The organism is Amorphoplanes digitatis, from assembly GCF_014205335.1.
GTDB classification, from domain to species: domain Bacteria; phylum Actinomycetota; class Actinomycetes; order Mycobacteriales; family Micromonosporaceae; genus Actinoplanes; species Actinoplanes digitatus.
In genome coordinates this window covers 7,530,668-7,586,198 of sequence record NZ_JACHNH010000001.1, presented here as the reverse complement: position 1 = coordinate 7,586,198, position 55,531 = coordinate 7,530,668, and the positions used below count along the sequence as shown (strand labels likewise).

General features: G+C 71.5%; 51 protein-coding genes and 1 tRNA gene (2 of these 52 cut by a window edge). 29 read left to right on the top strand and 23 right to left on the bottom strand.

The annotated features are described in order from the left end of the window. A protein-coding gene (locus BJ971_RS33330; protein WP_184997199.1) for an NAD-binding protein crosses the window boundary here: on the top strand, positions 1-991 show its 3' portion. 836 nt of this gene lie to the left of the window's left edge; the window shows 991 of its 1,827 coding nt (coding positions 837-1,827); its start codon lies beyond the left edge, outside the window; its stop codon occupies positions 989-991. 54 nt (positions 992-1,045) lie between these two features. Here BJ971_RS33330 and BJ971_RS33325 read toward each other — a convergent pair whose 3' ends face one another. Further along, on the bottom strand, positions 1,046-2,509 hold the full coding sequence (locus BJ971_RS33325) for a sulfatase family protein (RefSeq protein ID WP_184997197.1): 1,464 nt from the start codon (positions 2,507-2,509) through the stop codon (positions 1,046-1,048). 156 nt (positions 2,510-2,665) lie between these two features. Between BJ971_RS33325 and BJ971_RS33320 the strand changes: the two genes are divergently transcribed. After that, the gene (locus BJ971_RS33320; protein WP_184997195.1) at positions 2,666-2,965 is read left to right on the top strand and encodes a hypothetical protein; all 300 of its coding nucleotides are present in this window, start codon (positions 2,666-2,668) and stop codon (positions 2,963-2,965) included. Between the two features lie 111 nt (positions 2,966-3,076). Here the strand turns inward: BJ971_RS33320 and BJ971_RS33315 are convergent, their stop codons facing one another. From BJ971_RS33315 to BJ971_RS33305, 3 genes are all read right to left on the bottom strand, one after another. After that, a complete protein-coding gene (locus tag BJ971_RS33315) occupies positions 3,077-3,481 on the bottom strand; it encodes a DUF3592 domain-containing protein (RefSeq protein ID WP_184997193.1) in 405 nt (134 codons plus the stop codon). 84 nt (positions 3,482-3,565) lie between these two features. Next, complete coding sequence (locus tag BJ971_RS33310; protein ID WP_184997191.1) at positions 3,566-4,060, bottom strand: hypothetical protein; 495 nt, start codon at positions 4,058-4,060, stop codon at positions 3,566-3,568. An 88-nt stretch (positions 4,061-4,148) separates the two neighbouring features. Beyond that, positions 4,149-4,301: a hypothetical protein gene (locus BJ971_RS33305; RefSeq protein ID WP_184997189.1), complete on the bottom strand. Its 153-nt coding sequence runs from the start codon at positions 4,299-4,301 to the stop codon at positions 4,149-4,151. Positions 4,302-4,557: 256 nt separating this feature from the next. On the opposite strand from BJ971_RS33305, the gene BJ971_RS33300 reads away from it, so the two are divergent. From BJ971_RS33300 to BJ971_RS33290, 3 genes are all read left to right on the top strand, one after another. Then, positions 4,558-4,950, top strand: coding sequence for an ankyrin repeat domain-containing protein (locus tag BJ971_RS33300; RefSeq protein WP_184997187.1), 393 nt, complete (start codon positions 4,558-4,560; stop codon positions 4,948-4,950). Positions 4,951-5,065: 115 nt separating this feature from the next. Beyond that, positions 5,066-5,905, top strand: coding sequence for a hypothetical protein (locus BJ971_RS33295; RefSeq protein WP_184997185.1), 840 nt, complete (start codon positions 5,066-5,068; stop codon positions 5,903-5,905). A gap of 348 nt (positions 5,906-6,253) precedes the next feature. Further along, a complete protein-coding gene (locus BJ971_RS33290; RefSeq protein WP_184997183.1) occupies positions 6,254-6,739 on the top strand; it encodes a site-specific integrase in 486 nt (161 codons plus the stop codon). Positions 6,740-6,805: 66 nt separating this feature from the next. On the opposite strand, the gene BJ971_RS41790 is transcribed toward BJ971_RS33290, so the two are convergent. Beyond that, complete coding sequence (locus tag BJ971_RS41790) at positions 6,806-7,159, bottom strand: transposase (RefSeq protein WP_239087682.1); 354 nt, start codon at positions 7,157-7,159, stop codon at positions 6,806-6,808. Between the two features lie 219 nt (positions 7,160-7,378). On the opposite strand from BJ971_RS41790, the gene BJ971_RS33280 reads away from it, so the two are divergent. Further along, complete coding sequence (locus BJ971_RS33280) at positions 7,379-7,963, top strand: TetR/AcrR family transcriptional regulator (protein WP_203709522.1); 585 nt, start codon at positions 7,379-7,381, stop codon at positions 7,961-7,963. A gap of 53 nt (positions 7,964-8,016) precedes the next feature. After that, positions 8,017-8,514: a tautomerase family protein gene (locus BJ971_RS33275; RefSeq protein WP_184997181.1), complete on the top strand. Its 498-nt coding sequence runs from the start codon at positions 8,017-8,019 to the stop codon at positions 8,512-8,514. A 1,302-nt stretch (positions 8,515-9,816) separates the two neighbouring features. On the opposite strand, the gene BJ971_RS33270 is transcribed toward BJ971_RS33275, so the two are convergent. Beyond that, positions 9,817-9,889: transfer RNA gene (locus tag BJ971_RS33270), tRNA-Lys, on the bottom strand. Positions 9,890-10,045: 156 nt separating this feature from the next. On the opposite strand from BJ971_RS33270, the gene BJ971_RS33265 reads away from it, so the two are divergent. Beyond that, the gene (locus tag BJ971_RS33265) at positions 10,046-11,308 is read left to right on the top strand and encodes a L,D-transpeptidase (protein ID WP_184997179.1); all 1,263 of its coding nucleotides are present in this window, start codon (positions 10,046-10,048) and stop codon (positions 11,306-11,308) included. 217 nt (positions 11,309-11,525) lie between these two features. Next, positions 11,526-12,719, top strand: a complete 1,194-nt coding sequence (locus BJ971_RS33260) for a L,D-transpeptidase (protein WP_239087689.1) — start codon at positions 11,526-11,528, stop codon at positions 12,717-12,719. 168 nt (positions 12,720-12,887) lie between these two features. Here BJ971_RS33260 and BJ971_RS33255 read toward each other — a convergent pair whose 3' ends face one another. The 3 genes from BJ971_RS33255 to BJ971_RS33245 form a co-directional block, all read right to left on the bottom strand. Further along, on the bottom strand, positions 12,888-15,665 hold the full coding sequence (locus BJ971_RS33255; RefSeq protein WP_184997175.1) for an AfsR/SARP family transcriptional regulator: 2,778 nt from the start codon (positions 15,663-15,665) through the stop codon (positions 12,888-12,890). A 155-nt stretch (positions 15,666-15,820) separates the two neighbouring features. Beyond that, entirely contained in the window at positions 15,821-16,165 is a 345-nt protein-coding gene (locus tag BJ971_RS33250) for a PRC-barrel domain-containing protein (protein ID WP_184997173.1), read from the bottom strand. A 40-nt stretch (positions 16,166-16,205) separates the two neighbouring features. Then, positions 16,206-16,637, bottom strand: a complete 432-nt coding sequence (locus tag BJ971_RS33245; protein WP_239087681.1) for a response regulator — start codon at positions 16,635-16,637, stop codon at positions 16,206-16,208. 277 nt (positions 16,638-16,914) lie between these two features. Here BJ971_RS33245 and BJ971_RS33240 point away from each other — a divergent pair, with 277 nt between their 5' ends. Then, positions 16,915-19,545 (top strand): transglycosylase domain-containing protein, encoded by a 2,631-nt coding sequence (locus BJ971_RS33240; protein WP_239087680.1) that lies wholly within the window; start codon positions 16,915-16,917, stop codon positions 19,543-19,545. On the opposite strand, the gene BJ971_RS33235 is transcribed toward BJ971_RS33240, so the two are convergent. Next, entirely contained in the window at positions 19,494-19,844 is a 351-nt protein-coding gene (locus BJ971_RS33235; protein WP_184997169.1) for a DUF2750 domain-containing protein, read from the bottom strand. The two genes, BJ971_RS33240 and BJ971_RS33235, sit on opposite strands and share 52 nt — an antisense overlap. Before the next feature lie 135 nt (positions 19,845-19,979). On the opposite strand from BJ971_RS33235, the gene BJ971_RS33230 reads away from it, so the two are divergent. Beyond that, positions 19,980-20,465 carry a GNAT family N-acetyltransferase gene (locus tag BJ971_RS33230; protein ID WP_184997168.1) on the top strand — a complete coding sequence of 162 codons (486 nt, stop codon included), beginning with the start codon at positions 19,980-19,982 and terminating at the stop codon, positions 20,463-20,465. On the opposite strand, the gene BJ971_RS33225 is transcribed toward BJ971_RS33230, so the two are convergent. Further along, entirely contained in the window at positions 20,460-21,854 is a 1,395-nt protein-coding gene (locus tag BJ971_RS33225; RefSeq protein ID WP_184997167.1) for a hypothetical protein, read from the bottom strand. The genes BJ971_RS33230 and BJ971_RS33225 overlap by 6 nt on opposite strands. Before the next feature lie 35 nt (positions 21,855-21,889). On the opposite strand from BJ971_RS33225, the gene BJ971_RS33220 reads away from it, so the two are divergent. Beyond that, positions 21,890-22,345 (top strand): hypothetical protein, encoded by a 456-nt coding sequence (locus BJ971_RS33220; RefSeq protein WP_184997165.1) that lies wholly within the window; start codon positions 21,890-21,892, stop codon positions 22,343-22,345. A gap of 67 nt (positions 22,346-22,412) precedes the next feature. On the opposite strand, the gene BJ971_RS33215 is transcribed toward BJ971_RS33220, so the two are convergent. The 5 genes from BJ971_RS33215 to BJ971_RS33195 form a co-directional block, all read right to left on the bottom strand. Continuing rightward, positions 22,413-24,998 (bottom strand): lipopolysaccharide biosynthesis protein, encoded by a 2,586-nt coding sequence (locus BJ971_RS33215; RefSeq protein WP_184997163.1) that lies wholly within the window; start codon positions 24,996-24,998, stop codon positions 22,413-22,415. Positions 24,999-25,229: 231 nt separating this feature from the next. Next, on the bottom strand, positions 25,230-25,736 hold the full coding sequence (locus BJ971_RS33210; RefSeq protein ID WP_184997161.1) for a GrpB family protein: 507 nt from the start codon (positions 25,734-25,736) through the stop codon (positions 25,230-25,232). Next, positions 25,733-26,836 carry a magnesium and cobalt transport protein CorA gene (locus BJ971_RS33205; protein WP_184997159.1) on the bottom strand — a complete coding sequence of 368 codons (1,104 nt, stop codon included), beginning with the start codon at positions 26,834-26,836 and terminating at the stop codon, positions 25,733-25,735. The genes BJ971_RS33210 and BJ971_RS33205 overlap by 4 nt, the downstream gene beginning before the upstream one ends. Positions 26,837-27,020: 184 nt before the next feature. After that, a complete protein-coding gene (locus BJ971_RS33200) occupies positions 27,021-27,758 on the bottom strand; it encodes an ABC transporter permease (RefSeq protein WP_184997157.1) in 738 nt (245 codons plus the stop codon). A 3-nt stretch (positions 27,759-27,761) separates the two neighbouring features. Continuing rightward, complete coding sequence (locus BJ971_RS33195; RefSeq protein ID WP_184997155.1) at positions 27,762-28,733, bottom strand: ABC transporter ATP-binding protein; 972 nt, start codon at positions 28,731-28,733, stop codon at positions 27,762-27,764. A 62-nt stretch (positions 28,734-28,795) separates the two neighbouring features. On the opposite strand from BJ971_RS33195, the gene BJ971_RS33190 reads away from it, so the two are divergent. The 4 genes from BJ971_RS33190 (at position 28,796) to BJ971_RS33175 (ending at position 31,906) form a co-directional block, all read left to right on the top strand. Beyond that, on the top strand, positions 28,796-29,752 hold the full coding sequence (locus BJ971_RS33190) for a helix-turn-helix transcriptional regulator (protein ID WP_184997153.1): 957 nt from the start codon (positions 28,796-28,798) through the stop codon (positions 29,750-29,752). A 153-nt stretch (positions 29,753-29,905) separates the two neighbouring features. Next, entirely contained in the window at positions 29,906-30,478 is a 573-nt protein-coding gene (gene ybiA, locus BJ971_RS33185; RefSeq protein WP_498368186.1) for a riboflavin biosynthesis intermediates N-glycosidase, read from the top strand. Positions 30,479-30,518: 40 nt separating this feature from the next. Then, the gene (locus BJ971_RS33180) at positions 30,519-31,361 is read left to right on the top strand and encodes an LLM class flavin-dependent oxidoreductase (RefSeq protein ID WP_184997151.1); all 843 of its coding nucleotides are present in this window, start codon (positions 30,519-30,521) and stop codon (positions 31,359-31,361) included. Positions 31,362-31,417: 56 nt separating this feature from the next. Next, positions 31,418-31,906 carry an NUDIX hydrolase gene (locus BJ971_RS33175; protein ID WP_184997149.1) on the top strand — a complete coding sequence of 163 codons (489 nt, stop codon included), beginning with the start codon at positions 31,418-31,420 and terminating at the stop codon, positions 31,904-31,906. A gap of 11 nt (positions 31,907-31,917) precedes the next feature. Here the strand turns inward: BJ971_RS33175 and BJ971_RS33170 are convergent, their stop codons facing one another. Then, on the bottom strand, positions 31,918-32,457 hold the full coding sequence (locus BJ971_RS33170; RefSeq protein WP_184997147.1) for a GNAT family N-acetyltransferase: 540 nt from the start codon (positions 32,455-32,457) through the stop codon (positions 31,918-31,920). A gap of 111 nt (positions 32,458-32,568) precedes the next feature. Here BJ971_RS33170 and BJ971_RS33165 point away from each other — a divergent pair, with 111 nt between their 5' ends. The 3 genes from BJ971_RS33165 (at position 32,569) to BJ971_RS33155 (ending at position 37,348) form a co-directional block, all read left to right on the top strand. After that, a complete protein-coding gene (locus BJ971_RS33165) occupies positions 32,569-34,068 on the top strand; it encodes a beta-N-acetylhexosaminidase (RefSeq protein WP_184997145.1) in 1,500 nt (499 codons plus the stop codon). Between the two features lie 165 nt (positions 34,069-34,233). Then, entirely contained in the window at positions 34,234-36,684 is a 2,451-nt protein-coding gene (locus BJ971_RS41785; RefSeq protein ID WP_239087898.1) for a M48 family metallopeptidase, read from the top strand. Positions 36,685-36,880: 196 nt separating this feature from the next. Continuing rightward, on the top strand, positions 36,881-37,348 hold the full coding sequence (locus BJ971_RS33155; RefSeq protein ID WP_184997143.1) for a hypothetical protein: 468 nt from the start codon (positions 36,881-36,883) through the stop codon (positions 37,346-37,348). On the opposite strand, the gene BJ971_RS33150 is transcribed toward BJ971_RS33155, so the two are convergent. Genes BJ971_RS33150 through BJ971_RS33140 form a run of 3 tightly spaced genes read right to left on the bottom strand, consistent with a single transcriptional unit; the run spans position 37,324 to position 40,183 of the window. Further along, entirely contained in the window at positions 37,324-38,355 is a 1,032-nt protein-coding gene (locus tag BJ971_RS33150) for a helix-turn-helix transcriptional regulator (RefSeq protein ID WP_184997141.1), read from the bottom strand. The two genes, BJ971_RS33155 and BJ971_RS33150, sit on opposite strands and share 25 nt — an antisense overlap. Positions 38,356-38,410: 55 nt before the next feature. Then, the gene (locus BJ971_RS33145; protein ID WP_184997139.1) at positions 38,411-39,526 is read right to left on the bottom strand and encodes a hypothetical protein; all 1,116 of its coding nucleotides are present in this window, start codon (positions 39,524-39,526) and stop codon (positions 38,411-38,413) included. A 12-nt stretch (positions 39,527-39,538) separates the two neighbouring features. After that, positions 39,539-40,183, bottom strand: a complete 645-nt coding sequence (locus tag BJ971_RS33140; RefSeq protein ID WP_184997137.1) for a hypothetical protein — start codon at positions 40,181-40,183, stop codon at positions 39,539-39,541. A 427-nt stretch (positions 40,184-40,610) separates the two neighbouring features. Between BJ971_RS33140 and BJ971_RS33135 the strand changes: the two genes are divergently transcribed. From BJ971_RS33135 to BJ971_RS33120, 4 genes are read left to right on the top strand one after another with little or no spacing between them, the layout of a single operon-like run. After that, positions 40,611-43,661: a sensor histidine kinase gene (locus BJ971_RS33135; protein ID WP_260415190.1), complete on the top strand. Its 3,051-nt coding sequence runs from the start codon at positions 40,611-40,613 to the stop codon at positions 43,659-43,661. Beyond that, the gene (locus BJ971_RS33130; RefSeq protein WP_184997136.1) at positions 43,661-44,080 is read left to right on the top strand and encodes a roadblock/LC7 domain-containing protein; all 420 of its coding nucleotides are present in this window, start codon (positions 43,661-43,663) and stop codon (positions 44,078-44,080) included. The genes BJ971_RS33135 and BJ971_RS33130 overlap by 1 nt, the downstream gene beginning before the upstream one ends. Continuing rightward, a complete protein-coding gene (locus BJ971_RS33125; protein ID WP_184997134.1) occupies positions 44,070-44,456 on the top strand; it encodes a DUF742 domain-containing protein in 387 nt (128 codons plus the stop codon). Before BJ971_RS33130 ends, BJ971_RS33125 begins: the two co-directional genes overlap by 11 nt. Continuing rightward, positions 44,437-45,036, top strand: a complete 600-nt coding sequence (locus tag BJ971_RS33120) for a GTP-binding protein (protein WP_184997132.1) — start codon at positions 44,437-44,439, stop codon at positions 45,034-45,036. Before BJ971_RS33125 ends, BJ971_RS33120 begins: the two co-directional genes overlap by 20 nt. 32 nt (positions 45,037-45,068) lie before the next feature. On the opposite strand, the gene BJ971_RS33115 is transcribed toward BJ971_RS33120, so the two are convergent. Continuing rightward, a complete protein-coding gene (locus BJ971_RS33115) occupies positions 45,069-46,775 on the bottom strand; it encodes a BTAD domain-containing putative transcriptional regulator (protein ID WP_184997130.1) in 1,707 nt (568 codons plus the stop codon). A gap of 164 nt (positions 46,776-46,939) precedes the next feature. On the opposite strand from BJ971_RS33115, the gene BJ971_RS33110 reads away from it, so the two are divergent. From BJ971_RS33110 to BJ971_RS33100, 3 genes are all read left to right on the top strand, one after another. Further along, on the top strand, positions 46,940-47,746 hold the full coding sequence (locus BJ971_RS33110) for a hypothetical protein (RefSeq protein ID WP_184997128.1): 807 nt from the start codon (positions 46,940-46,942) through the stop codon (positions 47,744-47,746). A gap of 79 nt (positions 47,747-47,825) precedes the next feature. Then, positions 47,826-48,884: a lactonase family protein gene (locus BJ971_RS33105; protein ID WP_184997126.1), complete on the top strand. Its 1,059-nt coding sequence runs from the start codon at positions 47,826-47,828 to the stop codon at positions 48,882-48,884. Between the two features lie 246 nt (positions 48,885-49,130). Next, positions 49,131-50,828, top strand: coding sequence for a substrate-binding domain-containing protein (locus BJ971_RS33100; RefSeq protein ID WP_184997124.1), 1,698 nt, complete (start codon positions 49,131-49,133; stop codon positions 50,826-50,828). Positions 50,829-50,884: 56 nt separating this feature from the next. Here BJ971_RS33100 and BJ971_RS33095 read toward each other — a convergent pair whose 3' ends face one another. After that, positions 50,885-52,012 carry a PP2C family protein-serine/threonine phosphatase gene (locus tag BJ971_RS33095; RefSeq protein ID WP_239087834.1) on the bottom strand — a complete coding sequence of 376 codons (1,128 nt, stop codon included), beginning with the start codon at positions 52,010-52,012 and terminating at the stop codon, positions 50,885-50,887. A gap of 50 nt (positions 52,013-52,062) precedes the next feature. Here BJ971_RS33095 and BJ971_RS33090 point away from each other — a divergent pair, with 50 nt between their 5' ends. Then, positions 52,063-52,533 carry a MarR family winged helix-turn-helix transcriptional regulator gene (locus tag BJ971_RS33090; protein ID WP_184997122.1) on the top strand — a complete coding sequence of 157 codons (471 nt, stop codon included), beginning with the start codon at positions 52,063-52,065 and terminating at the stop codon, positions 52,531-52,533. Positions 52,534-52,537: 4 nt separating this feature from the next. Here the strand turns inward: BJ971_RS33090 and BJ971_RS33085 are convergent, their stop codons facing one another. Beyond that, on the bottom strand, positions 52,538-53,608 hold the full coding sequence (locus BJ971_RS33085) for an ROK family protein (RefSeq protein WP_377885511.1): 1,071 nt from the start codon (positions 53,606-53,608) through the stop codon (positions 52,538-52,540). A gap of 197 nt (positions 53,609-53,805) precedes the next feature. Here BJ971_RS33085 and xylA point away from each other — a divergent pair, with 197 nt between their 5' ends. Both xylA and xylB read left to right on the top strand, forming a co-directional pair. Beyond that, on the top strand, positions 53,806-54,993 hold the full coding sequence (xylA, locus tag BJ971_RS33080; RefSeq protein WP_184997118.1) for a xylose isomerase: 1,188 nt from the start codon (positions 53,806-53,808) through the stop codon (positions 54,991-54,993). Positions 54,994-55,015: 22 nt separating this feature from the next. Then, on the top strand, positions 55,016-55,531 hold the beginning of the coding sequence (gene xylB, locus BJ971_RS33075; RefSeq protein WP_184997116.1) for a xylulokinase. It continues 900 nt past the right edge of the window; 516 of the gene's 1,416 nt are visible here — the first part of the coding sequence; it begins with the start codon at positions 55,016-55,018; its stop codon lies beyond the right edge, outside the window.

Sequence of the window (55,531 nt, the reverse complement as noted above, 5' to 3'; positions counted from 1 at the left end):
CCGGATGAGCGTCCTCGACGCCGCGTACTTCACCGTCGAGACGATCGCGACGGTCGGCTTCGGCGACTTCAACTTCCGCAGTCAGCCACCCTGGCTGCGCGGCTTCGCGATCGCCCTGATGATCCTCGGTGCGCTGCTCGCCACCACGTTCTTCGCCCTGCTGACCAACACGCTGGTCACCATCCGCATCGAGGAGGCGCTCGGCAACCGGCGGCTCAAACAGCTCAACGGCCATGTCGTCGTGGTCGGTCTCGGCTCGGTCGGCGTCCGCGTGGTGGAGCGCCTGGCCGGCACCGGTACGGACGTCGTCGTCATCGAACGCAACGAGAACAACCGGTACGCCACCCAGGTACGCGACAGTGGCGTACCCGTCATCTTCGCCGACGCCACCCTTCCGCAGACCCTGCACCGAGTACAGCTGCCCTCGGCCCGCGCGGTCGCCGTACTCACCAGCGATGACCTGATCAATCTCGAGACCGGCCTGGCCATCCGTGACCAGCTCGGCGAGCAGGGCGCCGACGTGCCGGTGGTACTGCGACTGTTCGACCGCACCCTGGCCGCGACGGTGGAACGCAACTTCGGTCTCGGTCAGGCCCGCTCCACCGCCGCCCTCGCAGCGCCCTGGTTCGTCGGCGCCGCGCTGGGCCTCGATGTCATCGCCACCTTCTACGTCGGCTCGCAACTCATGCTCGTAGGCCGGCTCACGGTCGCCCCTGGCGGCGGACTCGACGGCCTCGCCATGCAGGACCTGTCCGCCCGTACCCGAGTCGTGGCGATCAACCGCGCCGCCGCCGACGGCGCCCTGGAACACCCACCGCGGCGCGATACCCGCTTCGCCGCCGGCGATCAGGCCTACCTGATCGGTCCGTACGAGGAACTACTGCAGGTCCTGCGCCGCGACACGCTTTCGCCCAGCGGACTCGCCGACGTCGCCCGAGCGCGGGCCAAGCCCGACGTGCCTGGCCGCAGGGGCCACCAGGCCAGTATCTGACCAGCTCGCCACCGACTAGACCTCTTCGCTGTTCGTGGGTATGCGCTGTTGGTATTAGCTGACGTGTCCTGCGGTCCAGCAGGATGCATTCGTGTGGCAGTTCTTCAGGGCGTCGAGGTCTGAGTGCAGGGTTGCCTTGCGGGCTGCCGAGAGGCCGGCGTACGTGTTCCGCAGCTGGTACGAGTCGGTGGTGCGGTCGTAGTATTCGCGTTCGCCGTTGTCGTATTCCACATAGGTGTACGTCGCTGTGCGCAGTGCCTCATAGGTGGTCGGCATGCCGTTGCGGGCGTCTTGGACGTCGGGGTCGTCGGGGCTGGCGCCCGGGCCATGGTGCTCGATGAGTGAGCCGGTGCGCCACGGGGCAGTCGGCCCGCCGGTGACCAGTGTCAGCAGGGAGCGGCCGTCGACGTCGCCGGCGACCGCAGCGCCGCCCACGCGCTCGAACGTGGGGGCCAGATCGATGTTCTGCACGATCTGCGGGCGGCTGATGCCACTGGGCACGTTCGGGCCCGCGATCACCAGTGGCACGACCACGTCATGGTCGAACGCCGTCTGTTTGCCTTCCACCAAGCGGTGGTCGCCCATGTGGAAGCCGTTGTCGGAGCTGAATACGACGTACGTGTTGTCGGCGACCCCCGAATCGACGAGCTGCTGACGCAGTCCGTCGATCATGCGATCGACGGCCTGTACGGCTTGCGCCCGCTTCCGGTAGTCGATGTCGATCTTTTGAATCTCGGCAGCGGTGAGTGGACCGTTGCCTGCCAGCCAGGTCGGCGCGTTCGTCGGAAGGGTGTCCCAGGCGGGTGTACGCGGAGCGGTCAGGCCGGGAAACTTGTCGAGGTCCTGGCGAGCTGGAGTGAATGGGCCGTGCGGTGCGAACGTGGAAATCTCCACCAGGAACGGCTTGTGCGACGCGGCCGCGCGCTGAATGAACGACTTGCCCTTGGCGCTCACGACGTCGGTGAGGTAGTCGGCGTCAGTGTTTCCGTAGTGCACGAGCGTGCCGTTCTCGTTCAGGTTGTAGTTGTATTCGCCGTAGGCGTTGCCGGCGCCGTACCACTCGGTCCAGCCCGGCGGCGTGTAGAGATCTTTGGGGAGGTACCCGTTGAGGTACTTGCCCATGAACGCGGTGGTGTAGCCCTGGGCCTGCAGGGCCGTGGCGAAGGTTCGCGACTCGTTGCCACGGTTGCGGAAGACCGCGAAGCCGCCGTCGGGACTCTCGTTGGTGAAGACTCCAGTGTCGTGCGGGAACTTCCCGGTGAAGATCGACGAGCGGGATGGGCAGCACAGCGAGTCGGTAACGGTGTAGTTGGTGAACGTCGTGCCGTCGCTCTGCAGCCGCTGTACGTTCGGCATGTGCTGCACCAGATTCCACGCCAGGTCGTCGACCAGGACGAACACAATGTTCGGCGGAGTGGTGGAGGCCGCCGCGGGGGCTGGTGACGTGCCGGCGGAGGCGACGAGACCGGCGGTGGCGGCGAGAGCGGCTGTGGCCAGGGCGGCCGGTAATTTACGCATGCCATCCACCATCGCTGATGGATGGCGGCGACCGGCCGAGTGGCTTGTTCGAACTCTGTAAATATTATAGGCAAAGTAGAGTTTGGCGGCCGGCGAGTCTGCTCCGTCCTACGGGAGCGCCGAGCTTGCGATGTCGAAAAGAATGGCTGAAAGACTATGCCGCAGGTTCTGGTACAACTGCTGGACGCTAACGCAAACGATCGCTTGGCGGCCGCCATCTCCGCACGCAGCTTGGGCGTCAAGGGGGATGACGGCGTGACCGTCAATCCCCTGAGCATGGCCGCATGCTTCGAGGTCGGCGCAGCCGTGGCGGACTTCCTACGCTCGGACGGTGGCGTCTACAAGGTGCACATCGACGGGCCTGGAGCCGAGACCACCATCCATCGCTTCAAGGCAGGCGAAGACATCGCTGACACCATCTCTCGATACGTCGCCAGCTGTGCCGGATTTCAGTAGCCTGGCGAAACGATGTCCGTAGCGCTACTGGGGCCGCCGGGAGCCGGCGTTCAACGTGAAGTCCCCGACGGGCTCGATCGCGGCCGTCGGGCATCCTCGGGAGATCGGCGGTCATGCGAGCGCGAACCACGTGACGGCGGCACCGACCGCGGCGAACACCGCGCTGACGGCGAGGATGAACAGCCCGTTGGACACGCCGCCGTGCGCGCCGGCGGCGATGACCGCGTCGGTGACATCGTGAGGGTTGTACCGAATGGCGACCTGGGTGCCTCGATGACCGCCGGAGTTTGACCCGTAGCGGTTCCAGAACGTCACCGGCCCGTGCGGGCCCTCGAAGCGCACCAGCAGGCGAAGGATCACCTCGTCGGCCTGCGAGTCGTTGCGTGAGTCGACCACGGTGCCGATGGTGCGCACCCACGACCGGGCGTGCCGTGCCGCGGTCGCCAACGTCGTCACCGCGTACGCGATGCCCGCGAGGCCCGCAAGCAGGCAGACCGGCCCAAGCAGCTTGTCCATCCGTCTGCCCTTCCGTCGAGTCCGGCAACGTTGGTGCGGTGACCAAAACGATCACCGGGTGGCACCCTTCGTCCTCGGGGCGCCCTACGCGGCTCGGGCGCCGCTTCGAAGCAGCCGGTCGGTGAGCTCTCGGGCCCGCCGGGCCTCCCGGAATTTCTTTGCGTCGTTGCCGAGGAACCGGTTGAGCTTCCGGTCCGAGACGACCAGCCGCCAGGGGCCGGAACCGGCGATATCGATGTCGAGGTGCGGCTGGCTCAGCCCCCAGGCGCTGCCGGTGCCGAGCACGGTGATCGACCCGATCGGGGCGGCCCAGGACTCACCCTGATCCGGGTTCCAGCGAAGCTGACCATCGGCAACGGACAACCGCCCGTAGAGCCGCGAATCGAAATTTCCCCTGACGAGCAGGCCCGACGTCGGACGGGACACCCGGGCGTGCAGGGTCACCGGCTGCGCCGGATCCGACGGCAGCGGGCTTCGGCTACCGCTGTTGAAGGTGAGGACCAGTGCCGTCACCACCAGGCCGATGACCACGGCGGCGCCCAGCGGAACCAGGACGAAGAGCAGCGCCATGGTATCCATCCCTACTCCTTCCCTCCGACGTCCCGGCCAGCCTAGACGCCTTGATCAACTGCCCGGCAAGCCGAGTGTTCGGGTCCTGGACCCGCGATCACACCGATCGGTGGCTGCGGCGCGGGCGGCCCTGTTGGGGTTGCGGACAGGACGGGCCGAGAGCGGTGAAGAACTCCTCGAAGGCGGCCTTGGAGCGTTGGTTGCCGACCCAGACGACGTTGCCGGTGTCGTGGCCGGCCAAGACGGTCACACGAACGCGCAGGCATGGGCAGCACACGCTTCGGCGACAACTCCTGGAAGAACGAGCCCGGACCTCGTCGCTCGCGAAGGGTCGTGACCACCTCATCGGAGGCGACCACACCACCTGGCGCGCCGCCATCAGGCAGCGAATCCTGCCCGAGTTCGTAGAGATCGCAGCGCTGCTGCCGGCACGCTCGTAGCCGATGTGCGCGCATCAGAGCATGGCATGATCCGTGCCGTGCCAGCCGACCGGGGAGCGATGATCGATGGTTGACCAGGCGGGCCGGACCGACCTGCACTACGCCGCTCTGGAGAACGACGTCACGGCTACTGTGCGGCATCTGGCGGCCGGCGTCGACCCGAACGCCGCGGACACTCAGGGCTTCCGGCCGTTGCATCTGGCCGCCCAGCAGAATGCCGCCGAGGCGGCGACGGTACTGCTGGAGGCCGGCGCTGAGGTAGACACAGTGAACCGGCACGGCAACACGCCACTGTTCACGGCCGTGTTCAACTGCCGCGGCGAGGGAGCGATGATCATCTTGCTGCGGGAGCACGGGGCAGACCCGTTCGCGGAGAACGCACACGGTCAAACACCGGTAGGACTGGCCCGCCTCATCGCCAACTACCCCGTCGCCGCCTTCTTCGAAGACCTGGACTGACCCCCTTCACGAGCTTGAAGAAGGGAAAGCTCGACGCTTCCGGAGTGACTAAGCCCGGCAATGCTTCCGGTGTACGAGAAGTGAGAACACACGGCCAACACCACCAGGGGTGCTGATGAACGGCGCTGATCTCGCGCGGGCGGGACGACTGATCTACGAAATCGTCGTCGAGTTCACCGACGAGATGGCCGGGCCACCGACCCTGGCCGAGCTGTTGGAGATCATCAGCTCGGGGATGGCTGACGGCGGGCACCCGCCCAAGCTCGACGCCGTACTCCGGGATGGCCGCCGCCCAGCCAAATCGGGCCGGCCGTCCAGGGCCGGCGACCTCAACGACGCGGTATTCGTCCTCGCGGCAAATCTGCTCGCCGGTCTCACATCGGCTTCAGACGGCCGACCCGATACAGTCTCCGCTGCCCTCGTGACAGCGCTCCACGATGCCGGCGTCATCCTCGCCGACGCGACAGCAGAGGACGTCACCGCGATCACCACCGCATCTCGGCAGCCAAGCCGTAAGTATCGGATCGGTGATCTGGTCGCGTTGCAGGCGACGGGTGGCGGCTTCCACGTCGCGGTCGTCGCGGCCCGGAACCGATTCGGGACGGCGATCGCCGTCGTCAAGGGCGTTCAGCCCACCGATGCCGCGCCCGCTGGCCCGGTCGTCATCGAGCGGAACTACTACACCGACGACCAAGGCCTACACGACGGCGGCTGGTTCCTTCTCGGGCACGATGACAGCCTGATCCCGGCGGCCGAACCTGAGTTCTACTACGCACCCGTTCCGTGGGACCCGGACGAGGCAGGCGAATACGGACTGGCCGAGTCACCGGGCGGCGCCACGCGCCTGCTCAGCGCCGAGGAGGCCGCAGCCGTTGGCGTTGACCAACCCGGCTTCACCCAAGTCTGGGGCGAGAAGGAACTCGCCGATCACCTCAACAGTCGCCGCACCGGCTGACCCGGCCCCGACCCTGGCACAGGCTCAAGACGCAGGGCTTCACCCGACCTGGGAGAGCGGTCCACCAGTCGTCGGCCAGTCATCGTCGAGGTATCCGATCGAGGGCGAGAGGGCGACGATGAGTGTTGGTGGAGGTGTCAAACGGTGCGGGTGTAGGTCATCGAGTACGGGTCGGCTTCTGAATTCGAGCTGTCCGGGGTTGCCGGAACGCAGCCATGGAAGCTGATACTTCCTACGCTTCGTCGCCCGGGACCGGCTTTCGGTGATGTGGTGGCTGATCGCCCTGCGCGGGGCTGCGTGGGGGTGAGGCCGCCGGGCTCCGATGCGGACCTCGACGCCGGATTCGCGATGATCGAGCAGCAGCACATCGCCAACGGCCACCTGATCACGGTCGGCCCGCCGAAGACGGCTCCGAGTCGGCTGCTGCGCGAGCATCGCCGCCGGCAACGCGCCGAGCAACGAACGCCGGGGGACACCTGGCAGGACAGCGGCTACGTGTTCATCACCGAGGACGGGGCGCCGCTGCACCCGGACTACCTGACCCGCCGCCACCTGGTCCTCGAGTCCGGGCTGCCACCGGTTCGGCTGCACGACCTGCGTCACGGTGCGGCCAGCCCGGCGCACTGTGCAGACGTCGATCTCAAGACCGTGCAGGGCCGTGCTCACCGCCGACACCTGCACCCGCGTCCTGACCGACCTGCTGGCCTGCCCGGCGGAAGCCACCGCCCGGCTCGTCCTCGCCGCCGCTGCCCGCGATCCCGGACGTCACCGGCGCGGCAACGACCACCCGCCGAAATCCGTTGGGCGGGTGTCGAAACGGCCCAGCCGAGATGACCCGCGACCAGGCCGTCCGGCCACCGCAGGAGTCGATGATCCGCGGGGCCAACGTACCAATGATGATCACAAAGGACCGCACTGGCGATGACGAAGTACGGCTACACCCTCTGCGCATTTCGTGTGCACCCTCACGGCGGAGGCTCCGTACCGCTCGGAGCGTTCGATGGAAGTGCCGATGCCCTGCCGGTCCTTTATGGCATTCTGCGCGGGTTGATGGCGATGGGGGGCCCGGTTGATGCGTCGGTTCCCGGCCCGCGACAGCCGGTGCCGGTTCTGATCTCCGGACGAGGCGTCGATCGGGGCGGTGCCGTTCCAGGACGCGAAGTGTGCCCGGCTGGCGAAGCGGTCGATGTCACCGATGTCGCCGATCTCTGCGCCACTACCCGTCGCAGAGGCTTCGCGGGTTACCTGGGTCATCGTCCGCCCGGTGGTGGCGGAGAGGCCACTGGGCAGACCGGATCCAGGATCGCCTTGCGGCGATGTGATGGCTGATTGCACTGCGGGTCTGCGCCGGTGTGAGGCCGCCGGGCTGCGCTGGATGGATGTGGCCCCGGACGTAAGCGTGTTGGTGGTCGAGCAGCAGCGCATAACTGCCTCCTTGCAGGCAGAATATGGTATCTGCTATATTCCATAACCATGGCGATGAAGGCGACACCGATGCCCCGGGGCAAGATCAGCAGTCGGGAGCGGATGGTCAACAGCGCGGTGAAGCTGCTGGCCACCCGAGGCGCGGCGGGTACCACGATCGATGGTGTTCTCGCCGACAGCGCAGCGCCGCGGGGGTCGGTCTACCACCACTTTCCGGGTGGCCGGGAGGAGCTGATCACCGCAGCGGCCCGCGTCGCCGGTCAGCGCATGTCAGCGTTCCTCCAGTCGGACGACGGCCCGCTACACCCACGGGAGGCACTCGCACACCTGGGCGAGTTCTTTCGGTCGCTGCTGACTACCAGCGACTACCGCACGGGCTGCCCACTCGTCGGGCTCACCGTCGACGGCAGCGACCAGATGCCCGCCGCCTCCGAGATCGCCCGCGAGGTGTTCATCGGCTGGCAGGAGCAATACCGCGACCTACTGGCCGCGCACGACGTCCCGCAACCGCGAGCGGCGACACTCGCCACCCTCACCGTCGCCGCCATCGAGGGCGCGGTGATCCTGGCCCGCGCCCAGCGCAGCACCGCGCCACTGGACGACGTCATCGCCGAACTGACCGCGCAGCTCTGAACCGCACCACCCGACCCGCCAGCACATCTGTGCACCCTTCGAAGGAGACACGTATGCCCATGCTCGACGTCTACATCCCCGCCGGCGCGCTCGACCCGGACGCCGAACACATTCTGATGGACGAGCTGACCTCGATCCTGTTGCGCGCCGAAGGCGCCGACCCGTCGAACGTCTTCGTGCGCCAGATCTCCTGGGCCTTCCTGCACCGGACCGAGGTCTTCGTCGGCGGCGCCATCCCCGACAAGCCCCACTACCGAGTCATCGCCCGGGTGCCGGAGGGGCAGCTCAATGGCGCCGCCAAGAAGCAGCAGCTCATCTCGGAGGTTACCGACGCATTCGCGCGCGCCGAAGGCTCCGGGGACAAGAACGCCCATCAGCGGGTGTGGGTCTTCCCGCTGGAGATCCCCGAAGGACACTGGGGCGCGTCCGGCGGCGCCCAAGGACTCGCCGACATTCTGAGCGCGGCCATCGGCGACGCCGACAAGGCCCGCCACGTCGCGGAACACCGCATCACCCAGAGCCGCCAGGAACGAGGCATCCGCACCGCCTGAACACCCGCCAGGCCCCGACCAGTGACTGGCGGCCGGCGCAAACCGGCGGTGAACCGCCTCAACAAACGGCGACCCGCAGGTTCGAACCTGCCACGCCCACCGGATGGGACCAGAGTGGAACCCTGGTCCCATCCGCCTGCTATACCGGGCCGCCTTCTAAGACTCACCTCGGTCGACCGCTGCGAACCGTGATTCGCCGCCTCCAGGTGGCACTGACCGTTGACAGCGCGCGGACTGGACCTGTGCACAGACTCCGGTGTCATCCTGCATGGGTGATGTCGACATACTGGAACGACAGCGAGTCGGCGAAACGCGGCAGCATTACCAGGACGGGTGCCCTCCGGGGCGGCGTTCGGCAAGAACACCAGCTCCAGCGGCCGAGCCTCGCGCCGGGCGCATCAACGATGTCGCGCCACCGCTGGTGGCCGCATTCCTCCAGGCCAGTAGGCGACTTGGACACAGAGGGCCAAACGTCTCACTGGCCCGTCGCGAATCGCTGATCCCGGCGGCGCTATGCGGCTGGGCCGATGGTCCGGAAACTGGTGCCCGCCGGCCTGGCTGCGACTTCACCGCGCGCACCCGGCCCGTGGCCTCAGGATCGCACGCCCCCCACCGGGAAGCCGCTGAACCTGCCGAATCCACCCCGAGACCCGCCTCCAACGATCTAGTGATCTTTCGCGGTCAGGGATACGCGGCTGAGCAAGCACTGTCTTCGTCAATCAGCTCGAGCGCGGAGTGTTCATCGCATCTTGGCAGGGCGACGGCCCGCAACGCCGGGTCATACGTTGACGTCCCGGGTTCGCGTCAAGAGATCCTTGGTTGGGCCAGCCGCTGCCGCGCCGTGCGGTGTTCCTCGCCTTCGACCCGCAGCGCGACGACTTCATCGCATTCGCGGGTGAACGCAGGCCAGATCACCGACCCTCCGATCTGAGGCTTCGTAGTGCTTCAGCCGGCGTCGAACTGGACCCGCTAGGCACCTACATGCCGGAGTGCGATTCCGCAGCGCGGCCCGCGGCTCATCCACGGTGGGTATCAGCGGTCTTCCCCGCCCAACGGTGCGCTCTTCGACACCAGCTCTGCAACGAGCCCACAAGGGCGCAAAGGCGATGGAACCGGGCGGCGACGTTGGCCGTGTCGGCAGGTGAGCTGGATCACCGGCTGGCCGCTATGACGGCGGATGCTGGCCCCTGTCGCCAGGTGTCAGCATCTCCAGATCACACGTGGATCACGCAATCGTCCACAAGGGACAAAAAAATGGCCCCGGCCAGACAAAGAACGCCTGGTCGGGGCCATGATCACAAGTGCGCCGCGTAGGACTTGAACCTACAACCCGCGGATTAAGAGTCCGCTGCTCTGCCAGTTGAGCTAGCGGCGCTCGCTGACAACGCAGAAACATTAACACGGGCTCCCGGGCGTCCTGAAATCGGGCCGTCGACATGATCGTCGGAGCTAAACCCGCCCTGCGGATGACACCGGATGTTGCGTGGATAGGGCAGGATGTGCCAGCCGGAACGTGAGAACGGGGCACAGAATGGTCAGCATGCGGCGCTCGGTCGTGGCGGTTGTGGCGTTGGCGGTGGTCACGCCGCTGGCGCTGGCTGCCTGCGGAGATGGGGACGAACCCACCGCCGCCTGGGTGGGTGCGGGTGCCTCGCAGGCTCCGCCGTCCGCCGGGGTCGTGCCCGAGTCCGCCTCGACCGCCGGTGCGCTGTCACTCAGTGTGACGCCTGCCACGGGCAAGAAGGACGTGCCGATCAGCGCTGAGATCGGTTTCACGGTCTCCGGTGGCAATGTGACCACCGTCGCGCTCAAGGATGCCTCCGGCAAGGCCGTCGACGGCGCGCTTCGTGACGACGGTTCCGCCTGGGTGCCCAGCAAGCCCCTCAAGACCAGCAAGCGGTACGACGCGACGGTCACCGCCGTCGACGCCGCCGGGCAGGCCAAGACGGCCTCCACCAGCTTCACCACCATGGGACGGCCGGGCAAGGAGACGGGTACCGGGCTCTACCTCTTCGACGATCACACGTACGGCGTGGCCATGCCGGTCGTCGTCGAGTTCAACCCCGGCATCAAGAAGAAGGACCGGGCCGCCGTACAGAAGCGGATGTTCGTCAAGACCGAGCCGGCGCAGCCCGGTGTCTGGTCGTGGACCGCGAGCGGCACACAGGCCTACTACCGCGCACCGGACTACTGGACGGCCGGCACCAAGCTCAGCGTGCGCATCGCCGTCGGCGGCCTGCCCACCGGCGGTGGGCGCTACGGCGACCAGGACCGGGGCGCGGTTGCCAAGATCGGTCGCAGCTTCGTCATGAAGGTCGAGAACAAGACCAAGAAGATGACCGTCGTGCAGGACGGCAAGACGATCCGCACGATTCCGGTAAGCCTCGGCAAGTCCAGCACGCCCTCGTCGAGCGGCACCATGGTCGTGATGGAGAAGAAGGCGTCCACCGTCTTCGACACCACCGCCGAGCTCGGGCCGGACGACGGCTACCGGACCGAGATCGAGTACGCCCAGCGCATCACCTGGAGCGGCCAGTACATCCACTCGGCACCGTGGTCGGTCGGCTCGCAGGGCCGCCGGAATGTGTCACACGGGTGTGTCAACGTGTCCCCGTCGAACGCCCGCTGGCTGTTCGACAAGACCCTGATCGGGGATCCGATCACCGTTCGGGGTACTGGGGACAAGTTGGCCGCCGGCAACGGCTGGACGGCGTGGGACCTGAGCTGGAAGGACTTCGTGAAGGGCAGCGCCCTGCCGGTGCCCGCAGACCTGGCGGCCCGGGCCACCGCCTGACCTCGGCACGCAGCGTGATTCTCAGCACCTATCCAGGTGCGGCCCCCCTCTCCAGGGGTCGCGGCACGAATCCGGGATTGGTGGCCCGGCATTCATGGAGGAAGATTGGCGCCTGGACGACGGCGCGCTGAGAGGGATCATGGGACTTCGTGGAGAACGGTCCGTGGACGTGGTGACGCTCCGTCAGGCCCGCCTGGCCGGGCGGCGGCCGTGGCGGATGGCCGCGGCGGCGCTGGTGGCCGCGAGTGTGCTGGTCACCGCCGGGTGCAGCGGCGACAAGGGCGACTCGCCCTCGTGGCAGGGTGGCGCCGGCGGTGACGGCAAGACCGCTTCGGAATCTCCCTCCCCGCAGCCGACGCTGAGCACGGTGGCGGTCACGTCGCCGGCCGCGGACGCCAAGGACGTCGTCGCCTCGACCGAGATCAAGTACGACTCCGAGGACGCCGAGAACACCTCCGTCGAGGTCAAGGACGCCGACGGCGCCGAGGTCACCGGCGTGCTCGACAAGGACGAGAAGGTCTTCCGGCCGGCCAAGGCGCTGGGCTGGGGCAAGACCTACACGGTGACGGTCACCGGCACACCCTCGGGCGACAAGGGCGGCAGCGCGAGCAGCACCTTCACGGTGATGAAGAAGCCGTCGAAGCTGGTGCGGGTGACGAGCTTCCTCGGTGACGGCCAGACGGTCGGCGTCGGCATGCCGCTGATCGTCAGGTTCGGACGCTCGGTCCCGGCCAAGTACCGCGGCGAAGTCCAGCGCCGCATGGTGGTGACCGCGTCGCCGGTCCAGGAGGGCATCTGGCACTGGGTCAGCCCGACCGAGGTGCACTACCGCCCGAAGACCTACTGGCAGGCCCACACCAAGATCCTCTACAAGGTGCAGCTCGCCGGCGTGCCGATGGGCGACGGCTGGTACGGCCGCACCGACATGACCGTGGACATCAAGACCGGCCGTGCGCTGGTGATGACGGTCTCCAACAAGACCAAGAAGATGACCGTCAAGCAGGACGGCAAGGTCATTAAGACCATCCCGGTCAGCCTCGGCAAGAAGAGCACCCCGTCGTCGAGCGGCACGATGGTCGTCATCGAGAAGAAGGCGCACACGGTCTTCGACACGCTGGCGGAGCTCGGCCCCGAGGAGGGCTACCGCACCAAGATCGACTATGCACAGCGGATCACCTGGAGCGGCCAGTTCATCCACGCCGCGCCGTGGTCCGAGGGTGTGCAGGGCCGGGCCAACGTCTCGCACGGCTGCGTGAACGTCTCGATGGCCAACGGCAAGTGGCTGTTCGGCCGCACGATGCTCGGCGACCCGATCACGGTCAGCGGCACCGGGGACAAGCTGAAGAACGGCAACGGCTGGACCGACTGGAACATGAGCTGGGACGAGTACAAGAAGGGCAGCGCGATCTGATCGCGACGCGAACCGCGTAACGCGGGCCGGCCGGTCTCCGGCCGGCCCGCACACGTTTCACCAGCACGAATCCGGTACTCCGCCCGCCGAGCCAAGAGCCTGCGGCAGCCGGGCCAGATCGCCCGCGCGGATCGCTCGCCGGTACTCAGCGCTCGCGGCGAACCGGTGCTAGGAGCTCTGGGCGACTCGGGCCAGGTCGCTGCGGAGTTTTGCGCGGATCTCCGCGCTGTCCCGGTGATCGATCTCCTCGTAGATGTCCAGCGCCTGGCGCCAGGCGTCGCGAGCCAGGGCCGGGTCGCCGGCGGCCAGGTGGGTGTCGCCGGTGTGGGTCAGGATGATCGCCTCCAGGCGGCGGTCGCCCTGCTCGCGGAACAGCTCCCGGGACCGGCGGTAGCAGGTCAGGGCCTCGGCGTACGCGCCGAGGTGGTGGTGCACGTAGCCGACGCTGTCCCAGGAGTGCGCCGCGCCCGGCCAGTTGCCCAGCTCCTCCTGGATCGCCACCGCGCGCTGGCAGTGGTCCAGCGCCACCTCGTAGTTTCCGAGGATCACGTGGACCCAGCCCATGTTGTTCAGCGCGCTCGCCTCGCCGGCGCGCCAACCGTGTGCCCGGTACACCTCGAGGGCCAGCTGTGCCTGCTCCAGCGCCTCGTCGTAGCGGCCCAGCTCGCGCACGGTAGTGCCCAGGTTGAGGTGGACGATGGCCCGCTCGCCGACCTCGTCGCGGCCGTCGAGCAGCTCAAGGGCCAGCTCCAAGTGGTGTTGCGAGCGGTCGGGGTGGCCCAGCTCACGCTGGGCGCTCCCGAGGCTGTAGTGGATCCGGGCCAGCCGCAGCGGATCGTCGGGGCGCCGCTGCGCGACCGCCAGCGCGATCTCCAGGCAGGCGATCCAGTCCCGGCCGTTCCAGTCCCGGTCGTAGTAGGTACCGAGCGCCCAGGTCAACAGGAAGGTGAGCGTGCCGAGGTCCGCGGCCGCGGCGAGGTCGACCGCGGCGCGCAGCTGCCGCTGCTCCCGGGCGAACCAGTCCAGCGCCGCCGCCATGTCGGCGAGCGGCTCCGGCGTCACGCCGGCGGCCACCGGATCCGGCCGGTCGTAAAGCTTCGTGCGGTTCGGGTAGAGCAGGTGATCGCCGGCCAGCGCCGTGTGCAGATAGAAATCCAGCACGCGGTGGGTCGCCGCCCGGCGGTCGGCTTCCGGGTCGATCCGGTCGGTCAGTTCCCGCGCGTACGCCCTGAGCAGGTCGTGGCAGCCGTACCGCCCGGCCGGCTGCTCGGCCAGCAGGTTGGCCTGGATCAGCAGGGCCAGCAGCGGCCGCACCTCGTCCGTGCGCATGCCGGCCAGGCTCGCGACCGCGTTGATGCCCGCGTCCGGGCCGGGAAGCAGGCCGAGCAGGCGGAACAGGCGCGCTCCGGCCGGGTCGAGGGTGCGGTAGGACCAGGAGAACACCGCCCGTACGTCGGTGGCGGGGTCGGAGTCGGCTAGCGCGTCCAGGCGGGTTCGCGCCTCGGTGAGCTCGGCGGCGACCGTACCCAGGGAGAAGCTCGGGTGGGTCGCGGCGCGGGCCGCCGTGATGGCCAGGGCCAGCGGCAGGCCGGCGCAGGCCGTCAGGATCCGGTCCACGGCGTCGGGGTCGTCCTTGATCCGATGCTCGCCGACCCGGCGGGCGAGCAGCTCGCGGCCCTCGGCGCCGGACATGGTGTCGAGGCGCAGCGGCCGGGCTCCCTCGGTGGCGACCAGGCCCGACAGCGAGGCGCGGCTGGTCACCAGGGCGAGGCAGCCGGCCTCGCCGGGCAGCAGCGGGCGGACCTGCGCGGCGTCGGCCGCGTTGTCGAGCAGGATCAGCATCCGCCGGCCGGTCAGCCGGCTGCGGAAGAGCGCGGCCTGCGCCGGCACGTCGCCGGGGATCCGCTGCGACGGTACGCCGAGCGCCTCCAGGAATCCGCGCAGCACCTCGGCCGGTGCGGCGGGCGGGCCGCCCGGGTCGAATCCCCGCAGGTTGACGTGGAGCTGGCCGTCGGGGAACCGGTCACGGACCTCGTGCGCCCAGTGCACCGCCAACGTGCTCTTGCCGACACCGGCGGTGCCGGAGACCACGGCGACGAGCAGGCCGTCGGCCTCGTCCAGGAACTCGTCGAGGGTGGACAGCTCGGCCTCGCGGCCGGTGAATCCCCGGACGTCGAGCGGCAGCTGTCGCGGCACGTACGCCTCGGCGGCCGGGCGGCGCGGGGCGGCCTGGTGTGCCGTCTCGAGCTCGTGACCCGGCGCGGCGCCGAGTTCGTCGCGCAGCCGTTGCCGGATCCGTCGGTAGCAGGCCAGCGCCTCGGAGGGCCGCCCGTCGGCGCGCAGCGCCCGGATCAGCACCGCCGCCAGCGGCTCGACCAGCGGGTGGGTCTCCAGCAGCGGCCGGACCAGGTCGGCGACGGCGCCGGGCGGCGTGCCCAGCTCGAGCTCGATCGGGGCCAGGGTCAGCGTCGCGGACAACCGCTGTTGCTCGCACTCGTCGCGGACCTGCGCGGCCCACTCGCCCCGCAGGCCGGCCAGCGGCTGGCCGTGCCAGAGCCCGAGCGCCTCGCGAAGCAGGTCGGCGGTCTGCCCGGGGCTCTGCGCGGGGCCGCGGGCGCGGCCGGCGAGGCGCCGGAACCGGAGCAGGTCGACCCGTTCCGGATCGATGCTCAGGGCGTAGCCGCCGTCGCGGAACTCCAGGCGGGCGGCGTCACCCAGCGTCTCCAGGGAGCGGCGCAGCCGCAGCACGTGGGTGTGCAGGGCGTTGCGTACCGTCCGGGGTGGATGTTCGTCCCAGACCCGGTCGATGAGGACCTCGACGGGCACCGTGCGCCCGGCGTCGACGGCGAGCGCCGCGAGCACGGCGCGCTGCTTGGCGGGTCCGAGGTCGAGGCGGCGCCCGTCGGCGAGGAGCTCGACCGGCCCGAGGATGCGCAGATCCCACATGGCGCGGCGGCCCTCCCGTTCCGGTACGGCATTTCAGCCTTCATCAATCCGGATTTCAGAGTAGTCGGGCACGCTCGTCGATGGGCTCGATGCCTACGGGGGTGGGCGGGGCCGTTGGGTTGTCACCGACGGCTCCGCCCAGGGCCGGGTCGCCGTCACCGGGGCTGGATGAGCCACCTCCAGGCCCGGCGGAGGCCTTCCGCGAAGGTGGCGTCGCCGTCCGCCGTCGCCTCCGCCGAGGGTTCCTTCAGTTCGTGGGCCGGCACCGAGATGATCACGCCGCGTTCGAAGATGCCGTCGACCTGGCTCGCGCTCGCGTAGCGGTGGCCGTCCGACGTTTTCAGGACCAGGCCGTGGAAGATGTCCTCCTGCCGGTCCGCCAGGACGTGTGCCACCGTGCCGGCGCTGTCGCCCGCGCGGTCGTAGACCGGCGTGCCGTCGGCGAGGACCACGAACGACTGCGGTGCCCCGAGGTCCTCGGGGGCGTTGTTCTGCGACATGCCCTCCGGATACCCCGCCGGGCGCCGCTATAACCGCAGGTCAGTCGCCCGGCGGGAGCTTGGCGATCTCGCCGTAGAAGCGGTCGATCGTGCGGACCGTCGCCTCGAACTCGTCCAGGCCGAACGGCTTGGTCACGTAGGCGTTCGCGCGCTGCTGGTAGCTCGACGCGATGTCCGGCGCCGCGCCCGACGTGGTCAGGATGACCACCGGGATCGCCTTGAGCCGCTCGTCGGACTTGATCGCGGCCAGGGTCTCGCGCCCGTCCATGCGGGGCATGTTCAGGTCCAGCAGGATCAGGTCCGGGCGCTGGGCGCTCTCGTACGGGTGCGTGCGGCGCAGGTAGTCCAGCGCCTCGCGGCCGTCGGCGACGCGGTTGACCGTTGCGCCGCGCTCCGCGTTCTCCAGCGCCTCGGCGATCATCAGGGCGTCGGCGTCGTCGTCGTCGACGACGAGGATCTCGAGAGTCCGCACCGGTGCACCCCTTTTTGATTGCAGTGGAGCAAGCATAGGGGTAGCCCCGGCCCGACGACCACCTGCCGCCCGGCACGAACTCGTGGCGCGAAGAGACATGTTTCACCCGCCATTCTGGCAACCTCCGCGAAACACCAGGTCACTGCCCGTAGATGAAAGGTGAGGAATCGTGTACGTAAAGTAGTTCCCCCGCGGGGTACACCAATCGATGGTCGGCTCTCGTCACCTCAGCGTGGGAGATCATCAGCGGAAGAGGTGGAGGCCGCGGCGGATCGTCGTGCGGCTCGTCGTGGTCGCGCTGTTCCTTTGCGGTGCCGGCGCCGGGGTGGTGGAGGCGTACATCGAGTCCGTGCCGATGTCCGCCCTGGCGGCCGAGCCACAGGCGTCGACGCTGTACTACCGCGACGGCCGTACCATCCTGGCCCGGATCGGCACCACCGACCACAGTGACGTGCCGCTGTCGGCCGTGCCGCCGGCGGTCCGGTCCGCGGTCCTGGCCGCCGAGGACCGCGACTTCTACGACCACAGCGGCGTCTCGATCCGCGGCGTTCTGCGCGCCGTCGTCGCCGACGTCGGCGGCAGTCGGCAGGGCGCCTCGACGATCACCCAGCAGTACGCCCGCAACGCCTACCTCACCCAGGACGTGTCGGTGGAGCGCAAGGCGAAGGAGTTCGCGCTCGCCATCCGGCTGGAGCGCGAGTACACCAAGGACGAGATCCTCGAGCGCTACCTCAACACCATCTACTACGGCCGCGGCGCGTACGGCATCGCGGCGGCCGCGAACGCCTACTTCGGGATCACGCCGGACCGGCTCACCCCCGCGCAGGGCGCCGTGCTGGCCTCGGTGATCAAGGATCCGTACGGCTTCGATCCGGCGAACGACGCCGCCGCCGCGCGGACCCGCTGGACCTGGATCATCAAGTCGCAGCGCGAGCTGGGCTGGCTCGCCGAGGAGCCGCACTATCCGCCGGTGAACTCCGGGGGCGAGGGAACCCCGGGCCCCAACGGCCTGGTCATCGACCGGGTCGAGCGTGAGCTGGCCGCGCACGGCGTGACGCCGCGGGCGCTGCACACCCTGGGCCTGTCGATCACCACGACCCTGGACCCGGCCGTGCACGGCGCGGCCGTCAACCAGGTCGCGGCCCACCTGGCGGGCCAGCCGAAGGACCTGCGGGCCGCGCTGGTCGCGGTCGACCCCGCGACCGGCGGGGTACGCGCCTACTACGGTGGCGACCAGGGGCGCGGCTACTTCGACGACGCCTCGGCGGCGCACCCGGCGGCCTCGACGTTCAAGCCGATCGTGCTCGCCGCGGCGCTGAGCAAGGGCATCGGCTACCTGTCGCGCTGGGACGGCAGCTCACCGCGCGTCTTCGCCGGCCGGCTCGGCGTGCCGCTGGCGAACCGCGGTGGCCTGCAGTGCCCGAACTGCACGCTCGAGAAGTCCATGGTCGACTCGCTCAACACCCCGTTCTACGCGGTCACCGAGGAGATCGGCGCGGCCACCGTCCGGTCCATGGCGTACGCACTCGGCGTCGCGAGGACGTACGGTGGCGCACCGACGCTGGTGGACGCCAAGGGCGACCCGACGCCGGGCCGGACCCGCTCGGACATCGCGATCGGCCGCTATCCGGTCACCCCCGGCGACCTCGCCTCCGTCTACGCCACCTTCGCCGCCGGCGGCGTCCGGCACGACCGGTACTTCGTGGAGACCGTGACCGCCCCCGACGGCCGGCGCCTCTGGACGTCCGTGCCCGTGGCCAAGCGGGTGCTGGACAGCGAGGTCGCGGCCGACGTCTCCACCGTTCTGGGTGCCGTGGTCAAGGGCGGCGACGTGCTGCCGGGCCGGCCCGCCGCGGGCAAGGCCGGCGCGCAGCAGTGGGGCGACACGAAGGACAACCAGGACGCCTGGATGGTCGGGTACACCCCGGAGCTGGCCACCGCGGTCTGGCTCGGAAAGGCGCGGCCCGGCCCGATCCGCGACTCGGCGGGCGCTGCGATCAAGGGCGAGACCGTGCCCGCGCGGCTGTGGCGCGACTTCACCCGGGACGCGCTCGACGGCACGCCGAGCAAGGCCCTGCCGCGGCCGGCGCACGTGGGCCGGATCGACGTCGGCGACGCCGGGCGTGCCAAGACCGACGGCAAGCCGAAGGACGAGTACCGCAAGCCGGCGCCCGGCGTGCCGGTCGTGAACACCGCCGGGAAGGGCAAGCGACTCGCGCTCACCTTCGACGACGGTCCGTCGCCGTACACGGCGCAGGTGCTCGACCTGCTCGCCGAGCAGCAGGTAAAGGCCACCTTCTGCATGGTCGGGGAGGAGGTCGAGAAGTACCCGGAGCTGGTGCGCCGGATGGTCGCCGAGGGACACCGGCTCTGCAACCACTCCTGGAAGCACGACGACCTCGGCAAGGTCACCGCGGCGGCGGCCCGCGACGACATCGTCCGCACGGACGAGGCCATCGCCGCGGCCGCGCCGGGTGCGACGGTGCCGTACTTCCGCGCGCCGTACGGCTCGTGGGGCCGGTCCGCGAAGGTCGGCAACGAGCTCGGCCACACGCCGCTGGGCTGGGTCGTCGACCCGGACGACTGGCTGCTGCCGGGTGCGGAGGTCATCGCCGACCGCATCGAGAAGCAGCTGACGCCGCGCGCGATCGTGCTGGTGCACGACGGCGGCGGCGAGCGTGAGCAGACGGTCGCGGCGCTGACGAAGCTGATCCCCAAGCTCAAGCACGACGGCTGGCGCTTCGACATGCCGGAGCGGACGGTCCAGTCACGCCCGCTGCCGTCGGCACCGGCACCGGAGTCCTCGTCGGCCGCCGTCTCCCCGTCGCCGTCCACCACGACGTCCCCGAAAGGGGTTCAGTCCAGCTCGGCGAACCACCCGGCGACCCGGGAGGGCGCCACGTCGTAGCCGGTCGCGAGCGCGCCGGCCCAGTTCACGCCGACGAGCAGCCCGTCGCGGCGCAGGCCGGGCAGCCAGCTGTCGAGCCAGTCGCGGACGGGGATCTCCACCACCTCGAAGCCCTGGTACGCCGCGACGGCCTCGACCACCCGCCCGGCCCGCGTCGGCTTGGACCAGAACGGCATGGCCCGGTTCCCGGTCGCGTCCCGGGGCGCGGGGAAGCCGGCGGTGTCCCGGATCGACCAGACCCGGCGTTCCTGGGGCACCTCGCGGCGGAACGCCGCCGAATGGGCCGCGCTGAGCGACATGCCATCCCCCTCTGTAGCCGATACTTCACTTATCGTCCCTTATCAGGGGGTTGAAGATGGTTTGAACCCATAAATCCGACTAGCCGGAGAGGGCTCGGGCGCGCCGGAGATCTATGTCGCCGTATGTTCCCAGCCATGGAAATCAGAGAGGCGGCCCCGGAGGACTGGGCCCGGATCTACCCGTTCTGGTCGCGGATCGTGGAGGCCGGCGAGACGTACGTCTATCCGCTCGGCCTCGGCTCGGACGACGCGCGGGCGCTGTGGATGGAGTCGCCGCCGGGGCTGACCGTCGTGGCCGTCGAGGGCGACGACATCCTCGGCTCGGCGAAGATGGGCCCGAACCGGCCGGGGCGTGGCGCGCACGTGGCCACCGGCAGTTTCATGGTCAACCCCGAGCGGCACGGTCGCGGTGTCGGCCGGGCGCTGGGCGAGTACGTCATCGAGTGGGCGCGTCGCGAGGGCTACCACAGCATTCAGTTCAACGCGGTCGTGGAGAGCAACGCACCCGCCGTGCACCTCTGGCGGGCGCTCGGCTTCACGATCGTCGGCACCGTACCGGAGGCATTTGATCATCGGACGAACGGACTAGTGGGTCTCCATATAATGGTCAAAAAGCTATGAAACACCCAAAACGCCACCTAAACGGCGTCTCCGGATAAAAACGTCCCATAGCCTCCTTGTCATGCCGGCCGTCAGGCCTGGTAGCTGACTAGCTTCGGAGGATTTGGGATGAGCAAGGGTCGTCGAATCGGAGCCCTCGCGGCCGCCGCCGCTTCCACCATCGGCATGGCGTCGCTGGTGGCGCCGACCGCCGCGGAAGCGGCGCCGCGTGGCCCGGTGCCCGTCTCCAACGGGATCCGGACCGTCCGGGCCTTCTCGCCCACCTGGGTCGGCATCCGCTGGGCCACCGACCGCCGCATCTGCGACGTCGCGGTCCGGGTCTTCAGCCCCGGCGTGTACGTGGGCTACCCGGGTGGGCGCCGGTTCACGTCCTTCACGCGGAGCGACTCGCTGTTCCCGGGACGCAGTGACGTCACGACGTTCCTGGTGAACCCGCAGTTCCGTCGCTCCGGCATCGCGCGGCTGACCGCCGTCATCGAGTACGACAACTGCGGGCGGCGCGACCGCACGATGCGCAGGTCGTTCAACCTGGCCATGCCGGTCGTCGTGTTCGCCGGCGGAGGCCACCCGGGCGGCGGGGGCCACCCCGGCGGCGGCGGCTTCCCGGGCGGCGGGGGCCACCCGGGCGGCGGCGGCTTCCCGGGCGGCGGGGGTCACCCGGGCGGGGGCCAGCAGGGTGGCGGTCACCCGGGCGGGGGCCAGCAGGGTGGCGGTCACCCGGGCGGGGGCCAGCAGGGCGGGGGCCAGCAGGGTGGCGGTCAGCAGGGCGGGGGCCAGCAGGGCGGGGGTCAGCAGGGTGGCGGTCAGCAGGGTGGCGGTCAGCAGGGTGGCGGTCAGCAGGGCGGGGGTCAGCAGGGTGGCGGTCAGCAGGGCGGGGGTCAGCAGGGCGGGGGCCAGCAGGGCGGGGGTCAGCAGGGTGGCGGTCAGCAGGGCGGGGGTCAGCAGGGTGGCGGTCAGCAGGGCGGGGGCCAGCAGGGTGGCGGTCAGCAGGGCGGGGGCCAGCAGGGTGGCGGTCAGCAGGGCGGGGGCCAGCAGGGTGGCGGTCAGCAGGGCGGGGGCCAGCAGGGTGGCGGTCAGCAGGGCGGGGGCCAGCAGGGTGGCGGTCAGCAGGGCGGGGGCCAGCAGGGTGGCGGTCAGCAGGGCGGGGGCCAGCAGGGTGGCGGTCAGCAGGGCGGGGGCCAGCAGGGTGGCGGTCAGCAGGGTGGCGGTCAGCAGGGTGGCGGTCAGCAGGGTGGCGGTCAGCAGGGTGGCGGTCAGCGTGGGTAATTGCTGAAGCCCTTGCAGTACCGATAGACGAACGCGCGGTCGGCCAACTGGCCGGCCACGCGTTTTGTCATGCTCTTGCCTTTTCCGAAAGCAATCTCTATGCGCCCAAGATCGCAATATCATGCGGAATATTGCTGTTCAAGGCGTTTGGAGGGTTTATGAACGGAATCCGGCGAATCGGCGTGCTGGCGGCCGCGGTGTTGGCGGCGACAGCCCTGACAGCGACCCCGGCGGCCGCGGGGCACCACGGTCCGAACCCGGTGGTCCCCTGGCTCGAGGTCGTCATGGCGCACCAGCCGACCTGGATCAAAGTCTGGTGGGACACCGGCACGAGGATCTGTGACGCCAAGGTGACCGTCCGGGCCGAACACGTCGGCGTCACCTACCCGGAGAACACCGGCTCGTACACCTCGTTCCGGCGCGACTCCGACCTCAAGCCGGACCGGCCCGACTACACGGCGTTCAAGGTGGACGCGGACTACAACCGGAACACGATGGTGCCCCTCGAGGCGACACTGAGCTACAACACCTGCGGCAGCGCCGCGGTCGAGAAGGCCAGGACCTACTGGTTCCTGCTCCCCGTGCTGCGCGACCCCGACCACCACGAACGCTGAGATCCTTACGCGCGGCCGGCGGGGGCGGCCGACCGCGCGTAAGGACCGGTCTGGGTGACCCCTCGAATCAGCGGGTCGCCATGATCAGCGCGGCCGGGTCGGTGCAGACCAGCCGCAGCGCCCGGGCCACCACGGCCGGGTCGTAGGTGGAGGCGTGGAACGTCGCCTCCAGGTGCAGCACCCCGCCCATCTCGGACGTGGTGAGCGTGATGCCCTCTGGCCCGTTGAGCGTCGGCACGCTCTGGTTCACCCGGCCGGCGACGTCGCCCGCCCAGGGCAGGTCCGCCAGCACGTCGTGCCGCCCCTGGTTGCTGAACGTCAGCCGGGGCCGCGGCTCGATCGGCGCCTCGGCCGGGTACGGATCCGGCAGGCCCGGCGCCCCGGTCACCGCGATCTTGCCCTCGCGCAGCAGCATCATGGTCAGGATCCGGCCGGTGGCCAGCTCCGCCTTGAGCGTGGTGTGAATCGCCTGCGGGTCGGTCAGGCTCGGCGGGCTCAGGTACGGGCCCATGCAGAAGTTGCTGTCGATGCTGACGCCCTTGTCCACGTACCGGCGGGCGTCGGCAAGGAACGTGCCACCGGACTCGTCCGGGTTCAGCCCCAGCTCCCGCAGCGCCGCGGTGAAGGCCGCGAACGTGATCGCCGACGTGGTGACACCCGGCGAGTACTCGTCGCGCCACGCCCGCATCTTGCCCAGCACGTCGGCGGAGCGGGCGGTCTCGACGGTCAGGCTCGCGGTCCAGGGCCGGGTCGCGGACGACTCCTGGTGCGGCGGCCGGGCGAAGCTCAGCCCCTCCCGCCAGCGGCCCGGCTTGGTGCCGAACTGCTTCCACCAGGCCTTGGGCAGCGCCAGGCGGTGCCGCGTGGACGGGGCGATCGTCGCCGCCCGCTCCTCGCCGGCCGCGCGGACGAGCTCCCGCAGCAGCGTGTTGACCGGACCGGCGTCGCCGTACGCGTGCGCCACCTTCATCGCGACGTAGCCGCCGCCGGCCAGGATCCGTACGGGGTGGTGTGCCCGCTGCTCCGCCTGTAGCTCCCGGGTCATCGCGTCGAAGTCGACCGGCCCGTCGCCGAGGTCGGTGACGGCCTCGCGGACGTAGGCGGCGAACGCCGCCGCGTCCATGTGCTCCCACCGTGCCCCGGAGCGGTCGAGCCGCGACACGGCCCGGTGGGTCGGGTCGGCGGCGTGCAGCCCGATCAGCGCGTTCCGCAGCCGCTCGGCGGTGACGCCGGTCAGCGGGCCGACGGTCCGGATGTACTCCAGTGGAAGCCAGGCGCGCTCGCGCAGGGTCAGGCTGGTGGTGGCCATGATGTTCTCCTCCAGAGGTGTGCGGGCGAAGACGACCCGGAGCACGGTCGGCGCGACAAGCACGGTCTCGGCGGCCATCACGAGCGCCACCCAGGTGACGAGTTCGGTGAGGCTGCCGCGGCTGCCGCCGTACCAGGCGGCGGCGAGTTCGGCGGCGCCGGCGAAGACCGAGAAGATGCCGGCGCCGCGGACCCGGCCCTGCACCCGCGAGATCGCCAGGAAGAAGTGGTGGAAGACGAACGGCAGGTAGGTCAGCGCCAGGATGGTCAGCGCGGTGCCGGCGCTCTCCGCGTAGCCCGCGCCGAAGAGACCCATGATCGGCTTCGCGGCGAAGACCACCACGAGCGAGGCCGGCAGGCCGACGCCGAGGCAGATGAGCAGGCCCATCCGGACCTTGGAGCGCAGCGCGGCCTTGTCGCCGCTGGCCACCGCGAAGAGCGTGAGCGCGACGTTGCCCGGGACCATGGCGAGGAACGACAGCACCATGAAGGCGGTGTAGAAGGACGCGTTCGCCTCGGCCGACAGCACCGCGGTGACGACCAGCGGCAGCGCCGCGCGCGGCAGGTAGGTGGCCAGGTTCAGCAGGTTGTGGTCGAACGTCGACCGGCCCCGGCCGCGCAGCAGCGACGCTCGTGGGCGTACCGAATCGATCGCGCCCTTGCGCCGCAGGGCGCGAGCGAGGATCGCGACCGACGCGACCATGCCGGCGATCCAGGTGAGCAGCAGCTCGCCGCCGGTGAGGGTGAGCGGCAGCACGGCGAGGGCGCCGAGCAGGACCAGCTTGATCACCGAGAACCAGGCGTTGCGCATCAGCTGCATCGGACCCTGGAGCAGGCCGACCAGGGCCTCGTCCAGGACCAGCGTCATCGCGTTCAGCGCGATGCCGAAGACCAGCAGCACGGTGGCGGCCGTGCCGCCGAGCGCGTGCTGGAGGCCGGGGATGGCCAGGTGCGCGAGCGCCACGTAGACGAGGCCGCCCGCCGTGGCGGCGCCGCCGGCGACCAGCAGGCAGGTGGAGATCAGCTCCCATTTGCGGCCGCGCAGCGCCGGCAGGTCGGAGATCAGCATGGTGCCCATGCCGAACATCCCGATCGTGCCGATCAGCGTCATCGCCGAGACGGCCGCGGAGGCCTGACCGACGGCCTCGGCGGGCGCGCTCCGGGCGGCGAGCCACCAGTACGCGAAGCCGAACAGCGAGGTGATCGCGGTCGTCGCCATCAGCGAACCGGCGTTCAGGAACAGATCCAGATGCCCTCGCAGGGCGGCCACGAGGCCGGCGCGGCCGGGCCTCTCGGCACCGGCGTCCAGGCTCCGCGGTTCGGCCTCGGTAACCGTGCTCTCCACCCAGCAGCCCCCAGTGCAGTGATCGAAACCAAACGGTAGTTACCTTGCGTGTTCGGCTGCCACGGCAGAGCGGTGCACACTCGGGACCTGTCCGGAGTGGAGATCATGCGGACCGGTTGACGGGTCCGTGACCGTTCGGTGGAGTTCTGTGACTAGTGGGACCTCAGGCGTTATGCCTGGTCACGGCCGCAACGTCCGATGCTGGGTACGGGTGCGGGCACGCAGCGTGACCTACTGCTCCCAGACCGGCACCGAGGGTAGGCCCCGGGCCGCGCGGGCGGCGTCGGTCAGCTCCTGGATCAGTTCGGTCTTACCCTGCGTATACGCGTCGCCGGGACCGTAGCGGTCCATCAGCTCGCGCTTGAGGGCCGCGTAGCGCTCGCGGTCCGCGGGATGCGCGAGCAGGTGGTCGCGCAGCAGCCGCTCGTTGCGGGTCGGCCAGCTCTCGGCGGTCACCACGTGCAGGTGGTAGCCCGTGCTGTCGTAGTCCTCGCGCCGGTAGAAGAGGCGCGCCGGCATGTCGGAGCGCACCGCCTGGTAGCCGTACGTCGCCAGGGTCTGGTTGTTCACGTCGTCGAGGTGATCGACGCTGGCCATCAGGTCGATGATGGGCTTCGCCGGCAGGCCGGGCACCGCGGTGCTGCCGACGTGCTCGATCTCGAGGAACAGGGGCGCCAGCACCACGCAGGCCCGTCGGCCGAGGGCGGCCCAGCGTTCCTCGGGCTCCGCGATCGTCACAGCCAACCCGCCTTCTTCAGCCTGCGGTGCAGCAGCACGGCGGCGGTGGCCATCAGCAGCAGCGCGCCGAGGTAGCCGTACCGCCATTGCAGCTCCGGCATGTATTCGAAGTTCATGCCGTAGACCCCGGCGATGGCGGTCTGCACGGCCGCGATCGCCGCCCATGAAGCGATCTTGCGCATGTCATTGTTCTGGTCGACCGAGACCTGCGCCAGCCGCGCCTGGAGGATCGAGTTGAGCAGGTCGTCGAAGCCGGCGACCCGGTCGACGGCCCGGGCGAGCCGCCCGCGCAGGTCGATCAGGTACGGCTGGAGCTCCGCCGGCACGACGCCGCGGTCGAGCAGCCGTTGCAACGGCTCTTGCAGGGGTATCACGGCACGCTTGAACTCGACCATCTCCCGCTTGAGCTGGTAGATGTGCGCGATGTCCGGCGGCTTGCTCGCGGAGAAGGCGACCTCTTCGAGGGCCTCCAGGTCGTGCTCGACGTGCCCGGCGACGTCGAGGTAGAGGTCGACCATGCGGCTGCACACCGCGTACGCGACCGCCCACGGGCCCTGTGCGAGCAGGGCGGGCCGCTGCTCGAGCTCCTCGCGTACCGGCTTGAGCGCCCCGGCGGCGCCGTGCCGGACGGTGATCACGAACCGCGGCCCGATCAGCACGGTGACGTCGCCGGTGTCGACCACCTCGGAGGTGGCGGTGAGCTCCTGGTGCTCGACGTAGCGCGCGGTCCGCAGCACCAGCCGGGTGACGTCGCCGAGCGTCTCGGCGGCCGGCCGGTGCCCGGCGGCGGCGGCCTGCTCGGCGGTGAGTTCGTGCAGCCCGAAGACCCGGGCGATGTCGGCCATGGTGGCCTCGTCGGGCTCGTGCAGGCCGAGCCACACGAAGGCGTCGCGCTGGCGGTGTGCCCGCCGGGCGGCGTCGGCGTAGTGCACCGGCCCGGGCCGCCTGGTCCCGTCGTGATAGACGGCGCAGTCGACGACGGCATCGGGATTTTCGCGCCGCGCCTGCGGGATCGCGCGCCGGGGCCGGTTCAGGCCCTCTATCAGCCGGCCGAACGTACGCGGGATCAGCGGCACCTCGCGCCGCCCTCGCCCGAACATCGCCCGTGGTCCCCCGTCGCTCGCAGCACATGCGGGAACGACGGTAACCGTTCCGCGCCGCCCCGCGCCGCACAGTCCGGCGCCGCGGCGCCCGGAGGAGGATCCGCGGGGCGCGAATCCCGTCCAGTTTCCATGATCTGCACGCGGTGGCAAGTGGGCCGGTCCGGTACTCCGCCCGGTGCGATCAGTCGGAGCGCTTCATCGCCCGGACACCGACGAGCAGGCCAACCGCGCCGACGCCGGTCGCGGCGACCGCGCCGGTCACCGTCGTCGTCGCCCAGACGTCGCCGCCGAAGAGTGCGCGCTCCGCGTCGACCACATAGGTGAGCGGGTTCCACTTCGACAGGGTCTGCAACCAGCCCGGTCCGGCCGAGACCGGCAGTAGCATGCCGGCGAGCAGCAGCAGGGGGAAGAGCAGCGTCTGCTGCACGGTCCAGAAGAGCCACTCCTGGTTCTTCGCGGCCAGCGCCAGCGTGTACGACAGGGCGCCGAGCCCCAGGCAGAAGACGCACAGGATGGCGAGGCCGAGCAGCGCGCCGCCGAGGTGCAGCTCGAAGCCGAACGGCAGGCAGATCGCCACGATCACCGCCGCCTGGGCGATCACCGGCACGATCTCCTTGAGCGCGCGCCCGATCAGCAGCGCGGGGCGGCGCAGGGGCGTGACGAGCATCCGCTCGTGCGAGCCGGTCTGTATCTCGAAGAGCAGGTTCGAGCCGGTCATCGACGTGCCGAACAGGCAGGACATCACCACGATGCCGGGCACGAACCACTGGAGCGCCAGGTCGTCGGGCAGCAGCGGCGCGAACAGGCCGAGGAAGACCAGCGGCTGGACCATGGAGAAGACGATGCCGAACGGGTTGCGCAGCATCGGGCGCAGTTCGCGGCTGAAGACGACGCCGGTGTCGGTGACGAGGTTGGACATGGCTCAGGCCTCCACGAGTGCGTTGTCGCGTTCGGTGGTCTCGGCGGCCGCGCCGCCCTCGCGCAGGCTGCGGCCGGTCAGGGTGAGGAACACGTCGTCGAGGGTCGGGCGCCTGACCTCCACCTCGGCCGCCGGTACGCCCGCGGCCCGCAGGTCCTCGAGCAGGTCGGGCACGAGCCGGGGCGCGTTCGGTACGGAGATCGTGAGCCGGGTGCCGTGGCGCCGCAGGGGATGCGCGATGCTCGCCGCGGCCGCCGCCGCGTCGACCTCGTGGTCGAAGCCCAGGATGATCCGGTCGCCGACGTGCTCGGTCTTGAGCCGCGCGGGGGTGTCGTCGGCGATGATCCGGCCGTGGTCGATCACGATGACCCGCTCGGCCATCGAGTCGGCCTCGTCGAGGTAGTGCGTGGTCAGCACGATCGTGGTCTCGTGCCGTTCGCGCAGCCGCAGGATGTGTTCTTGCAGGTTGGCGCGGTTCTGCGGGTCGAGCCCGGTGGACGGCTCGTCGAGGAAGAGCAGCTCCGGCGCGTGGATCAGGCCCATGGCGATGTCGAGCCGGCGGCGCTGGCCGCCGGAGAGCGTGGACACCGTCCGGTCGGCGACCTCGCCGAGGCCGAGCGAGTCGATCAGCTCGGCGGCCCGCCGCCGCGCCGCGACGACCTTCATCCCGTACGCGCGGCCCTGGCTGATCAGCTCGTCGCGGCCGCGCTGGCTGTGCCCGGCGCCGTTGCCCTGTCCGATGTAGCCGATCCGCTGCCGCACCTCGCGCTGCCGGCGGACCACGTCGAAGCCCGCGACCCGCGCGGTGCCGGAGGTCGGCGCGATGAGCGTGGTGAGCATGCGCAGGGTGGTCGACTTCCCGGCGCCGTTCGGGCCGAGCAGCGCGACCAGTTCACCGGGGGCGACGGTGAGGTCGATGCCCTGCACGGCGCGTACGTCCTTGAAGTGCCTGGTGAGCTCGTGCGTCTCAATCATGGGTCCCACGCTAGGGTTCAAAGCGGCCAGTTTTAGACCGCAATTGAGGCGAGACTGAATCCATGGCGAACACGAGTGCTCGGATGCTGAGGCTGCTCTCGCTCTTGCAGACCCACCGCTACTGGCCCGGCACCGAGCTGGCCGAGCGGCTCGAGGTCAGCCCTCGCACGCTCCGCCGCGACGTCGACCGGCTGCGGGAGCTGGGCTATCCCGTCGACGCGGCGCGCGGCGTCGCCGGCGGATATCAGCTGCAGGCGGGTGCGGCGGTGCCGCCCCTGCTGCTCGACGACGAGGAGGCGGTCGCCATCGCGATCGGCCTGCGTACGGCGGCGGCGGGCGCGGTGGCCGGCTTCGAGGAGACCTCGGTGCGCGCGCTGGCGAAGGTCATCCAGTTGCTTCCGCCCCGGCTGCGCCGGCGCATCGACGCCCTGCAGGCCGCGACCGCGCCGGGCGTCTTCGGCGGCGGCCCGACGCTGGACGCGACGACCCTGACGACGCTGGCGATGGCCTGCCGCAACGAGGAGCGGCTGCGCTTCGGCTATACGCCGCGCGACGGCGAGTCCTCGGCGCGCCACGTCGAGCCGCACCGCCTGGTGTCGCTGGGCCGCCGCTGGTATCTCGTGGCCTGGGACCTGGACCGGGGCGACTGGCGCAGCTTCCGCGTCGACCGGCTGGCGGCGCCGGCCGCGACGGGTGCGCGCTTCCGCCCGCGTGAGATACCCGGCGGCGATCCCGTCGCCTGGATGCGCACCCGGCTGGCCGTGGCGCCGAACCGCTACGACGTGTCCGTCGTGATCCACCGGGCGGCAGAGCCGGTGCGGCAGTTCGTCGGCCACTGGGCGACGGTCGAGGACGTGTCGCCGGCCGAGTGCCGGCTGCGGATGAGGGTGGACGACCTGAGCTGGCCGGTCATGATCCTCGGCGCGATGGGCGCGGACTTCACTGTGGAGTCACCGCCGGAGCTGCCGGCCCGGATCCGTGAATCGGCCGAGACCCTGCTGCGCGGCACCGCCGGATAGATGGACGGATCGGCGCCCCCGTGGCGCCGATCCGCACGATGAATCTATCGATCACCACCGACATTTTCGCCCGGTGTTTGCGGCTTAGCTTATATAAATCTCAACTAATATCCCCCCGAAATCGCGGTGAGGATGTCGGGGGTCGGCGGCATAATTCCCGGCGTGAGCGAGATGCCGGGCACCGTCGACGAGGTGATCGAGCTGGCGCGGTCGGGCCGGCGGGTGAAATACGTGTTCTTCTGGGGCCATCGCCCCCAGCGGGACGGCTCCATCGGCACCGGCTGCCTCAGCCAGTGGTGGCCGTCGGCCTTCACGGTGGACGGCGTCCGGTTCGCCTCGGCCGAGCACTACATGATGTGGCGCAAGGCCCTGCTCTTCGGCGACGACGAGGCCGCGCGCCGCATCGTCGCGGCGAGCCACCCGCGCCAGGCCAAGATGCTGGGCCGGCGGGTGCACGGCTTCGACGAGCGGACCTGGGCCGACCAGCGCCGCGCCATCGTGGTCGACGCGAGCGTCGCCAAGTTCGGCCAGCGCCCGGAGCTGCGCGACTTCCTGGTCGGCACGGGCGAGCGGATCCTGGTCGAGGCGAGCCCCACCGACCGGATCTGGGGCATCGGCCTGGCGGCCACGGACGAGCGCGCCGCCGACCCGGCCCGGTGGCGCGGGCTCAACCTGCTCGGCTTCGCGCTCATGGAGGCGCGCGCCCGCCTCGGCGGTGAGCGGTGAGCGGCCGGTTTCTGTCACAGGCGCCGGGGACGATGGCGCCATGACGAAACTAGGCGCCGTCTTCCTGCCCTCCAACCCACCCGAACGCTTGCGCGACATCGCCCGCGCCGCCGACGAGGCCGGCCTCGAACAGCTCTGGCTGTGGGAGGACTGCTTCCTCAACGGCGGCGTCGCCGCGGCCTCGGCGGCCCTCGCCTGGACCACCCGGCTCAGCGTCGGCATCGGCATCGTGCCGGTGCCGTTCCGCAACGTCGCCCTCGCGGCGATGGAGATCGCCACGATGCGCCGGATGTTCGGCGACCGCGCGATCGTCGGCATCGGCCACGGTGTGCAGGAGTGGATGGCACAGGTCGGCGCCAAGGCGGCCTCGCCGATGACCCTGCTGCGCGAGCACGCCACCGCGTTGCGCGCCCTGCTGCACGGCGAGACGGTGACCACCCACGGCCGCTACGTGCGGCTCGACGCGGTCGCGCTGGACTGGGTGCCGGACCCCGCGCCCGAGCTGCTGTTCGGCGCGACGGGGCCGAAGACGCTGCGGCTCTCGGGCGAGCTGGCCGACGGCACCATCCTGGTCGCCGGGACGTCGCCGGAGGGCGTGGCGGCGGCCCGTGCGCAGATCGGCGGCCGCGAGGGACACGAGCTTGTCGTGTTCGTGCCGGCCGCGACCGGGCCGACGGCCGAGCGGCGGATCGCGAAGCAGCAGGAGAGCTCGGGCATGGACTTCGCCGGTGCGGCCGGGGACGCCAAGGCGGTGGCGGCGACGATCGAGCGCTTCGCCGAGGCGGGCGCGACGACGGTGGTGCTCCAGCCGACCGCCGACGACCCGGAGCCGGAGGGTTTCGTCAGGTTCGTCGCGGAGGAGGTCCGCCCGCTGATCGGCTGACAACACGCTGCGCGGCGTGGTCGGCGGTGCCGCCCGACGGCATTATCTTGTCCGGCATGCCCATTTCGCCGTATATCAAGAGCCTCCGTGAGGTCGTCGGGCACCGCCCGCTGCTGTTGCCCGGCGTGACCGCCGTCGTCTTCGACGACGCCGGCCGGCTCCTGCTGGGGCAGCGCTCCGACAATGGCCGCTGGGCGCTGGTCGCGGGGGTCATGGACCCGGGCGAGCAGCCGGCCGAGACCGTGGTCCGCGAGGTGTACGAGGAGACGGCGGTCCACGTCGTGCCCGAGCGGGTCACCAGCGTGCTCACCCAGCCGCCGAACACCTACCCGAACGGCGACCAGACGGAGTTCGTCGACATCACCTTCCGGTGCCGCGCGGTCGGCGGCGAGGCCCGGGTGAACGACGACGAGTCGCTGGCCGTCGGCTGGTTCGGCCTGGCGGACCTGCCGCCGATCTCGGAGCTGGCCCGCCAGCGCATCGAATGGGCCCTGCTGCCGGGACCGGGCGCGTGGTTCAGCGCCCCGGCCGTGCACAGCCTCTGACCCGTCGCGGGTCAGAGCGGGCGGGCCAGGACGTAGTCGTCGTGCCAGATCTCGCCGACCAGGAAGCGCTTGGTGCCGACGATCTCGAAGCCGTTCCTGGTGTAGAACCGCACGGCCCGCGCGTTCTGCTGATTGACGCCGAGCCAGCACTGCCGTGCCCCGGTCGCCGCGGCCGCCGCGAGCGTCGCGGCCATCAGCGTGCCCGCGACGCCGGAGCCGTGACTGTCCGGGGCGACGTAGAACTTGCTGAGCTCGATGGCCGGACCGGGCCCGGCGGCCGCAACCGTGCACGCCAGCGCCGGATCGGCAATCGGCCCGGCGACCAGCATGGAATAGCCGATCGTGGCGCCGTCCTCCTCGGCAAGCAGCAGGCTCCGGGCCGGGTCTGCCAGATACTTGTCGAAGCTGGACAGTGCCAGGTGTTCCTCGATGAACGCGTCGATGTCGGTTTGCAGCGTGCCGGGCGGCGTGGCCAGCCCGAAGGTGCGTGCCGCGAGCTCATGCAGATCGGACGCGTCCGCCGAGACTGCCGGCCGGGTCGTGGTCGCCATGGCGCCACGATAACGGCGGCGTGACGCGCTTCATGGCGGCACCCGGAAACTGGAAACAGGGTTTAGAGTCGTGCCGACCGATCGGCGGTCGGGAGACGGGGAGGCGCAGCGGTGAGCGAACCGGTATTCGAGCGCAGAGGGCTCGGCGACGTGATCCCGGCGCCGGCCGACGTGCGGCCCGAACCGGCCGCGACCTTCACGATCGATGCGGGTACGGCGATCCGCACGGCGCCGGGATCGGCCGAGGCGCGGTGGGTGGGCGAGCACCTGGCGGCCCTGCTGCGGCCCGCGACCGGCTTCGCCCTGCCGGTCGGCGAGGGGCCCGGCGCGATCGCGCTGCTGCTCGACGGCGACGACGCGCTCGGCGACGAGGGCTACCACCTCACGGTGAGCGCCGCCGGCGCGACAGTGCGCGCCGCCGCGCCCGCCGGGCTGTTCGCCGCCGTGCAGACGCTGCGGCAGCTGCTGCCGGCCGCGATCGACGCGGGAACGCCGCAGCGGGGCGCCTGGGTGCTGCCCGGCGGGGAGATCGTCGACCGGCCCCGGTTCGCCTACCGCGGCGCGATGCTCGACATCGCCCGGCACTTCTTCACCCCGGACGAGATCAGGTCCTACATCGACGCGATCGTCCAATTCAAGATCAATCATCTGCATCTGCACCTGACGGACGACCAGGGCTGGCGGATCGAGATCGACGGCTGGCCCGCCCTGACCGCGGTCAGCGGCGGCGAGGGTACGGGCGTCGACGGCACCGGGCCCGGCTTTCTCACCAAGGCCGACTACGCCGGGATCGTCGCGTACGCGGCCGAGCGGTTCGTCACGATCGTGCCCGAGATCGACATGCCGGGCCACGTCAACGCGGCGCAGCACGCGTACCCGGAGCTGACCGCGGACGGGCTACCCGTGCCGCAGCGCACGGACCGCGAGGTCGGCTACAGCTCGTTCGTCGCAGACCAGGAGAACACGTACGCGTTCATCGAGGACGTCCTGCGTGAGGTCGCCGCGCTGACGCCGGGTCCCTACCTGCACATCGGCGGTGACGAGGCGCAGGCCACCACGGCCGAGGACTACCGCACGTTCATCCAGCGCGTGCTGCCGCTCGTCGCCAAGCACGAGAAGCGCGTGATCGGCTGGCACGAGATGGCCGGCGTCGAGCTGCCGGAGACCGCGATCCCGCAGTACTGGCGGATCGAGGCCACCGACGACGGAACGGCCCGCGCGGCGGCGAACGGCAGCAAGGTGATCATGTCGCCGGCCGACCGCACCTACCTGGACATGAAGTACGCCGCGGACAGCCCGCTCGGCCTGGACTGGGCGGGCCACATCGACGTCGAGCGCGCGTACGGGTGGGACCCGGCCGACCGCCTGCCCGGTGTCGGCGAGGAGTCGCTGCTCGGGGTCGAGGCGCCGCTGTGGTCGGAGACCCTGCGCAGCCTCGCCGACGTCGAGACGATGACCTTCCCCCGGTTGCCGGCGATCGCGGAGATCGGCTGGTCGCCGCGGGGCAGCCGCGACTGGGAGTCGCTGCGCGCCCGCCTTGCCGCGTTCGCGCCGCGCTGGCGCAACCAGGGCGTCGCGTTCCATCCGTCGCCCGAGATCCGCTGGAGCTAGCTTGTTCCCCGCGGGCGTACCGAAATCTTTCTTAAATCTCGATGACCGGAATATGTCTTCCGTACTAGATTTCCGCACGTCCCGGCGGTGTTCGGTCCGTTGATCGTGGCTGAAGGCCGAGCGGCGGATGTCGGCCTGTCGGAGGCCACCCCTAGGCTTGCCCGCGTGCAGAACAGGGTGCTGGCGTCGGCGACCGCGCTTGGCGGATTTCTGATCGTCGCGGGCGCGCAGCTCGCGCTCGTCGTGGTGCCGGTCCTGCTGCTGCTCTCGATGCTCCCGGGCCGGACCGCGCTGCGGCTCGGCGTGCCGGTCTGCATCGCCACCGTCGGCGTGATGGCCTACGCGACCTGGCGTGCCCTGCACACCCGGCGCCGGGAGCCGATCGGCATCCCGGTGGCCCGCCCCGACGCGCCGCAGCTCTGGGCGCTGCTCGACGGCGCCGCCGCGGCGGCCGGCACCCGGGCGCCCGACCGGGTCACGATCGTCGCCGACGCCACCGCGAAGATCATCGAACGCACGCACCTGCTCGGCCTGATCGGCGGCCGTCGCGATCTCTACCTGGGCCTGCCGCTGCTACAGGCCTGGGACGAGGCGCACCTGCGGGCGGTCGCCGCGCACGAGCTCGGCCACTTCTCGCCCCGGCTGGGCCGGCTCGCGCCGCTGGCCTACCGCGGGCGGGTGGCGGTCGCCCGGACGGTGCCACGCATCTCGCGGCGCAACCCGGCCGGCCCGCTGATCCAGACCTACGCGAAGTTCTACCGCCGGGTCGACGCGCCGTTCAGCCGGGCGCAGGAGCTGGCCGCGGACCGGATCGCCGCCGAATACGCGGGCCGCACCACGGCGATGGCCGTGCTGCGCGACCTGCCCGCCCTCGACGCCCTCCAGCGGATCTTCCACGCGGAATACCTCGGGCCGGGCTGGCAGGCCGGTCACGTGCCGGACGACATCTTCGGCGGCTTCCTGCGGGTGCTGGCGGCCCGCGCGAACGACGTCGCGGTGCTGCGCGCCCGCGACCCGGGCACGCCGCCGGCCTGGGACACCCACCCGCCGGTGGCGGACCGCCTCGCCGCCCTGGCCCTGACCGAAGCCCCGAACACGAAGACCGGAGCGGCGTCCGCACAGGCCGATGCCACGCAGGCGCAGGCTGGTGCTGCGTCCACGCAGGCTGGTGCTGCGTCCGCGCGGGCCGGTGCTGCGCAGGCGCAGGCTGGTGGCGCGTCCGCGCGGGCCGGTGCCACGCAGGCGCAGGCCGGTGGCGCGTCCGCGCGGGCTGGTGCCGCGTCCGCGCAGGCTGGTGGCGCGCCCGCGCAGGCCGGTGGCGCGCCCGCGCAGGGTGAAGCCCTGACTGCGCAGGCCGGCGCTCCTTCCGCGCACGCCGGCGCTCTGATCGTGGAGGCTGGAGCCCCGACTGCGCAGGCCGGTGCTCTGGTCGCGGAGGCTGGAGCCCCAGTCGCGGAGGGCGAGGCTTCGGTCGTGCCGGCCGAGGAGCCGGGTGCCGGGACGGCCGGCCCTGGTGGCCAGGATGTGCCGGCGGCGTCGGGCCTGTCGGCCGGCGCGCCCGGGGATTCCGCGGCGACCGGCCCGGGGGAGCCCGCGGGGCACCAGGCCGCGCGCGGCGCGGACCCGGATGCGGGGGCCGCTTCGGTGCCGGGCACCGGGACGGCGGCGGCCGGTGCCGCCACGCGGGCCGCCACGGGTATCCGCGACGGCGCCGGGCTCGGCGCGCCCGCCGGGGATCTCGTTCCCGATCTGCCCGGGCTGGGCCGGGCGCTACAGGGCGTCGCGTTCCCGCCGCAGGGCCGCACCACCGTCGGCTGGGACGCGTTCTTCGGCGTGGCCCGGACCGTCGAGATGCAGCGCGAGGCCGACGCCGCCCTGGCCACGATCTCGCGCGCCGCGGGCGAGCCCGTGGTGAACGCCGCGGACGTGCTGGACCTCGCCGCGGACGGCCGACTGCACAAGGCCGCCGAGTCCGTCTTCACCGGCCTGTCCGACGAGGACACCGCCGGCCGGGTGGCCGAGCTGGTCACGCTGCTACTCGCGCTGGCCGCGCTGCGCAGCGGCGCCGCGCGCTGGCGGCACAGCTGGACCGGCTCCGCCGAGCTCGTCGCCGCCGACTCCTCCCACCTCGACCTCGGCGGCCTGGCCGCGCAGGCGAGCGACCCGGCGACGGTCGCCGCCGCCCGGGAGCGGCTGGCCGCCCTGGGCATCGACGCCGCGGCCGCGCCCGGCGCGGAGGCCGCGCAGGCCCGGCCGGAGGTGGTCGGCGGGGTGGTCAACCTGGTGGTCGACGGCGCCCGGACGGACGTGCTGATCGTCGACACCGGGCTGTTCCTGGTGCCCGGGCTGCCGCGCTCGCAGAACGGCTCCGCGAAGCGGCGGCTGGCGCGGTTCGCCGCGGCCGACGCGCCTCAGCGCGACGCCGACGTGCCGGGCAGCCGGTTCGTGCCCTACGCCGAGGTCGCCGGCGCCACGCGGGCCCGGCGCCGGAGCTGGGATCTCAGCCTGCGCGACGGCGGCACGCTGAGGCTGCGGACCGCGCTCGACTCCGACGAACTTCCCGGCGGCTGGGCCGCCCTCGACGACGCCGTAGCGTTCCTGTCCCGTACCAGATAGTCACCCTCCCCGCTGAACCGTTCGCGCCCCCGAAGCGTGCTCCTTGGTAGTGGGTCGCATGCCCGACTCAGGAGTAACCGAGTTGTCACCGGGCGTCATGATGGGTTCGGCGTCATCCGCTTACCGTTCGCCGAAACGGGGTAGAAGCAGGCGGCACGGACAGCGATGATTGTCACTGACAGGGGGGAGGGGCGCTATGGATCGGGGACCGATGGCGCTCTTCGGGGCCATCGTCGCGATAGGCCTCGGACCGGCAATGTGGCTCGGCGCGCAGTTCGGCCAGGTGTCCCAGACACCGGACCAGCCGGCGTCGTCCGTGACCGTCCAGGAGAACGGCACGCCGCGGGGCGGTTTCGGCGCCGGTGACGCGCCGACCGACACCGAGGTGATCGACAACAATCCCGGCAACAAGCCCAGGTCGACCAGGACCGCGCGTCCCGGGCCGACCTCGGCCGGCCCGTCTCCGTCCGAGTCGGTCACGTCGCCGACCCCGCCGGTGGGGACGTCGTCGCCGAGCCCTTCGAAGACGGTCGGCGACCAGAGCGACCCGCCGACGAAGCCGACCACCACCGCGCCGGCCGACCCCGGCGCGCCGCCGTCTCCGCCGTCTCCGCCGTCCGACGTGGAGACCCAGAAGGTCTACGTCGAGGCGTCGACCGCCTGAGCCCGGCCGGCGGCGTCCGCGTCCCGTTGCTCCGCACCGAGATAGGTGTCCGCGAGGCGGCTTGTGGTCTCGGTGAAGCGCTCGCGCAGCTCCGGCGGGTCCAGCACCTCGGCGTCGGCGCCCAGCTTCAGCAGCTCCGTGTGGCCGTGCGCGATCGATTCGATGGGCACGGTCGTGGTCAGCCGGCCGTCGTCGCCGACCGGACCGGCCGAGTCGCGGGCCACTCGCGACATCTCCGGCGGGAAGAGGTACGTCATCCGGTCGAGGGCACCGACGGTCATCCGTACCGTCGCCCGCGCGGTGTAGACGCTGCGCTCGTACCGCTCGGTCCAGTCGCTCCAGAACGATGCGAGGTCGAAGTCCGGCGGGCGCCGCGCCGGCTCGTCGAGCAGCGCCGCCTCCAGCACGTTCGCCACCCGGTACGCCGTGACCCGGTCGCGCGACAGTGCCACGAGATACCACCGGCCCGCCTTCAGGACCAGTCCGAGCGGCGACAGCGTCCTGGTCACCTCGCGGGGCGCCTTCCAGCGCCGGTAGCGCACCTCGAGCAGCCGCTCCCGCCAGACCGCGTCGGCCACCGAGGCCAGGTGCGGGGTCGGCTCGTCGGCCCGGAACCAGCCGGGCGCGTCCAGGTGGAAGCGCTCGCGTACCCGATCGGCGCGGTCCGCCAGCTCGCCCGGCAGCGACGCACGCAGCTTGAGCTCCGCGGCCGCCAGTACCGAGCCGAGGCCGAGCTCCGCGGCCGGCCCGGGCATCCCGGCCAGGAACAACGTCCCGGCCTCGTCGCCGGTCAGGCCGGTCAGCCGGGTGCGGTAGCCGTCGAGCAGCTGATAGCCGCCCGCCGGCCCCCGGTCGGCGTAGATCGGCACCCCGGACGCGCCGAGCGACTCGACGTCGCGGTAGACCGTCCGCACGGACACCTCGAGCTCGCCGGCGAGCTCCTGCGCGGTCATCCGCCCGCGCGCCTGCAACAACAGCAGCAGGGAGAGGAGCCGGGACGCGCGCATCAGCCCAGCATGGCACCGGCCGCCTGCGCAGGGCAGGCGGCCGGTGCGCCGGAAGCTACAGGCTGAGGATGCGGTTGAGGATGTCCCGGTACCCGCGCAGCTGAAGGCGCAGCCGCTCGGTGTCCTCGGTGTCGTCGATCAGCTCGTCCCGCTGCGCCTTCAGGCCGGCCGTCAGCTTGTCCACCGCCTCGTCGATGAGCGTCGTCGCCTCGGCGGCGGCGTCCTTCGGGCTGTCGACGAAGCGCAGCTGCACCTCGCGCCAGCGCTCCTGGAACGACTTGGCGTCGTCCGCGCCGAAGATCGTCTCGGTCTTGGCGGCGGCCCCGGTCGCGGCCGCACCCACCGCCACCGGTACGGCGGCAGCGGCGGCAACGGTGTCGGCCGCCGCGGTGTCGTCCGTGGCGGGCTCGTCCGTCGCCGGGGTCTCGTCGGCCGCCGGGGTGTCGTCGGCCGCGAGCGGCGCGTCGGTCACCGGGGCGACGGCCGCGGGCTCGCCGGGCCGATCTTCGTCCGCGGGCTCGTCGGTGTCGTCGACAGCGGTCTCGGAGTCGGCCGGCACGTCGTCGCCGGCCGCGTCGGTGGCGGTCCCGACGGCCTCGGGACCGTCGTCCTCGTCCTCGTCCTCCTCCTCGGCGGATTCGGAGCCGACCGCGTCCGGGTCGCCCTCATCGGACCGCGCCCGGGCCTCCTCGGCGTCCTCGTCCTCCTCGGACTTCTCGCCCGCGGCGGGCTCGTCCAGGGGGACGTCGACATCGTCGGCCGGGCCGCCGTGGTCGTGCGCGTCCACGCGGTCCTCGTCGTCGAGCCGGGTGTCGGCCGGGGCCGTGACGGCGGCGCTGCCCGCGTACGGGGTGTCCGCGTCGGGCACGGCGCCCCACCGGTTCTCCTGAGGTGACGCGACGCCGAAGGCGGTGGTCCGGTCACCGGGCCCGGCGGTCTTGTCGTCGTCCGCCGGGTCGTCCACCGCGTCGGCGGCCGGGTCGGCGGTGCGGTCGCGCGGCTCGTCGTCCGCGGTTTCGCGGTCGCCGTCGCCGGCCGACGGCGTGTTCGACCAGGGCGACGGCGGCCGCTGGTTCGGCACCGCGACCGGGTCGGACTGGACCCGATCAGGCCGGTCGTCGAGCGCCAACTCGTCGTCGGCTTCGCGCGCGTCGTTGGAGAAGAATCTCATGATCAGGGCTCCTCAGCGGCTCGTGGCGTCGGGACGGGAGCCCGCGACGTCGCTGTCGTGGTTGTTGATCTTCTGGGTCGGTACCGTCGGCGTGGACGCCGCGTCGGAGGCGCCGTCGGTGCGGACGGGGTTCTCGCCGAGCAGGTCGGCGAAGAGTGCGCGGTAGTGGACCAGTGCCTGGCGCAGGTCCTCGGTGTTCGCCTCGCCGGCCGCGCTGCGTTCGCTGATCGCGTGCGCGTCGCGGTAGTGCTCGAGGGTCTGTGCATGCGCGACGGAGAGGTCGGCCAGCCGGTCGTCGTAGTCGCCGGTCGGGTAGCCGCGCTCGGTGATGAGCTGGGTGACCAGCCCGTCGGCGGTGGACACGGCCTCGCCGGGTGAGTCGACGAACTGGATCTGGACCTCTTCCCAGGCGACCGAGTACTTCGCCTTCGACTCGGCCGACAGCTCCTTGAGCTCGAGCTCGGCGTGCCGCTTCTCGCGTTCGCGGAGCTCCCGCTCGCCCTCCGAACGGCTGTCGGCGTCACCGACCACCTTGTCGTACTCGGGGCCGAACCTGGTGCGCAGCTGCTTGCGGCGGCCGGTGCGTACGCCGTAGACAACGGCGGCGACGACCAGCAGCGCGACGACGATGAGAATGATCACGACTGTGGGGGACATCGGATTCCTCCTTCTTCACCCCTGGATATGCCCACCCAACCAGGGTCATCAATCCGATTCGACAGCCCGGCGTGAAAACCCTCCGTCTGTGTGGTCGGAGAACCCGATTCGTTGCGGACCGGCGCCGACCCGGTGGCGCCCCTCGACTGACCGGAAGCGGACAGATCGCCCGGCGACCCCGGCGCGGCCGGGCCGGTGCGGGGTTGTTTGTCGTGAGATTTGTTAAAGAGCGACCTGATACGCATGTCGTTCCCCCAGGACAATTAGGACAGTCCGCTTTATTATGGCACGTACTGGAGCTAGCTCCGATCGCGTCCATTACGTATCCTGCCGAAGGCGTGCTCAGCTCGAAAACGGCCGTTAACATGCGTCGACGGCCGTGTCGGCCTGCGCCACGCAGGTCCTGCATCCCCTCGGGCGGAGTCTGATGAGAACCCGCAACTGGTCGATCCGTTCGAAGATCATCGCGATGGTGGCGGTGCCGCTGGCGGCATTGCTCGCGCTCTGGGTCTTCGCGACGGCGCTGACCGTCGGCCCGGCGCTCAACCTGATGTCGGCACAGACCCTGCTGGACACCGTTGGCACCCCCGGCGAGGTGCTGACGGGCGAGCTTCAGCGCGAGCGCAGGCTCTCCGTGGAGTTCCTCTCCGACGAGAAGAGCAGCTCCGCGGCGCTCATCGCGCAGCGCGCCGCCACCGACCGGGCCGCCACCGACTTCCGGCGCACCGCGGCCAGCGACGATGCCCGGGGCGCCGCGACCGACACGCTCGAGGCCCGGATCCAGCAGGTCTTCTCCGACCTCGACGGGCTGGCCGCCAACCGCCTGCACATCGACCGCCGCGAGGTCGACCCGATCGGCGCGCACAACCTCTACAACGGCATGGTCGACGGCACGTTCCAGATGTACGCGGCGCTCGCCACGTTCAACGACGAACGCATCGACCGCCAGATCCGCGGCCTCACCATGATCGGCCGCGGCCGCGAGCACCTCAACCGCACGGACTCGCTGGTCGCGGGCGCGCACGCGGCCGGCAAGCTCAGCCCGGCCGGCCGCACCGAGCTGTTGCAGTCGATCGCCACCTCGCGCTTCCTGCTCTCGCAGGGCGTCCTCGACCTGCCCGACCGTGACCGCGCGGCGTACCGGCGGCTCAGCAACGGCGCCTCGTTCAACCGGCTCCGCGAGCTGCAGGACATTCTGGTCAGTGACAGCCGCCCCGGCCTCACGGCGCCCGTGACGGACGCGTCGTGGCAGCCGGCCTTCGACACCTCCGTGCAGCAGGTGCGCGCGTTCGAGATCAACGCCGCGGACTCGCTCGCGCAGGAGGCCATACCGGTCGCCACCAAGGTGCTCATCCGGCTCGGGCTGGCCGGCCTGCTCGGCCTGATCGCGGTCGTCGTCTCGGTCGTGGTGTCGCTGCGCGTCGGCCGCTCGATGGTCGGGCGCCTGACCCGGCTGCGCGGCGAGGCGCTGGAGATGGCCACCGAGCGGCTGCCGTCGGTCGTCCGGCGACTGCAGCGCGGCGAGGCGGTCGACGTCGAGGTCGAGACCCCGCCCATGGAGTACGGCCGCGACGAGATCGGCGAGCTCGGCCGCGCGTTCAACGAGGTGCAGCGCACGGCCGTGCAGTCGGCGGTCGAGGAGGCCAACGTCCGGCGCGGTATCAACGAGGTCTTCCTCAACATCGCCCGGCGCAGCCAGACCCTGCTGCACCGCCAGCTCGCGCTGCTCGACCGCATGGAGCGGCGCGAGACCGAGCCCGACGAGCTCGAGGACCTCTACCGCGTCGACCACCTCGCCACCCGGATGCGCCGCCACGCCGAGGACCTGGTGATCCTGGCCGGCGCCGCGCCCGGTCGCGGCTGGCGCAACCCGGTGCCGGTGATCGACGTCGTCCGCGGCGCGATCAGCGAGGTCGAGGACTACAAGCGGGTCGACATCGTCTCGATCGAGGCCGCCGCGGTGCTCGGCCGGGCCGTCGGCGACGTCATCCACCTGGTCGCCGAGCTGCTGGAGAACGCGGCCTCGTTCTCCCCGCCGCGGACCCGGGTCCAGGTCGTGGGCCAGGTCCTGCCGAACGGCTACGCGCTGGAGATCGAGGACCGCGGCCTGGGCATGTCGCCCGAGGCGCTCGCCGAGGCCAACCGCAAGCTGCTCGAGCCGCCCGACTTTGACCCGGCGGACAGCGCCCGGCTCGGCCTCTTCGTGGTCGCCCAGCTGGCCAACCGGCACGGCATCCGGGTGTCACTGCGCACGAGCGGCTACGGCGGCGTGACCGCGGTGGTGCTGGTGCCGGGCGATCTCGTCACGCCCGGGCCGGGCCGCAACGCGCTGCCCCTCGGGCCGTCGCCCGCCGACAGGTCGTGGGACCGCCCGCTGGTCGGCACGGGCACCGAGGATCCGTCCCGCCCCTCGCTCGCGGAGTTGCAGTGGCAGGGCACCGAGGAGCTGCGTTCCATCTCGGTGGCCGGCCGCCCGGTGACGATCAACGGAACCGCCACGGCCGGCCCGGACCTGGCCGACACGGCCATCGACCTGGGGCCGCCGGCCGAGCCGAGCGGGCCGAGCCCCAGCGCGGTGGTCGAGGGGCTCACCGAGGACGGCCTGGTGCAGCGCCGCCGCACCCGGCCGCGCCCCGCCAAGGGCGGGCCCTCGGCGCCGCCGGCCCTGCTTCCGCCGAACCTGACCTCGCCCGCCGGGCTGACCCCGATGGAGCTCCCGTCGGCCGGCAACGGGCTGGCGGGCGGCAACGGGCTGGCGGGCGGCAACGGGCTGGCGGGCGGCAACGGGCTGGCGGGCGGCAACGGGCTGGCGGGCGGCAACGGGCTGGCCGGCGGCACCCCGCTGCGGCACGGCGACGGTCCGACGGCCCTGTCAGGCCCCGCACCGGCGCCGCTCAAGCCCCGCATCCCCGCCCCGCGCGCCGAGCCCGACCCGATCGCTCCCGCGGCGGATCCCGCCCTGCCGGGCAACGAGCCCGACCTGCTCGGCTCCGACCCGTTCGTGCCCGAGGCGGATCTCGCGCCGCGGGTGCCCGGCGAGTCGCCGCCGGTGCCCGGCCAGTTGCCGCCGGTGTCCGGCGAGTCGCTGGAGGAGGCCGACGAGGAGCTGCTGCCCCGGCGGGTGCGGCAGGCCAGCCTCGCGCCGCAGCTGCGCGGTCCGGTCGCCGAGCGCGTCACCGCCGGCACCTCCCGCTCACCGGAGCAGGTCCGCAACCTGATGAGCGCGCTACAGCGCGGCACCTCCGAGGGCCGTCTCGCGGCGGCCGCCCTGAGCACCGGGAAGAGCCCGGAGAAAACCGACGAGACATCAGTCACTGACAAAGAGGGGACGCTGGGGGCGCGGGCGTTGTCGGAGGCGGCTACCGTCACGTTCCCGGCGGTGCAGAGCCCGGTGGTGGCCGGGATTCCCGCAGGTGATGACAGCGCGCCCGAAGAGAACCACGAGAACCACGAGAACCGGCCGGAGAAGGACGCATAGTGGCACACACGACGAACCACCAGAGCGCCAACCTCACCTGGCTCCTCGACGACCTCGTCGAGCGGGTGCCGTCGGTGCAGCAGGCGGTGGTGCTGTCGGCGGACGGGCTCATGATGGGCGCATCCGCCGCTCTGAGCAGGGAGGACGCCGAGCATCTCTCCGCGATGGCCGCCGGCTTCCAGAGCCTGGCCAAGGGGGCGAGCCGGCACTTCCGGGCCGGCCCGGTGCGCCAGACCGTTGTCGAGATGGAGGACGCGTTCCTCCTGGTCACGGCGGCCGGGCTGGGCGCATGCCTCGCGGTGGTGGCCACCAGCGACGCGGACCTGGGCCTGATCGCGTACGAGATGGCCATGCTCGTGGTCCGGGTGGGCCAGACGATGGACGCACCCGAGCGGCCCAACGGGTCCCATGCGCGGTGACCCATTGCGTGCGCCGCACGACTGGCTGGACCACGACGCGGGTCCGGTGGTCCGGCCGTACGCGATGACGCAGGGCCGCGTCGCACCGTCCGGCGGTGAATTCGACCTCGTCGCCTTCGTGGTGGCGACGATGAGCCAGGCGGCACCGTCGCCTTCTTTACAACCGGAGCATCATGCGATCGTCGGCGCGGCGTGTGAGCCGACGCCGATTGTCGAACTAGCCTCCAAACTGGACCTCTCCCTCGGAGTCGTCCGGGTTTTGCTGGGTGATCTACGCTCAGCGGGACTCATTTCGCTCTACGAGCCCCCTGCGGCCTGTCAGCCGCACGACGTCGACGTACTCAAGGCGGTTGTCAATGGACTCCGTGCGCTCTGACCGAGACGGCACGCGCTCTCGCATCCCGGTCGCGCTCAAGATCCTCATCGCCGGCGGGTTCGGTGCGGGCAAGACCACGATGGTCGGCTCGGTCAGCGAGATCCGGCCGTTGCAGACCGAGGAGGTGCTGACCGGCGTCGAGGGCGCCGACGACACCTCCGGCGTGGAGGGTAAGCGCACGACCACGGTGACGATGGACTTCGGTCGCATCACGATCACCGAGGACTTGCAGCTCTACCTCTTCGGCACGCCCGGGCAGGACCGGTTCTGGTTCCTCTGGGACGAGCTGTCGCAGGGCGCGCTGGGCGCCGTCGTGCTCGCCGACACCCGTCGCCTGGCGGACTGCTTCCCGTCGATCGACTACTTCGAGCAGCGCGGCACGCCGTTCGTGGTCGCCGTGAACTGCTTCGACTCGGACCGCCGGTTCGGCGCCGAGGCGGTCGGCCGGGCGCTCGACCTCGACCCCGACGTTCCGGTGGTGGAGTTCGACGCGCGCCAGCCGCTGGCCGCCCGCAACGTCCTGATCGAGCTGGTCGAGTACGTCGCCCGCCGGCAGCTGCTGGCCGCAGGCTCCCGCTAGCGGCTCGGCGCCGCGGCCGGGCGGTCACGCGCTCAGCCGTGTGGCGTCGAGTGCGGTGAGTGCCAGCCCGACGGGGTGTCCAGCGGGGTCGGCGGCAGGCAGATCAGCCGGCCGGCGAGCCGGGCGACCGTCCGCGCGGGCAAGACTCCGCGCGCGATCAGCTCATCGGGCCGGTGGTACGGCCCGCGGTTGAGGCGGTCCATCACGATCCGGTGTGCCTGCTCCGAGCTCAGCTCGGGCAGCCGGGCCAGCTCGTGCCCCGGCACGTGGTTGAGGTCGACGAGTCCGCCGTCGTCGAAGGCGCGCAGCAGGTCCGGCCGGCCGATGCCCAGCTGGCGGGCGCGGGCCGGGTCGAAGAGCGCGAACCGGCGTGCCTGCTCCCGCAGGTTCCGGGTCTTCGGGGTGTCGCCGGGGTGCGAGGCGAGGACCGCGCCGTGCACGGACGCGGCGACGGGGAGGCCCAGGAGCATCAGGAAGCCGATCGTCTCCGCGTTGCTCAGCTCGACGCTCTCGACCGACGTCGGGTCGATCGCGGCGAAGACGACGAACGCGACGACGAACAGCGCGGCGTAGCCGGCCGCGACCAGATACTGGCGCCGGTCCCGGCGCCGTGCGCCCGCGTACACGAAGTAGATCCAGCTGCCGAACGAGCACACGACGAGCGGGGTCAGCGCCGCGAAGATCACCTCGCCGACCGGGAACCGCCGGCGCGGCACCGCGTACGCCGGCGGCGGGGGTGGGGCGCCGACACCCCACGGCGACAGCGGCGGGTGGACCGGCGACGCGGGTGCCGGCACGATCTCGGTGGGGTCCGGCGGGACGTACTGCTGGACGTAGGCCGACGGCGGCACGGCGAGCGAGCCGGAGGCGATCGGCGCGGCGGGCGGGGTGACGCCGACCGGACCACGGGGCGCCGGGATGTCGTCGCTCGCGGCCCACGGGTCGACGGGCTCGGAGTAGAAGGGCTCGCCGCGCAGGATGCGGCGGTGCGTCTCCTGCATCCGCTCGCCCGGCTCCACGCCGAACTCGTCGAGGAAGTACGCGCGGGCGTCGCGGAACACCGCAAGCGCCTCGGCCTGCCGTCCGCCCTGGTGCAGGGCGATCATCAGCTGGGCCCGCAGCCCCTCGCGCAGCGGGAACTGCTCGACCAGCCGGACCAGGTCCGGCATGAGCCCGGTGTGGTTGCCCCGGGCCAGCTCGATGTCCGCCCACTTCTCCCAGGCGGTGGCGCGGGCGTCGGTGAGCCGGTTGCGGGCGGCCTCGAAGACCGGCCCCGGTAGCCCGGCGAGCGCCTCGCCCTGCCAGAGGGCCACCGCCTCGCGCAGGGTCTCGGCCGCCTCGGCGAGCTGCCCGGCCCGGCGCTGCGCGGAGGCCCGGGCGAGGCCGGACTGGAACCGCTCGGCGTCCAGCGTGCCGGGGTCGGTTCGCAGGACGTAGCCGCCGTCGGTCAGCGCGATCAGCTCGCCCGGTGTACGCGGCGAGCGGTCGGGCTCCAGCACCCGGCGCAGCCCGGCCACGTACTTCTGCACGACGTTGGCGCCGTTCTCCGGCGGCCCGTCGCCCCACACCGCGTCGACGATCTGGTGGGTCGGCACCGGCCGGCCCGCGTCCAGCAGCAGGACCGCGAGCACCGCGCGCTGCTTGGCCGGGCCGAGATCCAGCCGTTCATCGCCGCGCAGTGCCCGGACTTCGCCGAGGATCTCGAACCTCAGCGCGAGGCTCGCGGGCGCGTCTGTCACGGCGCCAACCCCCTTGAGCAGCACGTATGTGAAACGGCAGCGGAACGGCAGCCGGCAGCAGCATAGCCGCAGAGCGATGGCAGCACTGTCTCCGAGGCTTCAATGCGTCAACCCGACAGGCGGACCGGAAAACCCGGCCGCCGCGCTGAGAAAGCGATGAGTCGATGAATGTTCGCAAAGTTCGGCCGGCCGCCTTCGCCGCCCTTGTCGTGGCGTGCGCCGTCGCCACCGGCGGCTGCCTCGCCGATGCCGCACCGGGCCCGGCCGCGTCCGGCTCGCCGGCGCCGCTCGGACCACGGGAGACGCTGCTCAAGTCGCTGCCGGACGTGAGCAGCGGCAGCTTCCGCTTCACCGCCAAGGACGGCGGGATGTCGGCGTCCGGCGCCTTCGACGGTGACCGGCACAGCTACCGGATCGACCTGCGCTACCGGGAGCCGGAGTTCGGCTTCACGCTGCACTCCGACTTCCTGGTCGTCGAGGAGCAGACCTGGATCAGGATGAAGTTCACCGACGCCGAGGGCCTCGGGCTTCCGAAGCTGCCGAAGAAGTGGATGCTGATCGACCCGGCGAAGATCAAGAACAAGGACGACATCCCGCTCGGCTACGCCGGCGAGACGGACCCGGGCGAGGCCGGCGCGGTGCTCCGGGCGATCGTCGAGGTCCGGCAGACCGGTGCGGGGGAGTTCGCCGGCACCACCGACCTCACCCGGCAGGGCGATCTCGAGATCGTCGAGCCGGACCGGCTCGCGGCGCTCGGCGCGCGGGCCAGGGCGGTGCCGTTCGAGGCGACCGTCGACGGCCAGGGCCGGCTGACCTCCGCGGTCGTGAAGATCCCGGCGGCCGGGAAGTTCAAGGCCTCCAGGTACGAGGTGACCTACAGCGACTTCGGCAAGGCGCCGGCGCCGGCGGTACCCGCGGCCGACCAGCAGCAGAAGGCGACGGAGGCCGCTTACGAGCTGCTGAACGAGTGAGCACCTCAAGGCGGGCGGCGGTCGCGCGGGTCGGACGGGGGTCCGCGCGGCCGTCGCTTCCGCGTGATTGGATCGGGGCATGGGCGCGAATGATGAGTACGTCTTCGTCGGCTGCTACACGGGCGAGACCGGTGGCGAGGGCGAGGGCATCGCGCTGCTGCGCCGCGATCCGGCCACCGGCGACCTGACCCGGCTGGGTGTAGTCGCCCGCACACCCTCGCCGTCCTTTCTGGCCCAGCACCCGCGCCTGCCGGTGCTGTACGCGGCCAACGAGCTGGCCGCCGGCCGGGTGAGCGCGTTCGCGGTCGGACCGGAGGCCTCCCTGACCCCGCTTGCGGTGCGGTCCACCGGCGGCGCGGCGCCGTGCCACCTCGCCGTCGCCTCCGACGCCCGGCACCTGCTGGTGACCAACTACGCCGGCGGCAGCGTCGCCGTGTTCCCGCTCGACGCCGACGGCGTACCGGGTGAGCACTGCGACCTGCTCCACCTGGAGGGCCGGGGCCCGGTCGCGGACCGCCAGGAGGGCCCGCACCCGCACATGGTCGCGCCGGATCCGAACGGCCCGGACGTGCTCATCTCCGACCTCGGCTCGGACCGGGTGTGGCGTGCCCGCCTCGACCCGATCTCCGGCCGGCTGGTCCTGGCCGGCCCGGCCGTCGTCGCGACGCCCGGCACCGGCCCGCGCCACCTGCTGCACTCCGCCGACGGCGCGCTGCTGCTGGTCGGCGAGCTGGCCGGCGAGCTGACCTGGTACCGCCCGGACCCGGCCGACGGCGGCCTGCTGCAGGCCGGCGGCGCGACGACGAGCGCCGGGAAGCCGAACTACCCGTCGGAGCTGACCGCCGGTCGCGACGGGCGCTTCGTCTACGTGGCCAACCGCGGCCCGGACACCGTCTCGGTCTTCTCGTGGGAGCCCGGCGGCGGCACGCTGGTCGCCGAGGTGGCCGTCGGCGGTGTCTGGCCTCGGCACATCGCTCTGCTCGGCGACCATCTCTATGTAGCGAACGAGCGCTCACACAACGTCACGATCTTCCGCATCGACCCGGACACCGGTATTCCGCAGTCGCAGGGCGAGCCGGTGGGCGAAGGCAGTCCGACGTGCCTGTTGCGCTGGAGCGGTATCCAGGTCATTGGATGACCGATAGCGGACGGGGGCGCCTTGGGGGCGTTAAGGGTTAAATCCGGCATAACCCGCCAAGATCCGCACACTGCCTGGATGTGCTTCGCTACACAAAGTGAATTAGGTAACTGGAATTTCCAATCCGAGTAAGTTTCGTCCGAACGTATATGGCATTCAGGTCCGGAGATGCGCAGTATGGAGCGCGTGTCAGGCCGCCATCGCAGAAACTTCAGTCTCAGGGGAGCCGGCGTCGTCGCATCTGCGATGGCGATCGTGGTCGTCCTCGCCGGTTCCTGGCTCGGCTATCAGAGTCTCGCCGATGCCGGGTGCACAGGTCAGATCAAGCTGACCGTCGCAGCCGCCACCGAGATCGCTCCCGCCGTGGAACAAGCTGCCCAGCAGTGGACAGCCGGCGGTGCCAACGTCAACGGAACCTGTGTCGCCGTGAGCGTGTCCGGCGTCAACCCCGCTACCACGGCCTCGACCGTGGCGGCCAAGCACGGCGTCTCCCTCACCGGCATCGGCTCCGGCGGCAAGTCCGCCGTCCTGCCGGACGTGTGGATCGCGGACTCGTCGACCTGGCTGCTGCGTCTGCGGTCGGAGGCGTCCGGCTTCGTGCCGACCGACGGTAAGTCGATCGCGAAGAGCCCCGTCGTGGTCGCCATGCCCGAGCCCATCGCGCAGCAGGTCGGCTGGCCCGACAAGAAGCTGACCTGGAAAGACCTTCTCCAGCAGATGACGACCGGCAACTCGCTGCGGACCGGCATCGTCGATCCGACCCGCGACTCGGCCGGCCTCGCCGGTCTGCTCGCGCTGGGCGGCGCCGCCGGCGCCGGCCCAGAGGCGAAGGCGACACAGGTGGGTGCGCTGCGCGCCCTGGCGGCGGGCAGCTCCTCGCTGCGCGACGACCTCATGCAGAAGTTCCCGCGGTCGCTCGACGCGGCCGACCTCGCCAGCGCCGTGAGTGCCGCGCCGCTGTCCGAGGAGGACGTGATCGCGTACAACGCCGAGCGTCCGCAGGTGAAGCTCGCCGCGCTCTACCTCGACCAGACCCCGTCGCTGGACTACCCGTTCGCGGTCATGCCCGAGGTCGACCTGACCAGGTCCGCGGCCGCCACCGGGCTGCGCGAGGCGCTCCAGCAGCCCAGCTTCAAGGACCAGCTCGCCTCGGTCGGCCTGCGTGCCCCCGACGGCACGGTCGGCGCCGGCTTCTCCGGCCCGGTCGGTGCGCCGCAGGCCAGCCCGCCCGCCGAGGCACCCGCGACCGGCACCGAGGGCACCGCCGCGGCGGGCCTCGACGCCGGCTCGATCAACCAGGTGCTGGGCAGCTGGGCCGCCATCACCCTGCCGGGCCGCGCGCTCGCCGTCTTCGACGTGTCGGGCTCGATGCTCGACAAGGTGCCGACGGCCCGCAACGTGGACCGCGCAACGGTGACCCGCGCAGCGGCGTCGCAGGGCCTCGCGCTCTTCGACGACAAGTGGGCGGTCGGCGTCTGGCTCTTCTCGACCGAGATGGTCGGCAAGCAGCCCTGGAAGCAGATCGTGCCGATCAGCCCGCTCACGTCGAAGCGGGCCGAGATCCAGGAGTCGATCGAGAAGATCAGGCCGAAGCCGAACGGCGGCACGGGTCTCTACGACACCGCGCTGGCCGCGTACAAGAACGTGCAGGACACCTGGCAGGCCGGCCGGGTCAACTCGGTGCTGCTCTTCACCGACGGGCAGAACGAGAACAAGGACGGCATCAACCAGAAGACCCTGGTCAACGAGCTGAAGAAGCTCGCGGACCCGAAGCGCCCGGTGCGCATGGTCATCATCGGCATCGGACCCGGTGTCGACCGCAACGAGCTCGAGGTCATCACCAAGGCCACGAGCTCGGGCGGCGTCTTCATCGCGCAGGACCCGGCGAAGATCGGTGAGATCTTCCTCGAGGCGATCTCGTCCCGCGCGGGCGCCGCGCGCTGACGTTCGCCACGAAGCACCCGGCCGCCGGATCCCTCAGGGGTCCGGCGGCCGTTTCGTTACCCGGCCGCGGCGGTCAGGTCCAGGCAGACGGCCACGGCGTCGTCCTCGAGGTCGCCGCCGACGAACGCCCGCAGGTCGCCGAGCAGTGAGCGCACCGCTTGCAGGGGCGCGAGCGACCCGGTCCGCCGCACGAAGCGGTGCAGGGCGGCCTCCCCGTAGCGGCTGGTGCCGGTCGCGGCGTCGAACACGCCGTCGCTGACGATGAAGAGCCGGTCGCCGGTGCGCAGGGCGAGGGGCTGCGGCGCGTAGTCCGAGGACTCGAACATGCCGAGCGGGAACTGCGCCTCGAGCGGCTGGTCCAGGACCTCGCGGTCGCGCAGCAGCATCATCCGCGGCGACCCCGCGTCGACCGCCAGCAGCTCGCCGGAGTGCAGGTCCAGCTCCAGCAGCAGCGTCTCCACGTACCGGTCGCCCCGGTGCTGCGCGAAGACCGCCTGGTCGGCGAGGGAGGCCTGGTCGGCAAGCGGCAGCCCGGCGCGGCGGGCGTTGCGCAGCGCGTACGTGGCCAGCGAGGTGAGCAGCGCGGCGCTGGTGCCCTCGCCGTGGCCGTTGAGCACGCTCAGGTAGAGGCGGCCGTCCTGCTCCGCCCAGTCGAAGCTGTCGCCGCGGACCGCGTACGAGGGCTCGAGCTGCCCGGCCAGGCTGAACGACGGCCGGACCCGGCTGCGGCCCGGCAGCAGCTCCCACTGCATCTCCGCGGCAAGCGTGAGCCGGGTGGTGCGGGCCGCCGCCGCGTACCGGTCGGTGCCCGCGGCCGCCGCCTGTAGCTCGTGCGCGAGCAGCGTGGCGATCTCGGCGAGCTCGCCCCGGGCGTCCGGCGAGTCGGGGCCGGGTTCGCAGCGCAGCACGCCCATGCGCTCCCCGCGCCCGGTCACCGGAAGGTAGCCGACCTCGCCGGCCCGGACCTCGGACTGGTGGTCGAACGAGCGCCAGGCCGGTTCGCCGGGGTTGCGCACCGGCGGGCCGCCGGTCAGCGGCAGCAGCGCGGCCAGGCGGTAGTCGACGAGCAGCAGCTCGATGTCGACGGCGTAGTCCCGGGCGACGACCTCCGCCAGGCACTCGACGATGCGGTCGGCCGGCGCGTCGGTCAGGGCGCGCCGCGCGGCGATCATTCGGTCGGACAAGGCTTCACCACCTCGACAGTGTCCCCATCACGGGTAGTCTCTGCTGCACCATGGCCGAACACCATGGGCCGGCGGAGCCGGACCCGATGCGTGCCGCGGCAGTCGACGACGCCGCGCCCGCGTTGCTGGCCGCGTGGGACGCCGCCCGCGAGCGGATGACTCCCCGGCTCTCCTCGTCCCAGCTGAACGCCCTGCTGGTGATCGAGCGCGAGCCGGGTGTCAACCTGCGCGGCCTGGCCGCAGAGCTCAAGATGATCCTCTCCTCGGCGAGCCGCCTCTGCGACCGCCTGGTCGCCTCCGGCATGGTCGAGCGGGTGCCGGGCCGGGCCGACCGGCGCGAGATCGCGCTGTATCTGACACCGTCCTCGCGGGAGCTCCTGGAGCGCCTGCGGGCCACCCGCCGGGACCTGCTCGCGGAGGTGCTGGAGCGGATGACCCCCGCGGGCCGCGCGGCGCTGGTGCGCGGCCTGACCGAGTTCGCCGCGGCCGCCGATCCCCCCGCGGCCGCCCGTACGGCCTGAGTGGTCACTGCCGGCGGGCGAGCCACGCGGCGGGGTCGTCGAGCAGCCCGCGGATGACCGAACCGGCCGCGCCCCGCATCGCGGCGTCGGGGCCGAACGTCGCGGCGCGCAGCAGCACCGGCGACCAGGCCGCGGTGAGCACCCGCCGGCCGGCCTCGGCCGCGATCGGTTCGCGCAGCCAGGGCACCAGCGAGGCGTAGCTGCCGCCGAGCACGATGGTCTTCACGTCGAGCAGGTTGACCACCGCGGCCACCGCCGTGCCCAGCGCGCCGCCGGCGGCGCTCAGCGCGCTCAGCGCGCTCAGCGCGGCGGTTCCGCCGCCGGCCGCGGCGCGCGCCAGCTCCTCGACGCCGGTCACGCCGGCGGCGCGCAGCACCGCCTCCTGGCCGGCGTACTGCTCGAGGCAGCCGCGGGAGCCGCAGCGGCAGGCCGGGCCGTCGGGGTTGATCGGGATGTGGCCGATCTCGCCGCTCCAGCCCCGGGTGCCGCGGTAGAGCGCGCCGTCCAGCACGATGCCGGCGCCGATGCCGATCTCGCCGGAGATGTAGACGAAGTCGCGTGGCGGATCGGCGGTGCCGAGCTCGCTGAGCGCGGCCAGGTTCGCCTCGTTGTCGACCGCGACCGGCAGGTCGCCGAGCAGGTCGCCGACGGCGACGTCCTGCCAGCCGAGGTTGGGTGCGATCCGGACGACCCCGTCGGCCGTGACCAGGCCCGGCACGGCCAGGGCCGCGCCGGCGACGGTGAGCCCGTCCGCCTCGGCCAGCGCCCGCGCCCGGGCCGCGAGCCGGCCGAGCGCGGCGAGGGCGGTGCCGGGATCGGTCAGGCGCTGATCGCCGGCCTCGACGAGGCGGTGCCGGAGCGCGCCGGCCAGGTCGACCACGCAGGCGGCCCGGTAGTCGACGTTGATCTCCAGCCCGAGCCCGGCCGGGCCGTCGGGTGCGAGGGTCAGCCCGACCGCGGGCCGCCCGGCGCCGCTGCGCGGCGCGGGATCGACCTCGGTGAGCAGCGCGCCGGTGACGAGGTCGTCGACGAGCGCGGAGACGGTGGCCCGGGTCAGCCCGGTGGCCGCGGCCACGGATGCCCGAGATATCGGGTTTGTGTTGTTCGCCACGGTTTGCAGAACGAGCGCGAGATTATGTGCCCGCACGCTCGATTGCCGGACCGGCGAACCCGTCGCACTCATCAGCCGACCCGTCACACCCTTGACAATGCCACACGCCGCTCAAATAATTCAACCAATAAACAAATCAACGCTGTTACGTGGAGGTAACCGTGTCGGTCCAGCCCACCCGCGACGACAAGTTCTCCTTCGGTCTCTGGACCGTCGGATGGCAGGCCCGGGACCCGTTCGGCGAGGCCACCCGGGGCCCGCTCGACCCGATCGAGGCCGTGCACAAGCTCTCCGAGCTCGGCGCCTACGGCATCACGTTCCACGACGACGACCTCGTGCCGTTCGGCTCCGACGCGCAGAGCCGCGACGGCATCATCGCCGCCTTCAAGAAGGCCCTGGACGAGACGGGCATGGTGGTGCCGATGGTGACCACCAACCTGTTCACCCACCCGGTCTTCAAGGACGGCGGCTTCACCAGCAACGACCGCGGCGTGCGCCGCTACGCGCTGCGCAAGGTGCTGCGCAACATGGACCTGGCCGCCGAGCTGGGCGCCGAGACCCTGGTGCTCTGGGGCGGCCGCGAGGGCGCCGAGTACGACGCCGCCAAGGACATCCACGCCGCCCTCGACCGCTACCGCGAGGCACTCAACCTGCTCGCGCAGTACTCCGAGGACCGCGGCTACGGGCTGCGCTTCGCCATCGAGCCCAAGCCCAACGAGCCCCGCGGCGACATCCTGCTGCCCACGGCCGGCCACGCCATCGCCTTCGTGCACGACCTCGAGCGCCCGGAGCTGTTCGGCATCAACCCCGAGGTCGGCCACGAGCAGATGTCGAACCTCAACTTCACGCACGGCATCGCCCAGGCGCTGTGGCACGGCAAGCTGTTCCACATCGACCTCAACGGCCAGCACGGCCCCAAGTTCGACCAGGACCTGGTCTTCGGCCACGGCGACCTGCTCAACGCGTTCTCGCTCGTCGACCTGCTGGAGAACGGCGGACCGGGTGGCGGGCCGACCTACGAGGGCCCCCGGCACTTCGACTACAAGCCCTCGCGCACCGAGGACTACACCGGCGTCTGGCACTCGGCCGAGGCCAACATGCGGATGTACCTGCTGCTCAAGGAGCGGGCGCAGGCGTTCCGCGCCGACCCGGCGGTGCAGGAGGCGCTGGCGGCCAGCAAGGTCCTCGAGCTCTCCACCCCGACGCTGGCACCCGGCGAGACCTACACCGACCTGCTCGACGACCGCGGCTCCTTCGAGGACTACGACGTCGACGCGGCCGGCGCACAGGGCTACCACTTCGTGAGGTTGCACCAGCTCGCCATCGATCACCTGCTGCGCGCGAACTGACTCCGAACGGGAAGGTGAACCCATGACGCTGGTAGCCGGGATCGATTCCTCCACCCAGTCCTGCAAGGTGGTCATCCGTGACGCCGAGACCGGCAAGCTGATCCGGCAGGGGCGGGCCGGCCACCCCGACGGCACAGAGGTACATCCCGACGCCTGGTGGACCGCGCTGCGGCAGGCGATCGACGAGGCGGGCGGCCTGGACGACGTCGCCGCCGCGTCGGTCGCCGGCCAGCAGCACGGCATGGTGGTCCTGGACGAGCACGGCGAGGTGGTGCGCCCGGCGCTGCTGTGGAACGACACCCGCAGCGCCGGCGCGGCCGCCGACCTGATCGAGGAGCTCGGCGGCGGCGACAAGGGCCGCCGGGCCTGGGTCGACGCCGTCGGCATCGTCCCGGTCGCGAGCTTCACGCTGACCAAGCTGCGGTGGCTGGCCCGCAACGAGCCGGAGAACGCCGCCCGGGTGGCGGCGGTCTGCCTGCCGCACGACTGGCTGACCTGGAAGCTGTCCGGCGCGCACGGACTGGAGGGCCTGCGCACC

What these genes read in the sequence shown, in the direction of transcription:
- BJ971_RS33140 (WP_184997137.1), bottom strand. Translation starts at nt 40,183, where the DNA reads ATGTCCCCCACAGTCGTGATCATTCTCATCGTCGTCGCGCTGCTGGTC.
- BJ971_RS41790 (WP_239087682.1), bottom strand. Translation starts at nt 7,159, where the DNA reads ATGACCCAGGTAACCCGCGAAGCCTCTGCGACGGGTAGTGGCGCAGAG.
- BJ971_RS33260 (WP_239087689.1), top strand. Translation starts at nt 11,526, where the DNA reads ATGGCCGCGGCGGCGCTGGTGGCCGCGAGTGTGCTGGTCACCGCCGGG.
- BJ971_RS33120 (WP_184997132.1), top strand. Translation starts at nt 44,437, where the DNA reads ATGGACTCCGTGCGCTCTGACCGAGACGGCACGCGCTCTCGCATCCCG.
- BJ971_RS33265 (WP_184997179.1), top strand. Translation starts at nt 10,046, where the DNA reads ATGGTCAGCATGCGGCGCTCGGTCGTGGCGGTTGTGGCGTTGGCGGTG.
- BJ971_RS33105 (WP_184997126.1), top strand. Translation starts at nt 47,826, where the DNA reads ATGGGCGCGAATGATGAGTACGTCTTCGTCGGCTGCTACACGGGCGAG.
- BJ971_RS33290 (WP_184997183.1), top strand. Translation starts at nt 6,254, where the DNA reads ATGATCGAGCAGCAGCACATCGCCAACGGCCACCTGATCACGGTCGGC.
- BJ971_RS33125 (WP_184997134.1), top strand. Translation starts at nt 44,070, where the DNA reads ATGCGCGGTGACCCATTGCGTGCGCCGCACGACTGGCTGGACCACGAC.
- BJ971_RS33230 (WP_184997168.1), top strand. Translation starts at nt 19,980, where the DNA reads ATGGAAATCAGAGAGGCGGCCCCGGAGGACTGGGCCCGGATCTACCCG.
- BJ971_RS33155 (WP_184997143.1), top strand. Translation starts at nt 36,881, where the DNA reads ATGGATCGGGGACCGATGGCGCTCTTCGGGGCCATCGTCGCGATAGGC.
- BJ971_RS33135 (WP_260415190.1), top strand. Translation starts at nt 40,611, where the DNA reads ATGAGAACCCGCAACTGGTCGATCCGTTCGAAGATCATCGCGATGGTG.
- BJ971_RS33315 (WP_184997193.1), bottom strand. Translation starts at nt 3,481, where the DNA reads ATGGACAAGCTGCTTGGGCCGGTCTGCCTGCTTGCGGGCCTCGCGGGC.
- BJ971_RS33280 (WP_203709522.1), top strand. Translation starts at nt 7,379, where the DNA reads ATGGCGATGAAGGCGACACCGATGCCCCGGGGCAAGATCAGCAGTCGG.
- BJ971_RS33320 (WP_184997195.1), top strand. Translation starts at nt 2,666, where the DNA reads ATGCCGCAGGTTCTGGTACAACTGCTGGACGCTAACGCAAACGATCGC.
- BJ971_RS33205 (WP_184997159.1), bottom strand. Translation starts at nt 26,836, where the DNA reads ATGTTCGGGCGAGGGCGGCGCGAGGTGCCGCTGATCCCGCGTACGTTC.
- BJ971_RS33300 (WP_184997187.1), top strand. Translation starts at nt 4,558, where the DNA reads ATGGTTGACCAGGCGGGCCGGACCGACCTGCACTACGCCGCTCTGGAG.
- BJ971_RS33100 (WP_184997124.1), top strand. Translation starts at nt 49,131, where the DNA reads ATGGCGATCGTGGTCGTCCTCGCCGGTTCCTGGCTCGGCTATCAGAGT.
- BJ971_RS33090 (WP_184997122.1), top strand. Translation starts at nt 52,063, where the DNA reads ATGGCCGAACACCATGGGCCGGCGGAGCCGGACCCGATGCGTGCCGCG.
- BJ971_RS33195 (WP_184997155.1), bottom strand. Translation starts at nt 28,733, where the DNA reads ATGATTGAGACGCACGAGCTCACCAGGCACTTCAAGGACGTACGCGCC.
- BJ971_RS33310 (WP_184997191.1), bottom strand. Translation starts at nt 4,060, where the DNA reads ATGGATACCATGGCGCTGCTCTTCGTCCTGGTTCCGCTGGGCGCCGCC.
- BJ971_RS33180 (WP_184997151.1), top strand. Translation starts at nt 30,519, where the DNA reads ATGACGAAACTAGGCGCCGTCTTCCTGCCCTCCAACCCACCCGAACGC.
- BJ971_RS33295 (WP_184997185.1), top strand. Translation starts at nt 5,066, where the DNA reads ATGAACGGCGCTGATCTCGCGCGGGCGGGACGACTGATCTACGAAATC.
- BJ971_RS33255 (WP_184997175.1), bottom strand. Translation starts at nt 15,665, where the DNA reads ATGTGGGATCTGCGCATCCTCGGGCCGGTCGAGCTCCTCGCCGACGGG.
- BJ971_RS33150 (WP_184997141.1), bottom strand. Translation starts at nt 38,355, where the DNA reads ATGCGCGCGTCCCGGCTCCTCTCCCTGCTGCTGTTGTTGCAGGCGCGC.
- BJ971_RS33225 (WP_184997167.1), bottom strand. Translation starts at nt 21,854, where the DNA reads ATGATATTGCGATCTTGGGCGCATAGAGATTGCTTTCGGAAAAGGCAA.
- BJ971_RS33145 (WP_184997139.1), bottom strand. Translation starts at nt 39,526, where the DNA reads ATGAGATTCTTCTCCAACGACGCGCGCGAAGCCGACGACGAGTTGGCG.
- BJ971_RS33275 (WP_184997181.1), top strand. Translation starts at nt 8,017, where the DNA reads ATGCCCATGCTCGACGTCTACATCCCCGCCGGCGCGCTCGACCCGGAC.
- BJ971_RS33235 (WP_184997169.1), bottom strand. Translation starts at nt 19,844, where the DNA reads ATGTCGCTCAGCGCGGCCCATTCGGCGGCGTTCCGCCGCGAGGTGCCC.
- BJ971_RS33170 (WP_184997147.1), bottom strand. Translation starts at nt 32,457, where the DNA reads ATGGCGACCACGACCCGGCCGGCAGTCTCGGCGGACGCGTCCGATCTG.
- BJ971_RS33325 (WP_184997197.1), bottom strand. Translation starts at nt 2,509, where the DNA reads ATGCGTAAATTACCGGCCGCCCTGGCCACAGCCGCTCTCGCCGCCACC.
- BJ971_RS33175 (WP_184997149.1), top strand. Translation starts at nt 31,418, where the DNA reads ATGCCCATTTCGCCGTATATCAAGAGCCTCCGTGAGGTCGTCGGGCAC.
- BJ971_RS33220 (WP_184997165.1), top strand. Translation starts at nt 21,890, where the DNA reads ATGAACGGAATCCGGCGAATCGGCGTGCTGGCGGCCGCGGTGTTGGCG.
- BJ971_RS33190 (WP_184997153.1), top strand. Translation starts at nt 28,796, where the DNA reads ATGGCGAACACGAGTGCTCGGATGCTGAGGCTGCTCTCGCTCTTGCAG.
- BJ971_RS33200 (WP_184997157.1), bottom strand. Translation starts at nt 27,758, where the DNA reads ATGTCCAACCTCGTCACCGACACCGGCGTCGTCTTCAGCCGCGAACTG.
- BJ971_RS33110 (WP_184997128.1), top strand. Translation starts at nt 46,940, where the DNA reads ATGAATGTTCGCAAAGTTCGGCCGGCCGCCTTCGCCGCCCTTGTCGTG.
- BJ971_RS33250 (WP_184997173.1), bottom strand. Translation starts at nt 16,165, where the DNA reads ATGTCGCAGAACAACGCCCCCGAGGACCTCGGGGCACCGCAGTCGTTC.